At 67.8% G+C, this 56,844-nt stretch carries 49 protein-coding genes and 1 pseudogene (1 of these 50 only partly in view); 32 read left to right on the plus strand and 18 right to left on the minus strand.

Annotation, left to right across the window (positions count from 1 at the left end; all coding sequences use genetic code 11):
* Positions 1–151 precede the first annotated feature (151 nt).
* Positions 152–1,096, minus strand: coding sequence for a LysR substrate-binding domain-containing protein (locus tag LGM89_RS27055; RefSeq protein ID WP_089497188.1), 945 nt, complete (start codon positions 1,094–1,096; stop codon positions 152–154).
* A gap of 163 nt (positions 1,097–1,259) precedes the next feature.
* Between LGM89_RS27055 and gtdA the strand changes: the two genes are divergently transcribed.
* From gtdA to LGM89_RS27100, 9 genes and pseudogenes are all read left to right on the plus strand, one after another.
* Entirely contained in the window at positions 1,260–2,303 is a 1,044-nt protein-coding gene (gene gtdA / locus LGM89_RS27060) for a gentisate 1,2-dioxygenase (protein WP_226274534.1), read from the plus strand.
* A gap of 90 nt (positions 2,304–2,393) precedes the next feature.
* Positions 2,394–3,092: a fumarylacetoacetate hydrolase family protein gene (locus LGM89_RS27065; RefSeq protein ID WP_226274535.1), complete on the plus strand. Its 699-nt coding sequence runs from the start codon at positions 2,394–2,396 to the stop codon at positions 3,090–3,092.
* A 25-nt stretch (positions 3,093–3,117) separates the two neighbouring features.
* The gene (gene maiA / locus LGM89_RS27070; RefSeq protein WP_226274536.1) at positions 3,118–3,759 is read left to right on the plus strand and encodes a maleylacetoacetate isomerase; all 642 of its coding nucleotides are present in this window, start codon (positions 3,118–3,120) and stop codon (positions 3,757–3,759) included.
* A 19-nt stretch (positions 3,760–3,778) separates the two neighbouring features.
* Positions 3,779–4,987: a 3-hydroxybenzoate 6-monooxygenase gene (locus LGM89_RS27075; protein ID WP_226274537.1), complete on the plus strand. Its 1,209-nt coding sequence runs from the start codon at positions 3,779–3,781 to the stop codon at positions 4,985–4,987.
* Between the two features lie 79 nt (positions 4,988–5,066).
* Complete coding sequence (locus tag LGM89_RS27080; RefSeq protein WP_089474668.1) at positions 5,067–6,431, plus strand: MFS transporter; 1,365 nt, start codon at positions 5,067–5,069, stop codon at positions 6,429–6,431.
* A gap of 98 nt (positions 6,432–6,529) precedes the next feature.
* A complete protein-coding gene (locus tag LGM89_RS27085) occupies positions 6,530–6,880 on the plus strand; it encodes an ArsR/SmtB family transcription factor (protein ID WP_226274538.1) in 351 nt (116 codons plus the stop codon).
* A complete protein-coding gene (locus LGM89_RS27090) occupies positions 6,870–7,304 on the plus strand; it encodes a YeeE/YedE family protein (RefSeq protein WP_226274539.1) in 435 nt (144 codons plus the stop codon). The genes LGM89_RS27085 and LGM89_RS27090 overlap by 11 nt, the downstream gene beginning before the upstream one ends.
* A gap of 1 nt (position 7,305) precedes the next feature.
* The gene (locus tag LGM89_RS27095) at positions 7,306–7,728 is read left to right on the plus strand and encodes a DUF6691 family protein (RefSeq protein ID WP_226274540.1); all 423 of its coding nucleotides are present in this window, start codon (positions 7,306–7,308) and stop codon (positions 7,726–7,728) included.
* A gap of 33 nt (positions 7,729–7,761) precedes the next feature.
* Positions 7,762–8,097, plus strand: a pseudogene (locus tag LGM89_RS27100) (PLP-dependent aminotransferase family protein); the annotation flags it as partial.
* A gap of 81 nt (positions 8,098–8,178) precedes the next feature.
* Here LGM89_RS27100 and LGM89_RS27105 read toward each other — a convergent pair.
* The 3 genes from LGM89_RS27105 to LGM89_RS27115 all read right to left on the minus strand — a co-directional run bounded on the left by LGM89_RS27105 (position 8,179) and on the right by LGM89_RS27115 (position 11,409).
* Positions 8,179–8,454, minus strand: a complete 276-nt coding sequence (locus tag LGM89_RS27105) for a hypothetical protein (protein ID WP_011355479.1) — start codon at positions 8,452–8,454, stop codon at positions 8,179–8,181.
* A gap of 97 nt (positions 8,455–8,551) precedes the next feature.
* Positions 8,552–9,889 (minus strand): cytochrome-c peroxidase, encoded by a 1,338-nt coding sequence (locus tag LGM89_RS27110; RefSeq protein WP_226274720.1) that lies wholly within the window; start codon positions 9,887–9,889, stop codon positions 8,552–8,554.
* A 56-nt stretch (positions 9,890–9,945) separates the two neighbouring features.
* Complete coding sequence (locus LGM89_RS27115; protein ID WP_226274541.1) at positions 9,946–11,409, minus strand: metallophosphoesterase family protein; 1,464 nt, start codon at positions 11,407–11,409, stop codon at positions 9,946–9,948.
* A gap of 167 nt (positions 11,410–11,576) precedes the next feature.
* On the opposite strand from LGM89_RS27115, the gene LGM89_RS27120 reads away from it, so the two are divergent.
* On the plus strand, positions 11,577–12,425 hold the full coding sequence (locus LGM89_RS27120) for a class I SAM-dependent methyltransferase (RefSeq protein WP_226274542.1): 849 nt from the start codon (positions 11,577–11,579) through the stop codon (positions 12,423–12,425).
* Between the two features lie 99 nt (positions 12,426–12,524).
* Here LGM89_RS27120 and LGM89_RS27125 read toward each other — a convergent pair whose 3' ends face one another.
* The 5 genes from LGM89_RS27125 to LGM89_RS27145 form a co-directional block, all read right to left on the minus strand.
* Entirely contained in the window at positions 12,525–12,836 is a 312-nt protein-coding gene (locus LGM89_RS27125) for a hypothetical protein (RefSeq protein WP_089474674.1), read from the minus strand.
* A gap of 52 nt (positions 12,837–12,888) precedes the next feature.
* Positions 12,889–14,910: a BCCT family transporter gene (locus tag LGM89_RS27130; protein ID WP_089474675.1), complete on the minus strand. Its 2,022-nt coding sequence runs from the start codon at positions 14,908–14,910 to the stop codon at positions 12,889–12,891.
* Between the two features lie 322 nt (positions 14,911–15,232).
* Complete coding sequence (locus tag LGM89_RS27135; RefSeq protein ID WP_226274543.1) at positions 15,233–16,420, minus strand: porin; 1,188 nt, start codon at positions 16,418–16,420, stop codon at positions 15,233–15,235.
* Between the two features lie 111 nt (positions 16,421–16,531).
* Complete coding sequence (locus LGM89_RS27140) at positions 16,532–18,952, minus strand: glycoside hydrolase family 31 protein (RefSeq protein WP_226274544.1); 2,421 nt, start codon at positions 18,950–18,952, stop codon at positions 16,532–16,534.
* Between the two features lie 27 nt (positions 18,953–18,979).
* Complete coding sequence (locus tag LGM89_RS27145; RefSeq protein ID WP_089497173.1) at positions 18,980–20,251, minus strand: MFS transporter; 1,272 nt, start codon at positions 20,249–20,251, stop codon at positions 18,980–18,982.
* 468 nt (positions 20,252–20,719) lie between these two features.
* Between LGM89_RS27145 and LGM89_RS27150 the strand changes: the two genes are divergently transcribed.
* From LGM89_RS27150 to LGM89_RS27185, 8 genes are all read left to right on the plus strand, one after another.
* Positions 20,720–21,664 carry a MurR/RpiR family transcriptional regulator gene (locus LGM89_RS27150; protein ID WP_089432554.1) on the plus strand — a complete coding sequence of 315 codons (945 nt, stop codon included), beginning with the start codon at positions 20,720–20,722 and terminating at the stop codon, positions 21,662–21,664.
* A complete protein-coding gene (locus LGM89_RS27155) occupies positions 21,661–22,662 on the plus strand; it encodes an isoaspartyl peptidase/L-asparaginase family protein (RefSeq protein WP_089497171.1) in 1,002 nt (333 codons plus the stop codon). The genes LGM89_RS27150 and LGM89_RS27155 overlap by 4 nt, the downstream gene beginning before the upstream one ends.
* Before the next feature lie 29 nt (positions 22,663–22,691).
* Positions 22,692–24,599 carry a dipeptide ABC transporter ATP-binding protein gene (locus LGM89_RS27160; RefSeq protein ID WP_226274545.1) on the plus strand — a complete coding sequence of 636 codons (1,908 nt, stop codon included), beginning with the start codon at positions 22,692–22,694 and terminating at the stop codon, positions 24,597–24,599.
* A gap of 95 nt (positions 24,600–24,694) precedes the next feature.
* On the plus strand, positions 24,695–26,257 hold the full coding sequence (gene gsiB, locus LGM89_RS27165; protein ID WP_226203676.1) for a glutathione ABC transporter substrate-binding protein GsiB: 1,563 nt from the start codon (positions 24,695–24,697) through the stop codon (positions 26,255–26,257).
* A 79-nt stretch (positions 26,258–26,336) separates the two neighbouring features.
* A complete protein-coding gene (gene gsiC / locus LGM89_RS27170; protein WP_085037810.1) occupies positions 26,337–27,257 on the plus strand; it encodes a glutathione ABC transporter permease GsiC in 921 nt (306 codons plus the stop codon).
* Positions 27,258–27,264: 7 nt separating this feature from the next.
* Entirely contained in the window at positions 27,265–28,158 is an 894-nt protein-coding gene (gene gsiD / locus LGM89_RS27175) for a glutathione ABC transporter permease GsiD (RefSeq protein WP_226274546.1), read from the plus strand.
* On the plus strand, positions 28,158–29,240 hold the full coding sequence (locus tag LGM89_RS27180; protein ID WP_226274547.1) for a P1 family peptidase: 1,083 nt from the start codon (positions 28,158–28,160) through the stop codon (positions 29,238–29,240). The genes gsiD and LGM89_RS27180 overlap by 1 nt, the downstream gene beginning before the upstream one ends.
* A complete protein-coding gene (locus LGM89_RS27185) occupies positions 29,237–30,064 on the plus strand; it encodes a M55 family metallopeptidase (protein ID WP_226274548.1) in 828 nt (275 codons plus the stop codon). Before LGM89_RS27180 ends, LGM89_RS27185 begins: the two co-directional genes overlap by 4 nt.
* 38 nt (positions 30,065–30,102) lie before the next feature.
* On the opposite strand, the gene LGM89_RS27190 is transcribed toward LGM89_RS27185, so the two are convergent.
* The gene (locus LGM89_RS27190; protein ID WP_226274549.1) at positions 30,103–30,882 is read right to left on the minus strand and encodes an alpha/beta fold hydrolase; all 780 of its coding nucleotides are present in this window, start codon (positions 30,880–30,882) and stop codon (positions 30,103–30,105) included.
* A 142-nt stretch (positions 30,883–31,024) separates the two neighbouring features.
* On the opposite strand from LGM89_RS27190, the gene LGM89_RS27195 reads away from it, so the two are divergent.
* Positions 31,025–31,804 (plus strand): AraC family transcriptional regulator, encoded by a 780-nt coding sequence (locus tag LGM89_RS27195; RefSeq protein ID WP_226274550.1) that lies wholly within the window; start codon positions 31,025–31,027, stop codon positions 31,802–31,804.
* Positions 31,805–32,260: 456 nt separating this feature from the next.
* Here the strand turns inward: LGM89_RS27195 and pcaG are convergent, their stop codons facing one another.
* The 3 genes from pcaG to LGM89_RS27210 all read right to left on the minus strand — a co-directional run bounded on the left by pcaG (position 32,261) and on the right by LGM89_RS27210 (position 34,406).
* Positions 32,261–32,854, minus strand: coding sequence for a protocatechuate 3,4-dioxygenase subunit alpha (gene pcaG / locus LGM89_RS27200; RefSeq protein ID WP_089442670.1), 594 nt, complete (start codon positions 32,852–32,854; stop codon positions 32,261–32,263).
* 3 nt (positions 32,855–32,857) lie between these two features.
* Positions 32,858–33,565 (minus strand): protocatechuate 3,4-dioxygenase subunit beta, encoded by a 708-nt coding sequence (gene pcaH, locus LGM89_RS27205; RefSeq protein WP_059683235.1) that lies wholly within the window; start codon positions 33,563–33,565, stop codon positions 32,858–32,860.
* Between the two features lie 274 nt (positions 33,566–33,839).
* Entirely contained in the window at positions 33,840–34,406 is a 567-nt protein-coding gene (locus tag LGM89_RS27210; RefSeq protein ID WP_226274551.1) for a YiiX/YebB-like N1pC/P60 family cysteine hydrolase, read from the minus strand.
* Positions 34,407–34,526: 120 nt separating this feature from the next.
* Between LGM89_RS27210 and LGM89_RS27215 the strand changes: the two genes are divergently transcribed.
* From LGM89_RS27215 to LGM89_RS27230, 4 genes are all read left to right on the plus strand, one after another.
* Positions 34,527–35,264 (plus strand): helix-turn-helix domain-containing protein, encoded by a 738-nt coding sequence (locus tag LGM89_RS27215; RefSeq protein WP_089497163.1) that lies wholly within the window; start codon positions 34,527–34,529, stop codon positions 35,262–35,264.
* Between the two features lie 84 nt (positions 35,265–35,348).
* Positions 35,349–36,335, plus strand: coding sequence for a pca operon transcription factor PcaQ (gene pcaQ, locus LGM89_RS27220; protein WP_226274552.1), 987 nt, complete (start codon positions 35,349–35,351; stop codon positions 36,333–36,335).
* Positions 36,336–36,445: 110 nt separating this feature from the next.
* Positions 36,446–36,805 (plus strand): type II toxin-antitoxin system RelE/ParE family toxin, encoded by a 360-nt coding sequence (locus LGM89_RS27225; RefSeq protein ID WP_226203660.1) that lies wholly within the window; start codon positions 36,446–36,448, stop codon positions 36,803–36,805.
* A gap of 72 nt (positions 36,806–36,877) precedes the next feature.
* Positions 36,878–37,174 (plus strand): XRE family transcriptional regulator, encoded by a 297-nt coding sequence (locus tag LGM89_RS27230; RefSeq protein WP_011658604.1) that lies wholly within the window; start codon positions 36,878–36,880, stop codon positions 37,172–37,174.
* Positions 37,175–37,325: 151 nt separating this feature from the next.
* Here LGM89_RS27230 and LGM89_RS27235 read toward each other — a convergent pair whose 3' ends face one another.
* From LGM89_RS27235 to LGM89_RS27245, 3 genes are all read right to left on the minus strand, one after another.
* Complete coding sequence (locus tag LGM89_RS27235; protein WP_226274553.1) at positions 37,326–38,600, minus strand: APC family permease; 1,275 nt, start codon at positions 38,598–38,600, stop codon at positions 37,326–37,328.
* A gap of 135 nt (positions 38,601–38,735) precedes the next feature.
* Positions 38,736–43,316: a DEAD/DEAH box helicase gene (locus tag LGM89_RS27240; RefSeq protein WP_226274554.1), complete on the minus strand. Its 4,581-nt coding sequence runs from the start codon at positions 43,314–43,316 to the stop codon at positions 38,736–38,738.
* A gap of 201 nt (positions 43,317–43,517) precedes the next feature.
* Positions 43,518–44,042 (minus strand): metal-dependent hydrolase, encoded by a 525-nt coding sequence (locus tag LGM89_RS27245; protein ID WP_089442663.1) that lies wholly within the window; start codon positions 44,040–44,042, stop codon positions 43,518–43,520.
* Positions 44,043–44,442: 400 nt separating this feature from the next.
* On the opposite strand from LGM89_RS27245, the gene ggt reads away from it, so the two are divergent.
* On the plus strand, positions 44,443–46,164 hold the full coding sequence (gene ggt / locus LGM89_RS27250; RefSeq protein WP_124577639.1) for a gamma-glutamyltransferase: 1,722 nt from the start codon (positions 44,443–44,445) through the stop codon (positions 46,162–46,164).
* An 87-nt stretch (positions 46,165–46,251) separates the two neighbouring features.
* Here ggt and LGM89_RS27255 read toward each other — a convergent pair whose 3' ends face one another.
* The gene (locus LGM89_RS27255; protein ID WP_226274555.1) at positions 46,252–47,175 is read right to left on the minus strand and encodes an alpha/beta fold hydrolase; all 924 of its coding nucleotides are present in this window, start codon (positions 47,173–47,175) and stop codon (positions 46,252–46,254) included.
* A 354-nt stretch (positions 47,176–47,529) separates the two neighbouring features.
* Here LGM89_RS27255 and LGM89_RS27260 point away from each other — a divergent pair, with 354 nt between their 5' ends.
* The gene (locus tag LGM89_RS27260) at positions 47,530–47,979 is read left to right on the plus strand and encodes a winged helix-turn-helix transcriptional regulator (RefSeq protein WP_039356969.1); all 450 of its coding nucleotides are present in this window, start codon (positions 47,530–47,532) and stop codon (positions 47,977–47,979) included.
* Between the two features lie 27 nt (positions 47,980–48,006).
* Here the strand turns inward: LGM89_RS27260 and LGM89_RS27265 are convergent, their stop codons facing one another.
* Positions 48,007–49,422, minus strand: a complete 1,416-nt coding sequence (locus LGM89_RS27265) for a TolC family protein (protein WP_226274721.1) — start codon at positions 49,420–49,422, stop codon at positions 48,007–48,009.
* A 278-nt stretch (positions 49,423–49,700) separates the two neighbouring features.
* Between LGM89_RS27265 and LGM89_RS27270 the strand changes: the two genes are divergently transcribed.
* The 7 genes from LGM89_RS27270 to ppk2 form a co-directional block, all read left to right on the plus strand.
* On the plus strand, positions 49,701–49,877 hold the full coding sequence (locus LGM89_RS27270) for a hypothetical protein (RefSeq protein ID WP_006479216.1): 177 nt from the start codon (positions 49,701–49,703) through the stop codon (positions 49,875–49,877).
* A 225-nt stretch (positions 49,878–50,102) separates the two neighbouring features.
* Positions 50,103–50,288: a hypothetical protein gene (locus LGM89_RS27275; RefSeq protein ID WP_027791386.1), complete on the plus strand. Its 186-nt coding sequence runs from the start codon at positions 50,103–50,105 to the stop codon at positions 50,286–50,288.
* Positions 50,289–50,433: 145 nt separating this feature from the next.
* Entirely contained in the window at positions 50,434–52,554 is a 2,121-nt protein-coding gene (locus tag LGM89_RS27280) for a peptidase domain-containing ABC transporter (RefSeq protein ID WP_226274556.1), read from the plus strand.
* Entirely contained in the window at positions 52,551–53,555 is a 1,005-nt protein-coding gene (locus LGM89_RS27285; RefSeq protein WP_226274557.1) for a hypothetical protein, read from the plus strand. Before LGM89_RS27280 ends, LGM89_RS27285 begins: the two co-directional genes overlap by 4 nt.
* 12 nt (positions 53,556–53,567) lie before the next feature.
* A complete protein-coding gene (locus LGM89_RS27290; RefSeq protein ID WP_089427682.1) occupies positions 53,568–54,863 on the plus strand; it encodes an HlyD family secretion protein in 1,296 nt (431 codons plus the stop codon).
* 4 nt (positions 54,864–54,867) lie between these two features.
* Positions 54,868–56,259 carry an OmpW/AlkL family protein gene (locus LGM89_RS27295; RefSeq protein WP_226274558.1) on the plus strand — a complete coding sequence of 464 codons (1,392 nt, stop codon included), beginning with the start codon at positions 54,868–54,870 and terminating at the stop codon, positions 56,257–56,259.
* An 89-nt stretch (positions 56,260–56,348) separates the two neighbouring features.
* On the plus strand, positions 56,349–56,844 hold the 5' portion of the coding sequence (ppk2, locus tag LGM89_RS27300) for a polyphosphate kinase 2 (RefSeq protein WP_089427680.1). 455 nt of this gene lie beyond the right edge of the window; only the first 496 of its 951 coding nucleotides appear in the window; its start codon is at positions 56,349–56,351; the stop codon falls past the right edge of the window.

Below are 56,844 nucleotides of genomic sequence, written 5' to 3' on the forward strand. Positions count from 1 at the left end.
ACACGGCAACACGGCAACACGGCAACACGGCAACACGGCAACACGGCAACACGGCAACACGGCAACACGGCAACACGGCAACACGGCAACACGGCAACACGGCAACACGGCAACACGGCAACACGGCCCGGTTGACACCGGGCCGCGCCATTCATTCCGCCTTCACTTTCTCCCATCCGCCGACCTGCGGCGCCGCGCAGGCGCGCAGGCACTCGATCGTCGCGGCCACGGCCGCGCGATTCGCGCTGTCGGGATGCCAGTACATCGACACCGCACCCTGGCCCTCGAGCTGCATCGGCAGGATCCGGATCGCGTTCAGTTGCGCGAAGCGCTGCGCAGCGCGGTGCGATGCCACGCCGAGCAGGTCGGTGTTGTTCAGCAGCGTGAGGTTGAGGATCGACGAATTCGATTCGACGCAGTGTGGCGGCCGTGCGCGGCCGGCGGCCGACAGCGCGGCCTCCAGCGCGTTGTGCACGGGCGTGCCCGACGGCCATACGATCCACGAGTAGGCGAGCACGTCGTCCCAGTCGACCGACGTCGCACCGGCGAGCGCGTGGCCGGGCCGCGCGACGAACACGACCGGATCGACATACAGCGCTTCGGCATGCAGCAGCGGATCGACGGATGTCGACCCCGAGCGGCCCACGACGATATCCAGTTCGCTGCGTGCGAGCTGAGGCATCAGCTGGTTCATCGTGCTTTCGGTCATCCGGACCTGCGCGCGCGGCATCCGTTTCAGCAATTGCGACACCGCGAGCGGCACCGTGTCGGCCGCCGCCACGCCGGACGTACCGATCGTCACGAGGCCGCTGCCGCCTTCCCGCAGCGCGGCCATGTCGTCGCGTGCGATGTCGAGCTGCGCTTCGACGCGGCGCGCATGCTCGATCAATGCTTCGCCGTACGGCGTCGGCCGCAGGCCGCGCGCATGCCGCTCGAACAGCGGCAGCCCGACATCCTCTTCCAGTTCCTTCAGCCATTTCGACAGCGCGGGCTGCGTGGTGGCGAGCGCGACCGCCGACTGGCTCAGATTGCCGGTGCCGGCAAGGCTCAACAGTACCTGCAGATGCCGCAGTCGCAGCCGGTGGGTCCAGTCCATCGCATGCCTCGTCGCGAGTAGGTATATCCAGAAACATATGGATCAGATGATTTGATCATTTTACCGGGTATGTCTGGGTCGAATATAAATCCACTAACGGACTGCAGCACGGTCCCGCCCCGACATAGCGCCGACGCCGATCGGCCGACTCCAAGGAGACATCATGACGACCCACCCGGACGCGTCGCGCGCCGCCTACTACGCACGGATCGCCGAGCAACGCCTGGCGCCGCTGTGGGAATCGCTGCACAACCTCGTGCCGAAAACCCCGCAGCCGGCCGCGCAGGCCGCGATCTGGAAATACGCGCAGGTGCGCGACCTCGTGATGCAGGCCGGCAGCGTGATCAGCGCGGAAGAAGCCGTGCGTCGGGTGCTGGTGCTGGAGAACCCGGGGCTGCCCGGCAAGTCGAGCATGACACCGACCCTGTACGCGGGCCTGCAGTTGATCCTGCCGGGCGAGATCGCGCCGAGCCACCGGCACACGCAGTCGGCGTTGCGCTTCATCGTCGAAGGGCGTGGCGCGTGGACGGCCGTGAACGGCGAGCGCACGACGATGCATCCGGGCGACTTCATCATCACGCCGTCGTGGGCATGGCACGACCACGGCAACCCGCCGGAGGAAGCGGGCGGCGAACCGGTCGTATGGCTCGACGGGCTCGACATCCCGCTGCTCGCGAACCTCGACGCAGGCTTCGCGGAGAACTACCCGGAAGCCGTGCAGCCGGTGAATCGCCCGGAAGGCGACAGCTTCGCGCGCTTCGGTCACAACATGGTGCCGGTGCGGCATCGCGCGAGCGATCCGACGTCGCCGGTATTCAGCTACCCGTATGCCCGCACTCGCGAGGCGCTCGACGCGCTGTACCGGAACGGCGAGCTCGATGCGTGGGACGGCGTGAAGCTGCGCTACGTCAACCCCGCGACGGGCGGCTGGCCGATGCCGACGATCGCCACCTTCATGCAGTTCCTGCCGGCCGGTTTCGACGGCCGCACGTACCGCAGCACCGACGCGACGATCTACTGCGTCGTCGAAGGCCGCGGTACCGCGCATATCGGCGGCAATGCCTTCGAATTCGCGCCGCACGACATCTTCGTCGCGCCGTCGTGGGTGCCCGTGCGGCTGTCTGCATCGTCCGACAGCGTGCTGTTCAGCTATTCCGACCGGCCCGTGCTGTCCGCGCTAAACCTGCTGCGCGAAGCGCGCGACTGACGCCGGCCGGTTTCGACGATTCGTTTCCCGTTTTCCGTGCGTCGCTGCGGCGGCGCGCCCCCTTCATTCGTATTGATGCTGGAGCCATTCATGACTTTCGTTTTCCCGCCCGAAGCGCCCGTGGCGCTCCCCGTCGTCGGCAGTGACGCGCAGTTCGCGGTGCGCCGCGTGTATTGCGTCGGTCGCAACTACGCGGCCCATGCACGTGAAATGGGCTTCGATCCCGATCGCGAGCCGCCGTTCTTCTTCTGCAAGCCGGCCGATTCGATCGTGCCGGTCGCGTACGGCGACACGCTCGATCTCGCCTATCCGTCGCAGACGCAGAACTATCACTACGAAGCCGAGCTCGTCGCGGTGATCGGCAAGGGCGGTTCGGACATCCCGCTCGAGCGCGCGCTCGAACACGTGTGGGGCTACGCGGTCGGCCTCGACATGACGCGCCGCGACCTGCAGATGAAGATGCGCGAGATGGGCCGGCCGTGGGAAATCGGCAAGGCCTTCGACCGCTCTGCGCCGATTGGGCCCGTGCATCCGGCGAGCGACGTCGGTCACTTCGAACAGGGCGGCCTGTGGCTGACCGTCAACGATGCGACGAAGCAAAAGAGCGACGTGTCGCACCTGATCTGGTCGGTCGCGGAAACGGTGGCCGACCTGTCGAAGTTCTTCCGCCTCGAACCGGGCGACGTGATCTTCACGGGCACGCCCGAAGGCGTTGGCGCAGTGGTCGCGGGCGACGTGATGAAGGTCGGCGTCGAACGGCTCGGCGAGCTGACCGTGCGCGTGGTCTGACGCATCTTCCTCGAAAGGCGACATCGTGCAACTGCATAGCTTCTTCAACAGTTCGACGTCCTTCCGGGTGCGCATCGCGCTCGCGCTGAAAGGACTGCCGTACGACACGCTGCCGGTGAACATCCGTACCGGCGAGCATCGCGAGGCGGCCTACGTCGCGAACGTGAACCCGTCGGCCGCGGTGCCGGCGCTGGTCGATGGGGATTTTCGTCTCGGGCAGTCGCTCGCGATCCTCGATTACCTCGACCAGATCCAGCCGACGCCTCGACTGATTCCGCTCGAACTGCGCCATCGTGCCCGCGTGCTGGAGCTCGCGACGCTGATCGCATGCGACATCCATCCGGTCAACAACCTGCGCGTGCTGCGCTATCTCGACACCGAGTTGAAGGTCACACCGCAGCAGAAGACCGCGTGGTACCGGCACTGGGTCGCGGAAGGGATGGCTAGCGTCGAACGGCTGCTCGCGCGTGCGGACGAGGGCCCGTGGTGCTTCGGCGACACGCCGACGCTCGCCGACGTATGCCTCGTGCCGCAGGTCGCGAACGCGTTGCGGATGGATTGCGACCTGAGCGCGTATCCGCGCAGCCTCGCGGTGTTTGAACACGCGCGGCACGAGCCGGCATTCGAGGCCGCGCAACCGCAGCGACAACCGGATTACGTCGCGTAACACGAAGCAGGAGACAGACATGGGCGAGACAAAAGACAACGGCCGGCGCGTGCTGGTAATCGGCGGCGGCATCGGCGGGCTCGCGACGGCGCTCGCGCTCGCGCGCCAGGGCATCCGCGTGAAGCTGCTCGAACAGGCCGATGAGATCGGCGAGATCGGCGCGGGGATCCAGCTCGCGGCGAACGCATTCAACGCGCTTGACGCGCTGGGTGTCGGCGAGGCCGCGCGCGGCCGGGCGGTGTTCACCGACTGGCTGCAACTGATGGATGCGGTCGATGCGCGCGAGGTGGCGCGCGTCGATACGGGCGCCGCGTACCGCGAGCGCTTCGGCAATCCGTATGCGGTGATTCATCGCGCGGACATTCACCTGTCGATCTACGAGGCGGTCAAGGATCATCCGCTGATCGAATTCCGGACGAGCACGCAGGTGTGCGGCTTCGAGCAGGACGGCAACGGCGTGACCGTGACCGACCAGCACGGCGAACGTTATCGAGCCGATGCAGTGATCGGCTGCGACGGCGTGAAATCCGCGATCCGTCAAGCGCTGATCGGCGACGCGCATCGCGTGACGGGCCACGTCGTATATCGCGCGGTGGTCGACGTCGACAACATGCCGCAGGACCTGCAGATCAATGCGCCGGTCGTGTGGGCCGGCCCGCATTGCCATCTCGTCCACTACCCGCTGCGCGGCGGGCGGCAGTACAACCTCGTCGTCACGTTCCACAGCCGCGAGCAGGAAACCTGGGGCGTGCGCGAGGGCAGCAAGGAAGAAGTGCTGTCGTACTTCGACGGCGTCCATCCGCTGCCGAAGCAGATGCTCGACCGGCCGACGTCGTGGAAGCGCTGGGCGACCGCCGATCGCGATCCGGTCGAACGCTGGAGCGAAGGCCGCGCGACGGTGCTCGGCGACGCCGCGCATCCGATGACGCAATACATCGCACAGGGCGCGTGCCAGGCGCTCGAGGACGCGGTGACGCTCGGTGCGGCCGTGGCCCGGACCGATGGCGACTTCGAGGCCGCGTTCGCGCTGTATGAACGTGTGCGGATTCCGCGCACCGCGCGCGTGCTGTATTCGGCGCGCGAGATGGGGCGGATTTATCACGCGAAGGGCGTCGAGCGGCAGGTGCGCAACGGCCTTTGGGTCGGCCGCACGCAGGCGCAGTTCTACGACGCGCTCGACTGGCTGCACGGCTGGCGCGCCGAGGATTGCCTGAAGTCCGTCGCGTAACGCGGCGCGGTTGGCCGATTCCCGCGGCGCGCATTTCAACGACACGACGCGCGACCGCCTTCCTGGAGGAGACATCATCATGGCCGATACGCTGTCCATCGACGTCAGCGAATGGATCGACCGGCATCGCGTGGCGCCGTTTCAGGCCGCGATCGTCGTCCTGTGCTTTCTGATCGTCGCGATCGACGGTTTCGATACCGCATCGATCGGGTTCATCGCCCCCGTCATCCGCGCGGAATGGGGGCTGTCGCCCGCGCAGCTCGCACCGGTGTTCGGCGCGGGGCTCGCCGGGTTGATGGCGGGCGCGCTCGTGTTCGGGCCGTTCGGCGACCGGTTCGGCCGCAAGCGGCTGCTGCTCGCCTGCGTGGCGTGCTTCGGCATCGCGAGCGCCGCGTCGGCGAGCGCGGGCGGCCTGACCGAGCTGATCGCGTGGCGCTTCGTGACCGGGCTCGGGCTCGGCGGCGCGATGCCGAATGCGATCACGCTGACCTCCGAATACTGCCCGGCGCGGCGCCGTTCGCTGCTGGTGACGACGATGTTCTGCGGCTTCACGATCGGCTCCGCGCTTGGCGGGCTCGCGGCTGCGTCGTTGATCGAACACCACGGCTGGCGTTCGGTGCTCGTCGTCGGCGGGGCCGCACCGTTGTTGCTGCTGCCGGTGCTCGCGTGGCGGCTGCCGGAATCGGTGCGCTATCTCGTCAACGCAGGCTCGGCGCGCGAACGGATCGCGGCGATGCTGGCGCGCATCGCGCCCGATCCGCATCTTGCGAACGCGTCGTTCATCGCGCCCGCCGGCAAGCCGGCCGGGTCGCCGCTCGGCCGCCTGTTCGGTGCCGACCTGCTGCGTGGCACGCTGCTGCTGTGGCTCACGTTCTTCATGAGCCTGCTCGTGATCTACCTGCTGTCGAGCTGGCTGCCGACGCTGCTGCGCACGACCGGCGCGACGCTGCAGACGGCCGCACGCGTCACCGCGATGTTCCAGATCGGCGGCACGCTCGGCGCGATCGTCCTCGGCGGCTTGATGGACCGTTTCGATCCGCATCGCGTACTGGCCTGCAGCTATGCGGCGGCCGGTGTATTCGTCGCCGCGATCGGCGTGTTTGCCGCATCGCCGTGGGGCGCCGCGCTCGCGGTGTTCGCGGCCGGCTTCTGCGTGTCGGGTTCTCAGGTCGGCGCGAACGCGCTGTCGGCTGCGTTTTATCCGACCGAGTGCCGCACCACCGGCGTGAGCTGGGCGAACGGGATCGGCCGTGGCGGCTCGGTCGTCGGATCGATGGCGGGCGGCGCGATGCTCGCGATGGGCGTGCCGTTGTCGACTGCGTTTGCCGTCGTCGCGGCGCCGTGCGTGATCGCGGGGATGGCGGTGCTGGCGCTCGGTGTGGTGCGTGCCGATGCGGCGCGCATGCCGGCCGCGAAGGCGATTGCGGGCGAGCAGACCACTTGAGCGAAGGAGGCGGTGCAAGGCCGCCTGCCGGAAAACAGCGGGGAGCAATATTATATAAATTAATATAATATTGATTCTTTAATTGTCTCCCTGCGCCCATGAACGACAATCTTTCCGCCGGGTTGCCGGAACCCGACTCGATGCGCGCGGCTGCCGATTCGGCCTGCGCGCTGCTCAAGGTGATGTCGAATCCCGACCGGCTGCTGCTGCTCTGCGAACTGTCTCAGGGCGAGCGTTGCGTCAGCGATCTCGAGACAGCGCTGGACATCCGCCAGCCGACGCTGTCGCAGCAGCTCGGCGTGTTGCGGGACAACGCGCTGGTTCGCACGCGCCGCGAGGGCAAGAACATCCACTATTCGCTCGACAGCCCGGCCGCGATCGCGGTGATGGGCGTGTTGTACGAACAGTTCTGCGGCCCGGCCGCGAAGGGGCGGCGCGATGCAGCTTGATGCGCTTCATTTCACGCCGTGGCTGTCGCTGGCCGGCGGCGTGTTGATCGGGCTCGCGGCCGCGTGGCTCATCGCATTCAACGGCCGGATTGCCGGCATCAGCGGCATCGTCGGCGGGTTGCTCACGGCACGCGCCGGTGAGCGCGACTGGCGCGCCGCGTTCATCGCCGGGCTGATCGCCGCACCGCTTGTGATGTACGTCGCAGGGAATCGTATGACGCCGCAGGTCGATGCAGGCTGGGTCGACCTAGTGGCGGCCGGGCTGCTGGTCGGCGTCGGCACGCGCTATGCGGGCGGTTGCACGAGCGGCCACGGCGTGTGCGGGATGTCGCGCGGTGCGTTGCGCTCGGTGGTCGCGACCGTGGTCTTCATGGTCGCGGGCTTCGTGACCGTCTTCGTGCGACGGCACGTGCTGGGAGGCTGACATGCAGGCGGGATTCGCGTTTCTGGCGGGGCTGCTGTTCGGCGTCGGCCTCATCGTGTCGGGCATGGCAAATCCGCAGAAGGTGCTCGGTTTTCTCGACCTGGCGGGCCGCTGGGATCCGTCGCTCGCGTTCGTGATGGCCGGTGCGACGGGCGTGGCCGTGTTCGCGTTCGCCTGGGCGAAGCGCCGGACGCGGACGTGGCTCGGCTTGCCGATGCAGTTGCCGGCCGTGCGGGCGATCACCGTGCGGCTGGTTGCCGGAAGTGCGGTGTTCGGTATCGGCTGGGGGATCGCCGGGTTCTGCCCGGGGCCCGCGATCGTGTCGATCGGCTTCGGGTCGGCGAAGGGGATCGTGTTCGTCGTCGCGATGCTGGCCGGGATGGCGGTGTTCGAGTGGGTCGAGCGGCGCAGGAGTGTACGGTGATGTCGGGGGCCCCGCGTGCCAGGCAGGGTGCGGCGATTGCGCGTGCAGCGCGACGTGACGATCGATGCGATTGCGCGGCATTTCCCGGCCGGAACCCGGATGAGCCAGCCGCCGGGCGGGATGCCGCAGTGGATCGCGCTGCCGGACGGCGTGCGCTCCGAGGCGCTGTTCGACGCCGCGCTGGCACACGGAGTCAGGATCGCGCCCGGCTCGATCTTCTCGAATTCCGACCGCTTCGACCGCTTCGACCGCTTCGACCGCTTCGACGGCTATATCCGGCGCGCTTGCACGCGCGTGTCCGATGCGGCGCACGAAGCGGCATTTGAAACGCTCGGCCGCCTCGTACGGGAAGCCACCGCGGCCACGTAAGCACGGTGTCGGCCGGCCGGGCCAGCGAATTCGCAGGCCCTCCGGCTTTCCGGGCCACCGACGCGGCCAACCGCCGCCATTTCATCGGCTGGCCGAGTGCGTGGCGAGGTGCTGGCGGATCAACGACAGGTAACGATCGCCGACCGAGAAATCGCGTGCGGCGCGCGGCCGTTCGGCCTGGCGCAGCGTGGCCGGTGCGCTCATGCCCAGATACCGGCATACCGCCGATGGGAACGGCTTGCGCGTATGCCCGAGCTGGCGAGCCGCGCGCTCGACGCGGGCATCACCGACCTGAGCGCGGAGCCACGCCAGCACTTGGCGATCGGCTTCGTTGACGATACGGACCAGATGTTCCATCGCGCACCTCACTGTTCATAAATACAGTACTGTAAATATAACCAGTGTTTGCGGTGACCGCAAGCGGGTATGCGTGCGGCTGGCCGTTCGGCCAGGGTCAGCGGGCCGGCACGGCGGTTCGCGTGATCCGGCCAGCAGGAGCGGCGGGCGCCACAGGAGCCGCAACCTTCGTATAGCGCGCGTCGGTCAGCGTGCCGAGGAACGCGACGATGTCGTCGATTTCCGCGTCGCTCAGTGCGGGTGGCGTGCCGGGCCGGCGGTTCATCGGCGTCGAGTTGACGTTGATGTTGCCGCGGTAGGCGGCCGGCACGTCGTCGAACGTTCTGGCCCCGTGATACCAGAAGCCCGGGTCGGTCGAGCGCGTGTTGTAGAACGCGACCGCGTCGCGCAGCGTCGTGAACACGCCGTTGTGCATGAACGTCTGCTTGACCGCGACGTTGCGCAGCCCCGGCGTGCGCAGGTAGCCGCACCATTGCGTCGGCTCGGGCCAGCGCACCCGCCGTGCGGTGTCGCACAGCCCGTTGTCGAAATGGCGCGGATCGCGGTTCGCCGGCAGCGCGCGGTTGCGCGGCACCGCGATCGCGTCGTAGCCGAAATCGGTGAAGAGCGAACGCTCCGGGCGGCTCGATGTTTCCGACAGCGTATGGCAGCTCATGCAGTTGCCCTTGTCGGGATTCCGGAACAGCGCGAGGCCGCGCATTTCGGCCGGCGCGAGTGGCTTGCGCGTGCGCAGGAAAACATCGAAACGCGACGTGAACGGCGCCATCTCGTCGCTCTGCAAATAGGCTTCGACGGCCACGCCCAGCGCGCGTACCAGTTGCTCGGGATCGCGCCGCACCGGCGCGCCGAAGCGCGCGGCGAGATCGGGCGCGAGTTCGGTGGCGTCGACCTTGCGCAGCAGCGCGGCCGGCGACCGGTTGTTCATCTCGTTCGGATCGAACAGCGGCCCGCGGATCTGCTCGGCGAGCGTATCCGCGCGGCCATCGCTGAACAGGCCGCCGAACGGCGACGGCGCGGGTGCGTCGTCATCCTGATAAAAGTGGCGGCGCGGCACGTAACGCACATAGAGCAGCGACGGCGCGTTGCGCTGGCTGAAACGCCCGGGCCGGCTGCCTTCCGGCACACCGGGCCCCGCGAGCGAGGCGGCCGACAGCGTCGGCGCGAACGCGCGGCCCGGATCGTGGCAGCCCGCGCACGACATGCCGCGCGGCTCGGACAGCCGCGGATCGAAGAAGATCCGGCGGCCGAGCGCGACGAGCGTCGGGTCGGGCGCGAAGCGCGCGGTCGCCGCATCGATCTTGCCCGTCACCTGCGGCGTGCCGTTGCCGATCGTGTCGACGACTCGCGAAGGCGGCGCGCCGGGGAGCAGGACCGTTTCGGCCGGCGCGGCGTGGGCCGCGAGCGCCAGGCCCGCGAATACGGCCGCCGTGGCCAGCGTGCGCAGCGTTTGCAGGCCGCCCGCATGGCGGCCGTCACATCGAACCCCTTCACTCACGGCGCAATGAACCCCGTCTTGTCGCAGGCGAGCGTCGTGCCCGACTGGTCGCACGACGCGAGCAGCTTGCCGGCCGCCGAATACGCGTGGAACACCCAGCCGGTCGCCGGGGCGGCGCGGCGATCCATGATCAGGAAGCCGAAGCTGTTGTTGTGCGACAGCCGTTCGATCACGGCGCCCGGTGCGGGCGTCAGGCCGGCCGGGAACGGGTCGGGCAGCGCGACGTCGAGATTGTCGCCGCCGTTGCCGGACACGATCGTCGCCGGATGTCCGGACGAGAAGTTGATTGCCTGGAAGTCGTGCACGTGCCCGTGCAGCGCGACGTGCACGCCGGGCGGGTAGTACGCCTGCGCGTTGAGGCTCGACATCACCGACTGCAGCGCGAGGTTGCCCGGCGCGGGCGTGCTGCCGGCGATCGGCGCGAACGCGAGGATCGGATGGTGGTTCGTGAAGATCGTCGTCGTCATGCCGGCCTTCGACGCGAGCGCGGCGACCGTCTGGAACTGCTTCTGGTAGATGCCGAATTGCGCGTCGGTCGTCTTGAGCGGCGTGCGGCCGACCTTCGCGGTGTCGAACACGATCACCTGCGAGCCGCCGCCGAGCGACACCGCATAGGGTTCCGAATAGTTCGCGTTGTTGTCGTTGGCCGGATCGTCGCACGAGCGCGCGGCCGAATACGGGCGCGGATCGAGGAAGCGGAACCAGCCCTGGCCTGCCCGCGCGCACTCCTCGTGGTTGCCGCGCACGACGACCCATGGCGCCTTCGCGAGCAGCGGGGCGGCCGGGCGGAACAGGTCCGCCTGCCACGTATCCCAGCCATAGCCCCACGGGCTGTCCTTGCAGCCGGCGATGTCCGGCGGGCACGCGTTCTCGCGATAGTGATAGTCGCCGATGTGCATCACGAGGTCGGGCGACAGCTTCGCGACGCTGGCGGCGATCGTGTCGAGCGGCCACACCGTCGCGTCGTTGCACGCCTGCCACGCGTTGTCGGCTTTCTTCATGCGGCAGCCGGTATCGGCGATGATCGCGATGCGTTGCGGCTGCGCCTTCGGCAGCGGCAGCCTGCGGCCCGCGACGCTTGCCGCCTGCGCGCCCGCCGGTAGCGTCATCTCGCAGACGGACACCGGGAAGCTCGACGGCTTCGAATCGGACGGATCGCTGGCGGTCGGCCGCTGGGCGAGGGTCGCGGCGCCCGCGCGCACGGCCATGCGCGACAGCTTGCCGTCGACGGTCAGTTGCGGGCACAGCGGATCGCCGGCCGACGCGGGTGTGTAGTTCGTGATGACGCGCGCGATCGCCTGGTTCGACTCGCCGATCTCCACCCATGCGGCCTGGACGTTGGCCGATGCGCTCGCCGGATCGGCCGGCGAATCGATGTGGTTCGAGCACGCCGACAGCGCGGCGAGGGCAGCAAGGGGAGCGCAGCGCACGAGCAGTGCGCGCGTGAGGAGTCGTCGCATGGGAGGCACCGTAGGAAAGTCGTCAACGATACGCAGCGCGAATGTAAGAAATGTGAAAAAAACCGGGCGAGACAGGGCGCTTGAGCACGGCCCGGGGGCTTGACCTCAAGCCGGCTTGAAGCAGCATAGTGCGAGGCACGATCAATGAGCCAGAAGGGGAATCGACGATGGAAACCAGCCAGCCCAATGACGAACAATCCGCGCTGTGGAACGGCCCGTCGGGGCGCGCGTGGGTCGACACGCAGGCGCCGATCGACCGGATGTTCGAACCGCTGGCGCAGTTGCTCGTGGATGCGGGGGCCACGTCGTCCGCGCGCCGCGTGCTCGACGTCGGCTGCGGCACGGGCGCGGTCACGCTCGCGATCGCGCGGCGGCTCGGGGCGGACGTGCAATGCACGGGCATCGATATCTCGTCCCGGATGATCGACGCCGCGCAGGCGCGCGCCGCGCGCAGCGGCGTTCGCGCCCGTTTCGTGCGCGCGGATGTGCAGACCCACGCGTTCGAGCCCGCGAGCGTCGATCTGATCGTGTCGCGCCTCGGTGTGATGTTCTTCGACGATCCGGTGCGGGCCTTCGCGAATCTGCGGCATGCGGCACGGCCGAATGCGCAGATGCGGTTCATCGCATGGCGCAGCGCGGCCGACAATCCGTTCATGACGATTGCCGAGCGGGCCGCCGCGCCGTTGCTGCCGAACTTGCCCGCCCGGCGGCCCGGCGCGCCGGGGCAATTCGCGTTCGGCGACCGGCAGCGCGTTGCGTCGGTGCTGTCGGACAGCGGCTGGGCGGACATCGTGATCGAGCCGGTCGATCTGGCGTGCGCGCTGCCTGCTTCCGCGCTGGACGACTACATCTCGCGGCTGGGCCCGGTCGGGCTGGCATTGCTGGAGGTGGACGAGGCGACCCGGCGGCGCGTGGTCGACACGATGCGTGCCGCGTTCGCGCGTTACGTGGAGGGTGCCGATGTGCGCTTCGACGCGGCATGCTGGCTCGTGACGGCGCGGGCACCGTCCGCGTAATGCGTTGCGGTAACGAGGCAGGTCAACGAAGGGCCGGCCGGTTCGCCCCGCGCGTGGCCGTTCGCGCGGGACGAAGCCGGGCCGCGTGACGCACGCGCGTCAGTGTCGCCGCGCGCGCAACATCAACCACGCGCATCCGCCGGCGACCAGGGCGAGACCGAGCAGGACGGCTTCGACGCCGAGTGCAAACCCGGGCGGCATGTTCCCGGTGTCCGGCACCGGCGACAGGTTGATGCCCATCGCGATGGCGCCGCCGGCGAGCAGCGTCGCGCAGACGATCCAGTAGACCTTGCCGCGCGGCGCCGCGGCCCGGATTCGCCACAGCGCGATGCCGGCGCCGCCGAGATAGAGCACGGCGAGCGTGCCGAGCGCGATGACGTCGGAGGCGCGGCTTTGCAGGAGTCCGGTCATCGTGCCGCTCCATCGTGGATGGCGAACCGCCACGGCGTGGCAAGGGCGGAGTTCATTCGGCCTCCGTCGCATGCCCCGGCGCGCGGCTCAGCAGATGCGTGCGCTTGTCGGCCGCGAGCGACACGTAGCGTTCGTACTGGCGCAGCACATCGGCAATCACTTCGTCGCCGCGCAGGTATTCGACGTCGTAGCCGAGCCGCCCGTCCTCGAAGAACGTGACGATCCCGTACACGTGGGCCCGTTCCGCTTCCGGCTCGGCTGCCTCGCGCACCAGGAACGCGGCGGCGGATTTCACCGTCACGCGCACGCCGTACACGAAATCGCGGTGGTCGGCGGTCGGCACGGTGAGCCGCACGGCGTCGTCGCTGTCGCGCTGCACGTTCGCATCGACGCCGCTCGCGCGCAGCTCGTCGGCGACCTTGCGCAACGCGGGCTCGACCGTCTCGGCGACGAACTGGCGCGCTTCGGCTTCGGTCGTCTGCCGCAGGATGTGCGTCAGGCGGTGGCGCCAGTGCTGGCCGGTCCAGAAGCTCGTCGCGGGCGCGATGTCCTGAGAATAGTGCACGCGGTCGGCCGCGAGCCCGCGCCACAGGCCGTAGCAGAGCGCGAGCATGATGATCGCCACCGGAAGCGCGGCGATCAGCGTCATCGCCTGCAACGCGCCCAGGCCGCCAGCGACGAGCAGCACCGCGGCCGTCACGCCGAGCAGCGCGGCCCAGAACAGCCGTTGCCACACGGGCGAGTGCGCGTTGCCGCGCGTCGCGATCTGGTCGAGCACGAACGCGCCCGAATCGGCGGACGTGACGAAGAACACCGCGATCAGCACGATCGCGACGATCGACAGCCCTTGCGACAGCGGCAGGAAGTCGAAGAAGCGGAACAGCAGCGCGTCGACGTTGGTGGCCGTCTGCGCGAGCGCGCCGGCCGCGCCGTGCGTATCGAGCCAGATCGCGCTGTTGCCGAACACGGTCATCCACACGAGGTTGAACGCGGTCGGCACGAGCAGCACGCCGATCACGAACTGACGGATCGTGCGGCCGCGCGAGATGCGCGCGATGAACATGCCGACGAACGGCGACCACGACACCCACCAGGCCCAGTAGAGGATCGTCCAGCCGCCGAACCAGCCTTCCTCGCGCGGCGACGCGTACGCATAGGTGCGGAACGACAGGTCGACGAGATGCGACAGGTACTGGCCGATGTTGTCGCCGAGCGCGCGCAGCAGGAACGACGTGGGTCCCGCGACGACCACGAACGCGAGCAACAGGAACGCGAGCAGCAGGTTCAGCTCGGACAGCCGCCGCACGCCCTTGTCGAGGCCACTCGCGGCGGAAGCACCCGCGAGCAGCACGACCAGCACGACGAGCCCGATGCGGAACGCGTTGCCGCTGGTGTCCCAGCCCACGACCGTGTGCAGGCCGGCGCTGATCTGCATCACGCCGTAGCCGAGCGTCGTCGCGATGCCGGCGACCGTGCCGACCAGCGCGAATGCGTCGACCGTGTGGCCGATCCAGCCGTTGATGCGCTCGCGCAGCACCGGATACAGCCCCGAGCGCAGCGTCAGCGGCAGGTTGTAGCGGAAGCCGAAGTACGCGAGCACGAGCCCCATCAGCCCGTAGATCGCCCACGCATGGAAGCCCCAGTGGAAGAAGGTCATCAGCATCGCCTCGCGCGCGGCGGCGGGCGTGCCCGGGTCGACGGTCGGCGGTTTCAGGAAGTGCTGCATCGGCTCGCCGACGCCGAAATACATCAGGCCGATACCCATGCCGGCCGCGAACAGCATGGCTGTCCACGACACGAAGCTGAATTCGGGTTCGGCATCGTCGGGGCCGAGCCGGATGTTGCCGAAGTCGCTGGCGGCGATCAGCACGAGAAACACGAGGAAGCCGGTGACGGCGAGCACGTAGAACCAGTCGAAGCGTGCGATGACCCATTGCTGGCCGGCGGAGAACAGCGCGCCGGCTTCGCTCGGGTGCAGCGCGCACACGACGAGCAGTGCGCCGATGACCGCGAGCGCGGGCAGGACGACCTGCGGCTTGAACGTCGTGCGGGGCGAGGGACGGGAATCTGGCATGGCTGGCATCCAGTTGTGGGCGCAACGAGGCGCGACGCCGCCCGGCGCGCGTGTTCGCGCGTCGGACCCTGATACGGCGTGCGTCGAGTGTACCGCGGTGTCAGGACTGCAAGAAGGGGGCATGCAGAAGAGATGAACCTGACGAATTGTAAGGTATCGGGAGGATCGAGAAAACCCGGGAGGTTCGCCCGGCGGGCGGACGGGGCGCGGCAAACGCCGTGGCGGACGTTTATCGGGCGCCCGGACGGCGCGCGTGGGAATGCGGGAAATGCACGTGTCGTCCGGGGCAGGGGCAGCGCGCCGAAAGCGCTGCCGCGAGGGTTCAGAACGTGACGGCGATGCCGGCCATGCCGACGAACTGGCCGCGCGTCGTCGACGGCGTGAGCTGCTGCGAATCGCCGACGATCGGTGCCGCGTCGATCACGTGGCCGGCGCCTTGCGCACCGAGCGTCTGCCCGCTCGAATGCGTGTACGCCTGCAGCGCATAGAGCGTCGTGCGCTTCGACAGGCTGTACGACTCCTTCAGCGAATACTGCTGGTAGCGGGCCGCACTGTTGATGCCGTTCGCCTTCGACGCGAGCGTGTACGCGAACGCGCCGGCCACCGAGAACGCTGGCGTGAAGCGGTATGCGGCGAGCGCGCCGTAGGTGTTGAACACGGCCGTGTCCGTGAACGCCGAGCCGTTGCCGGGCAGGTACTTCACGTTGGAGTAGTTGAGGCCCATCGTCAAGTCGCCGAGCGTGTAGTTGCCGGCCGCCGCGACCTGCTCGACGGCCTTCGCGGTCAGGTAGCCCTGGTTCAGCACCGACACCGCGAAGCTGCCCGACGCGGCGGTCGCCGGATTCAGGAAGCCCGCCGACGAGCCCGAGCTGTTGATGCGCAGGTAGCCGGCCGCGACGCCGATCGGCCCGTTCGCATAACGCAGCGCGGCGCTGAACGTGTTGCCCTTGCCGGTCGCGCCGGCAATGCCGCCGAATGCATACATCGCGCTGGCGGTCAGCCCGGCGAAGGTCGGCGACGTATAGGTGGCCGAGTTGTTCACGCGTGTCGTCGTGTCGAGGCCGTCGATGTCACCCGGATGCGCGCCCGTCGCGCCGGTCAGCCAGCTGCTCGACGCGTACGGGCCGACGAACAGGAAGTAGGGCGTGTACTGGCGGCCGGCCGTCATCGTGCCGTAGTGATCGTTGCGCAGGCCGACGAACGCCTGGCGATTGAAGATCAGGCCGGCGGCGGATTGCGCGCCGTTGTTCAGGTTGAAGCCGGACTGCAGGTCGAAGATCGCATGCGTGCCGCCGCCGAGATCCTCGTCGCCGCGCAGCCCGAACTTCGACGCATACAGGTTGCCGTCGCGCATGTAGACGTTCGAGTGGCCCTGCTGGTTGTTCACGTACGCGAGCGAATCGTCGACGACACCGTACAGCGTCACGCTGCTCTGCGCGTGGGCGGCGGTCGTGCCGAGCGAGGCAGCCGATAAAATCAGGATTGCATAGCGGTTGACGGGTGCTTTCATTGACGATCTCCAGATCTCTTCATCTTTTCAAGGGGGGCGGGAGGCTCGGTCGCCTCCTCTGTGGCGGGCGGCGGGCCGCGTGAACGGCCCGTCTTGCGTGGGTGACGCGGTTCAGCTGTCGAATGTGACGACGAGCCGGCGCCATACGCCGTCCTGCGCATCCTGCTCGATGCGCGCGCCGCGCACGGCGACCGTGCCGTGCAGCGACGCGGGCAACAGGATCTCGACGCGGTCGGCCGGGCGTGCCGGGCGGCCGTCCCAGCGCACCGATACGCCGAGCGCGCCCGACGCTTCGCGGCCGGTCTCGATGCGCCACAGCCCGTATTCGCCGTCGCGCCATGCTTCCGTCTCGCCGTCGTCCTCGACGCATTCGCCGTACGCGACACCGTCCTCGATGCGCGGCGCAACGAGGAAGCCGCGCGTGTCGGCACGCGCGCCGAAATGCTGTGCCGCGACGTTCAGCGGCAGCACGCGGCCCTCGCGCAGCAGCATCACCGGCGAGTCGAGCGGCGCGGGCAGCGTCACGCTCGCGCCGCCGTCGAACGCTTGCGCGCTCGCGCAGCACATCCAGCGCGCGCCCGACGGCAGGTAGACGGTCCGCGCCGTCAGGCCCGGATCGACGACCGGCGCGACGAGCAGCGCGTCGCCGAGCATCATGTCGTCACATTCGTCGTAGCAGCGTGCGTCGCCGGGGAAATCGGCGAAGGTCGGCCGCAGCACGGGCTCGTAGCGCGTCGTCGACAGCCACAGCAGGTGATAGAGGTAGGGCAGCAGCCGGTAGCGCTGCTTGATCAGCGACGCGATCTGCGCGGTGATCTCCGGATACATCCACGGTTCGTTGACGGTGCCGTCGTCGTTCCACGAGTGGATGCTGAAGCGCGGCATGAAGAGGCCGAACTGCACCCAGCGTAGCAGCAGTTCCGGCGACGGCGCGGGCCCGGAGAAGCCGCCGATGTCGTGACCGATGTTCGACACGCCCGACAGCGCGAGCCCGAGGCCCATCTTCAGGTTGTAGCGCAGGGTTTCCCACGACGTATAGTTGTCGCCGGACCAGGTCTGCACGTAGCGCTGCATGCCGGCGCCGCCGGAGCGCGATACGAGGAACGGCCGCTGCGTCGGCGCATGCGCGCGCTGCGCGTCGCGCGACGCGCGCATCATCAGCATCGTCTGCAGCACCTTCGCTTCGCGCGCGGGATACGGCTGGCCGAAGCCGTGCGCGATCGCGTCGGGCGACCAGATCTCGTACTCGTTGTTGTCGTTCCAGGTCGACTCGATCCCGTATTCGAGCAGCGCCGACGTGACCTGCTCGCGCCACCAGCGATACGCGTCGGGCTGCGTGAAGTCGAGATACGCGCCGACTTCGTCCCAGAACTGCACCCATGCGGGCTCGCCGGACGCCGAGCGGATCAGCAGCCCGCGCCTGGCCGCCTCTTCGAATGCGGGATGGTCGCGCAGCAGGCACGGCTTGATGTTCGCGCACAGACGGATGCCGTGGTCGCGGTAATGCTTCACGAAGCCCTTCGCGTCGGGAAACTTGTCGCGGTTCCAGTTGAACACGTAGCGCTTCGCGCTGATCGATGTATAGCCCGACGACAGGTGGAACGAATCGCACAGGATGTCGTGCGTGTCGCATTGCTCGACGAACTGGTTCATCTGCTGCTGCGCGTCCGGCGCATCGGTGTAGCGCATCGTCGAGCCCGAATAGCCGAGCCCCCATTTCGGCGTGCGCGCGGGGCGCCCGGTGAGCCACGTGAAGCGCCGCGCGGCCGCGAGCGGCGTGTCGGGCGACGCGATGAAGTAGTAGTCGAGATCGCCGTGCTCGGCGACGAAATAGCGGTACGGGCCATGATAGTTGTCGAGCTCGCGGCCCATGTCGAACGCGCAGTCCGACAGCGTGTCGTAGAACAGCCCGAACCCCTGGCACGCAGCGGGCGACCAGGTGATGTAGAACGGAATGTGCTTGTACAGCGGGTCGGTGTGCTTCGCGCTGTAGCCCATCGCGTCGATGTTGCGCATCTCGAAGCGCGCGCCGGTGCGATCGAGGTCGCCCGCGCGTTCGCCGAGGCCGAACACCTTGTCGCCGCGCTCGCGGGCGACGTAGTGATACGCGCGATCGTCCCACCAGCCGAAGTTGTACGCCTGCGTCGCACGGTCGGCGAGTGCGACGCGCCACGTGCCGTCCGCGCCGCGCATCGACCACGTGCAATGGCCGCTTTGCCGGCGGACCGCGAGCCGGATCTGTACGGTCTCGATGCACACGCTGTCATCGTCTTCGACGAGGGTAAAGGAGGGCAGCGCGAAGCCGCTCAAGTCGAGGCGGTCGCGCCCGTCGAGCGGCACGTCCTCGAGGCCAGGCGCGATCGACCACGTGCGCGGGTTGCGCGCCGTCGCATCGGGCAGCACGCGCACCCGCACGATGTCATCCTCGAGCACGAAGATTTCAAGGGTTGCGCCCGCCTCGGACGCGAGCAGCACACGGTTCGCGTGCTGGCCGGCGACGCGGAACACGGGCGGATGAAGAAGCGAAGTCATGAATGCGATTCCTGGTAAGGGCGAAGGTCAGGCGTGCCGGGCGAGCAGGCGTTCCTGCTTCGACTGCCCGCGAATCAGCACCGCGAGCAGCGTGACGCCGATGATGTCGAACAGGCCGAGGCACGCGAACAGCGGCGCATAGCCGATCTTGTCGGCGAGCGCGCCGACCAGCAGCGAGAAGCCGAGCCCGCCGATCCACGCGGCCATCCCGGCGAAGCCGCTCGCGGTGCCGACTTCCTCGGGATCGAACACGTCGGCCGACAGCGTGTTGACGAGTGCGGAGATCATCTGGTGCGCGAAGCCGCCGACGCAGAACAGCGCGATCGCCATGTACGGCGACGCCACGAGCCCGATCATCGCGGGGCCGAGCATCAGCACCGCGCCGAGCGCGACGCCGGCAACGCGCGACCACACGAGCGGCAGCTCGAACCGCTTCGCGAGATACGGCGACAGGTAGCCGCCCGCGATGCCGCCGAGGTCGGCCGCGAGAAACGGCATCCACGCGAAGATCGCGATCTGCTTGAGTTCCATGTGGCGCTCGGTCGCGAGATACAGCGGAATCCAGAAGCTGAAGGTCTGCCACGCGGGCTCGGCGAAGAAGCGCGGCAGCGCGATGGCCCAGAAGCGCCGCGCGGTGACGACGTCGCGAATGCGGCGCTTCGACACGGGCGGCATCGTCGCCTGGCCGTCGCGGATCAGCGCGCGCTCCTGTGGCGTGATGCGCGGATGATCGGCCGGCGACCGGTACTGCGCGTACCAGAGCGCGGCCCACACGAAGCCGAGCGCGCCGGTGGCCATGAACGCGGCCTGCCAGCCGAACCGCATCGACAGGAACACGACGAGCGGCGGCGCGATCGCGGCGCCGAGCGACGTGCCCGCATTGAAATAGCCGACCGCGACGGATTTCTCGCGATCGGGAAACCATTCGGCGACCGCCTTCATCCCGGACGGAATCGCGGCGGCTTCGAACAGCCCGAGAAAGCCGCGCAGGATGCCGAGCGACAGCCAGCCCGACGCGAAGCCGTGCGCGACGCCGACGATCGACCACAGCATCGCGAACAGCGCGAACCCGAGCCGTAGCCCGATCAGGTCGACGACGAAGCCGCACACGGGCTGCATGATCGTGTAGCCGATCTGGAACGCGCCGACGATGTACGAATACTGCTGCGTCGAGATCGAAAAGACCTGCTTCAGCTCGGGGGCGAGCACCGCGAGGGAGTTCCGTGCGAGGTAGTTGAGGATCGTGCCGAGACATACGAGCACGATGATCCACCAGCGCAACGCCTTGACTGTCTTCACTGCTGTCTCCTGTCAGAGGGGCGGGCGCACAGCGCCCGCCGATCCGTAAGGGCCATCCGCCCGGGATGGCTTATTCGTTTTATTCGTACGATGTCCGATCTTGATGGGAGCGGATCACACCCGCTTATATCGAAAATACGGTATTCGAACGAACATTTTGTCGTCATCGAGCTGCGATGTTATCTGACGACTGATCATTTTCGAGCATCCTATGTTCGAATTCGAATCCGGTCAACGTGAAAATGCATTCGAACGAACTTGCTCGGGGTTTTCCCGAGGAGCGCGGCCACGCGGCGTGCGTGGCAACGCACGGTGATCGCGCGCGAAGGCCCGTGCGGCGGGGCAGTGCGCGCATCGGGTGATCGAAAAGGCGTGGGGCGGGACGTGACAACCCTGATGAAAATTTATTTCTTTTCGAGACGGGAGTTGTGTAAATTCATTTTCATCATCCTTGCAACAACCCTTCGCATGACGCCTCTCGTTCCGCCCGACGCCAGTCACGACGAACCCGCCATCGCCGAGCGGATCGCGTCGGCAATGCCGTTGATGACGCCGATCCACCGCCGCATGGGCGAGTTCGTGCTCGCGAATCCGTTCCGCGCGGCGACGATGCGCATCGACGAACTCGCGCAGGCCGTGAATGCGTCGATCGCGACCGCGAACCGCTTCGCGAAGGCGCTCGGTTTCGATGGCTATCCGGCGATGCGCGCGGCGCTCGTGCGTGGCTTCGAGGCGACGCTCGGGCCGGTCGAGCGGCTGCGTTCCGCGCAGGAGCAGGAGCCCGGCGTACGCGGCGCCGCGTGGATCGACGCGGTATTCGACCAGGCCGTCGCGAACATCGAGAACACGCGTGCGCAACTGGACGCAGCCGATGTCGAGGCCGCGGTCGAGGCGATCGTCGGCGCGCGGCGCGTGCTGATTCTCGGCGCGGGGTCGAGCGCGTTTCTCACCGGGCTGATGGAGCACGGGCTGTCCGTCTGTCACGACAACGTGCAGTCGCTCGCGCTGCTCGGCGGCCCGTCGCACGCGGCGCGGCGGCTGTATACGGCCGACTCGCGCGATCTCGTGATCGCGCTCGCGTTTCCGCGCTACGTGAAGGACACGATCGAACTCGCCCGTCGCGCGGCGGCGCGCGGGGCACGCGTGCTGGGTATCTCCGACGGCCCGCAATCGCCGCTTGCGCCGATCGCGTCGCTGAACCTGTACGTCAAGGCCGAGCGGCGATTCGCGGCGACGTCGGAAGCGGCCGTGCTCGCGATGATCGAGGCGCTGATCGACGCGGTCGCGCTGCGCACGCACCGGTCCGCGAAATCCGCGGCCGAGATGACCGAATTCCTGCTGCCGTGGCTCATCCAGCCGCAAGCGACGCCACCGGCCGCCAACCCTTCTACTCACCGTCCGAAAAAAACATGACTTCACCCGCGATCGTGGCGATTCACGGCGGCGCAGGCACGATCCTGCGCGAGGCGATGGATTCCGACACCGAACGTCAGTACCGTGCCGAACTGACCGCCATCCTGACGGCCGCGCAGCAAGTGCTGGCCGATGGCGGCAGCGCGCTCGACGCCGTCACCGTCGCGGTGCGGATGCTCGAGGATTGTCCGCTGTTCAACGCCGGGCGCGGCGCCGTCTATACGGCCGAGGGCAAGCATGAACTCGACGCGGCGGTGATGGATGGCGCGACGCTCGGCGCCGGCGCGATCTGCTGCGCGACGCGTGTGCGCAATCCGGTGCTGGCCGCGCGGCGCGTGATGGAAGCCAGCGAGCACGTGCTGTTCGCCGGTGACGGCGCCGATGCGTTCGCGGCCGCGCAGGGGCTCGAACTCGCGGAACCGGGTTACTTCCACACCGAGGCGCGTCACGCGCAGTGGGTCAAGGCGCGCGCAGCGGCGGGCGCCATGCTCGACCACGACGCGGCGACGTTCACGTTCGGCGCATCACAGCAGCTGCAGCAACCGGCCGAACCGCTCGACCCGGACCGCAAGCACGGCACGGTCGGCGCGGTCGCATGCGACCAGCACGGCCACATCGCGGCCGCGACGTCGACGGGCGGCATCACGAACAAGCAGCCGGGGCGTGTCGGCGATTCGCCGATCATCGGCGCGGGCTGCTATGCGGACGACGCGACCTGCGCCGTATCCGCGACGGGCACCGGCGAGATGTTCATCCGGCTCGCGACCGCGCATGACGTGGCCGCGCAGATCGCGTATCGCGGCGCATCGCTCGCCGAGGCCGCGCACGACGTCGTGATGAACAAGCTGCCGCGCCTCGCGGGCCGCGGCGGGATCATCGCGGTCGATGCGCAGGGCAACGTCGCGATGCCGTTCAACACCGAAGGGATGTACCGCGGCTATGCGCGCGTCGGCGAAGCGCCGGTGGTCGGCATCTATCGCGACGACGACACGGCCTGATCCCGGCCCGCACGAGGAGGAGACCCACGATGACTTCGAGCCGTAACCCGTCCGGCCTGGTGCTGCCCGAGCAGCGCGTGGTGGCCGTCGACGACCTGTCGGTCACGTTCCGCCGCGAAGGCGCGACGTTCGACGCGGTGCGCAACGTGTCGTTTCACGTCGATCGCGGCGAGACGCTCGCGATTGTCGGCGAATCGGGCTCGGGCAAGTCGGTCACGTCGCTCGCGCTGATGCGGCTCGTCGAGCACGGCGGCGGCGCGATCACGAACGGCCGGATCGCGTTCCGCCGGCGCGGCGGCGCGATCGTCGATCTCGCGCAGGCCAGCGGCGCGACGATGCGCGGCATTCGCGGCGCGGACATCGCGATGATCTTCCAGGAGCCGATGACGTCGCTGAACCCGGTGTTCACGGTCGGCGACCAGATCAGCGAGGCGATCGCGCTGCACCAGTCGAAAAGCCTGTCGGAAGCGCGCGCGGAAACGCTGCGGCTGCTCGAACTCGTGCGCATTCCGGAGGCGCGCCGCGTGTTCGCGCGCTATCCGCACCAGTTGTCGGGCGGGATGCGGCAGCGCGTGATGATCGCGATGGCGCTGTCGTGCCGGCCGTCGCTGCTGATCGCCGACGAGCCGACGACCGCGCTCGACGTGACGATCCAGGCGCAGATCCTGCAACTGGTGCGCGGGCTGCAGGACGAGATGAACATGGGCGTGATCTTCATCACGCACGACATGGGCGTGGTGGCCGAAGTGGCCGACCGCGTGCTCGTGATGTATCGCGGCGAGAAGGTCGAGGAGGGCGAGTCGGATCGCATCTTCGCGACGCCTGAGCATCGCTACACGCGTGCGCTGCTCGCGGCCGTGCCGAAACTCGGCTCGATGCAGGGCACCGATGCACCCGAGAAATTCCCGCTGCTGAAGGTGGAGGGCGCGAGTGCGGCAACCCCGGCTGCGTCGCCCGCCCCCGCGGCGAACGACGATGTGCAGCCGCCCGTCGACCCGTCCGCGTCGCCGATCCTGCGCGTGCGTGATCTCGTGACGCGCTTCCCGGTGAAGAGCGGCGTGTTCGGCCGCGTGTCGCAATACGTGCACGCGGTGGAACGGGTGAGCTTCGAACTGCGCGCGGGCGAGACGCTCGCGCTGGTCGGCGAATCGGGCTGCGGCAAGTCGACCACCGGCCGCTCGCTGCTGCGCCTCGTCGAATCGCAGAGCGGCTCGATCGAATTCGACGGCCGCGACATCAGTGCGCTGAAGGGCCCGGACCTGCAGGCGCTGCGCCGGAACATCCAGTTCATCTTCCAGGATCCGTTCGCGTCGCTGAACCCGCGCCTGACCGTCGGCTTCTCGATCATGGAGCCGCTGCTCGTGCACGGCGTCGCGAGCGGCCGCGAAGCGCAGGCGCGCGTCGACTGGCTGCTCGACAAGGTCGGCCTGCCGCCCGAGGCCGCGCGCCGCTATCCGCATGAATTCTCGGGCGGCCAGCGCCAGCGGATCGCGATCGCGCGCGCGCTCGCGCTGAACCCGAAGGTCGTGATCGCCGACGAATCGGTGTCGGCGCTCGACGTGTCGGTGCAGGCGCAGATCGTCAACCTGATGCTCGACCTGCAGCGCGAGCTCGGCGTCGCGTACCTGTTCATCTCGCACGACATGGCGGTGGTCGAGCGCATCAGCCATCGCGTCGCGGTGATGTATCTCGGCCAGATCGTCGAGATCGGCCCGCGCCGCGCGGTGTTCGAGGCGCCGCAGCACCCGTACACGAAAAAGCTGATGAGCGCGGTGCCGGTGGCCGATCCGGCGCGCCGGCATGCGCCGCGCCAGCTGGCGGCCGACGAAATCCCGAGCCCGATCCGCGCGGTCGGCGACGACCCGGTCGTCGCACCGCTCGTCGCGGTCGGCCCCGATCATTACGTCGCGACGCATCGCGTCGGCGGCGCGTACTGAAGCAATGCGTCGCCATGGCGATGCGCGAGCGTGCAGGAAGTCGAAACCGAAACGCCCGTGAGGCGTCACCGATTCACCGATAGGAGCCCAGCAACATGACCAAGCAGCATCCGTTCCCGATGTTTCGTCCGCGCGCGTGTTTCGTCGCGCTTGCCGGCGCGTTCGCGCTGTCGGCCGCAGTGCCCGCGTTCGCACAGCAGACCGCGGTGATGGCGGTGGATTCGACGTTCACGACGATGGACCCGTACGACGCGAACGACACGGTGTCGCAGGCCGTCGTCAAGTCGTTCTACCAGGGCCTGTTCGGCTTCGACAAGGACATGAAGCTCGTCAACGTGCTGGCGACGAGTTACGACGCGAGCCCCGATGCAAAGGTCTACACGATCAAGCTGCGCCAGGGCGTGAAGTTCCACGACGGCACCGATTTCAACGCGGCGGCCGTGAAGGCGAACTTCGACCGCGTGACCGATCCCGCGAACCACCTGAAGCGCTACAACATGTTCCGCGTGATCGAGAAGACCGAAGTGGTCGATCCGTACACGGTGAAGATCACGCTGCGCGAGCCGTTCTCGGCGCTGATCAACACGTTCGCGCACCCGTCGGCCGTGATGATCTCGCCGGCCGCGCTGAAGAAGTGGGGCCGCGACATCGCGCTGCATCCGGTCGGCACCGGCCCGTTCGAGTTCGTCGAATGGAAGCAGACCGACGACCTGAAGGTGAAGAAGTTCGCCGGCTACTGGAAGAAGGGCTATCCGAAGATCGACGCGATCGACTGGAAGCCGGTGGTCGACAACAACACGCGTGCCGCGCTGATCAAGACGGGCGAAGCCGATTTCGCGTTCCGCATCCCGTTCGAGCAGGCGGTCGACCTGAAGGGCAACCCGAAGGTCGACATCGTGGAGCGGCCGTCGATCGTGCAGCGCTACGTGTCGCTGAACATGCTGCAGAAGCCGTTCGACAACCCGAAGGTGCGCCAGGCGCTGAACTACGCGGTGAACAAGGAAGCGCTCGCGAAGGTCGCGTTCTCCGGCTTCGCGACGCCGTCCACCGGCGTGGTGCCGCAGGGTGTCGACTACGCGACGAAGCTGGGCCCGTGGCCGTACGACCCGGCGAAGGCGCGCGCGCTGCTGAAGGAGGCCGGCTATCCGAACGGCTTCGAGACGACGCTGTGGTCCGCGTATAACAACTCGACATCGCAGAAGGCGATCCAGTTCGTGCAGCAGCAGCTCGCACAGGTCGGCGTGAAGGTGCAGGTGCAGGCGCTGGAGGCCGGCGAGCGCGTCGCGAAGGTCGAGAGCGCGCCGGATCCGGCGAAGGCGCCGGTGCGGATGTACTACATCGGCTGGTCGTCGTCGACGGGTGAAGCGAACTGGGCGATCACGCCGCTGCTCGCCGGCGCGTCGGCGCCGCCGAAGCTCGTCAACACCGCGTACTACAAGAACGACACGGTCGACGGCGATCTGACGAAGGCGCTCGAGACGGTCGATCGCGCGAAGAAGACCGACCTCTACGCCGATGCGCAGAAGCAGATCTGGACCGATGCGCCGTGGATCTTCCTCGTCCAGGAGAAGATCGTGTATGCGCGCAGCAAGCGGCTGCAGGGCGCGTACGTGATGCCGGACGGCTCGTTCAACTTCGACGAAATCTCGCTGAAATGACAGTGGTGATGACGGCGGTTCGTCCGCCATGCGGTGCCGGCGGCGCGAGCCGCCGGCACGCTGATTCGATCGGTGCCCCATGCTGAATTTTCTCGTCAAACGCCTGTTCGGCCTGCTGCCCACGCTCGCGATCGTCGCGGTGCTGGTGTTCCTGTTCGTCCACCTGCTGCCGGGCGACCCGGCGCGGCTCGCGGCCGGCCCCGAAGCCGACGACGCGACGGTCGCGCTCGTGCGTGCCGATCTCGGGCTCGACCGGCCGCTGCCCGCGCAGTTCGTGAACTTCTTCACGAAGATCGCGCACGGCGACTTCGGCATGTCGACGCGCAGCAAGCGGCCGGTCTCGACCGAGATCGGCGAGCGCTTCATGCCGACGCTGATGCTGACGCTCGTCAGCATGGTGTGGGCGACGGCCTTCGGGATGGCGATCGGCATCGCGTCGGCGGTATGGCGCAACCGCTGGCCGGACCGCCTCGGCATGACGCTCGCGGTGTCGGGCATCTCGTTTCCCGCGTTCGCGCTCGGCATGCTGCTGATGGAAGTCTTCTCGGTGAAGCTCGGCTGGCTGCCGGTCGTGCCGGACGGTTCGTGGAAAAGCTACGTGCTGCCGTCGCTGACGCTCGGTGCCGCGGTCGCGGCCGTGATGGCGCGCTTCACGCGGGCATCGTTCGTCGAGGTGCTGAACGAGGATTTCGTGCGCACCGCGCGTGCGAAAGGCGTGCACGAGCCGATGGTGGTGCTCAAGCACTGCCTGCGCAACGCGATGATCCCGGTCGTCACGATGATGGGGCTGCAGTTCGGCTTCCTGCTCGGCGGCTCGATCGTCGTCGAGGTCGTGTTCAACTGGCCGGGGCTCGGCCGCCTGCTCGTCGACGCGGTGACGATGCGCGACTACCCGGTGATCCAGGCGATCGTGTTGCTATTTTCGCTCGAGTTCATCCTGATCAACCTGACCGTCGACGTGCTGTACGCGGTCATCAACCCGACCATCCGGTTCAAGTGAGGCGCACATGAACGCGACAGTCCAGCCCGCGGCGCCGGCCGCACCCGCCGCGATCCGCACGCCGTGGCGCGAATTCTGGCGCAAGTTCCGCAAGCAGACCGTCGCGCTCGTCGCGGGCGGCTTCGTGCTGGCGCTCGTCGTGCTGGCGTTCGTCGGCCCGCACGTCGTGCCGTTCGATCCGGAGAACTATTTCGACTACGACGCGCTGAACGCGGGGCCGTCGGCCATGCACTGGTTCGGCGTCGATTCGCTCGGCCGCGACATCTTCAGCCGGATCATCGCGGGCACGCGTATCTCGCTCGCGGCCGGCTTCTTCTCGGTCGCGCTCGGCGCGGTGATCGGCACGTTCTTCGGGCTGCTCGCCGGCTACTACGAAGGCTGGTGGGACCGCATCACGATGCGCGTGGCCGACGTGCTGTTCGCGTTCCCGGGCATTCTGCTCGCGATCGGCGTGGTGGCGATCCTCGGCAACGGGATGGTCAACGTGATCTGCGCGGTCGCGATCTTCAGCATCCCGGCGTTCGCGCGGCTCGTGCGCGGCAACACGCTGATGCTCAAGCACATGACCTATGTCGAGGCCGCGCGCAGCATCGGCGCGTCGGACTGGACGATCATCATGCGGCACATCCTGCCGGGCACCGTATCGTCGGTCGTCGTCTACTTCACGATGCGGATCGGCACGTCGATCATCACGGCCGCGAGCCTGTCGTTCCTCGGGCTCGGCGCGCAACCGCCCACACCGGAGTGGGGCGCGATGCTCAACGAGGCGCGCGCGGACATGGTGACGGCGCCGCACATCGCGATCTTCCCGAGCCTGGCGATCTTCCTGACCGTGCTCGCGTTCAACCTGCTCGGCGACGGGCTGCGCGACGCGCTCGATCCGAAGCTGGAGCGCCGCTGATGCGCCATGCACCGATGTGGACGGCGACGCTGCCGTCCGGGCCGCGCGGCACGATCGCCGACGTGCCGGGCGTGACGGTCGGCCATTGCACGCTCGACGCAGGCAACGTGCAGACGGGCGTGACCGTCGTGAAGCCGCATCCGGGCGACGTGTACCGCAGCAAGGTGCCGGCGGGGGCGGCGGTGATCAACGGCTTCGGCAAGAGTGTCGGGCTCGTGCAGGTCGACGAGCTCGGCACGCTCGAGACGCCGATCGCGCTCACCAATACGTTCGGCGTCGGCGCGCTCGCGCAGGCGCAGATTCGTGCGGCGATCGCGGCGAATCCGCAGGTCGGCCGCGACTGGTCGACCGTCAACCCGCTCGTGTTCGAGTGCAACGACGGCTATCTGAACGATATCCAGGCGTTCGCGGTCACGCCCGCGCATTACGACGACGCGTGCCGCGCGGCATCGCGTGACGTCGCACGCGGCGCGGTGGGCGCGGGGCGCGGGATGTCGAGCTTCGACCTGAAGGGCGGGATCGGTTCGGCATCGCGCGTCGCCGTCGCGGCGGGGCGGCCCTATACGGTCGGCGCGCTCGTGCTCGCGAATTTCGGCCGGCTGCCGATGCTGACGCTCGGCGGCGTGCCGGTCGGACGCATCGTCGCGCAACGGCGTGCGGCCGAGGCCGCGCATGCGGCGCCGCCGGAGCAAGGATCGATCATCCTGCTGCTGGCGACCGACGCGCCGCTCGATGCGCGGCAACTGTCGCGGCTCGCGCGCCGCGCCGGGGCGGGGCTGGCCCGCACCGGCTCGGTCTACGGGCACGGCAGCGGCGACATCGCGCTCGCCTTCTCCACCGCCTACACGATCGCGCACGACGCATCGACCGTCGCGCTGCCGGCCCTCGTCGCCGATGCGGCGCTCGATCCGTTGTTCATGGCCGCGGCCGAAAGCGTCGAGCATGCGATCGCCGACGCGCTGCTGCAGGCCGTGACGGTGGCCGGGCGCGACGGCCACGTGCGGCAATCGCTGCGCGATGCGGTGCCCGATCTCGATCGCCTGTTCAACGAAGGCCACGAAGGGCGTCTTACCCAGTCATGAAGATCCTGATTTCGACCGACATCGAAGGCGTCGCCGGCGTATTCGCCATCGAGCAGACGCGCGCCGGCAATCCGGAATACGAGCGCGCGCGCCGCTGGATGACCGCCGAGGCGAACGCGGCGATCGAAGGCGCGTTCATGGGCGGCGCGCAGGCGGTGTGGGTCAACGATTCGCACGGCGGTTTCCGCAACCTGCTGCCCGACGGGCTCGATGCGCGTGCGCGTGTCGTCCTCGGCAAGCCGCGCACGCTCGGGATGATGACGGGCGTCGAGCAGCAGCCCGATCTCGTGTTCATGATCGGCTATCACGCGAAATCGCAGACGCGCGGCGTGCTCGCGCACACGATCAACAGCTTTGCGTTCACGCAGGTCTGGCTGAACGGCGTCGAACTCGGTGAAGCCGGGCTGTACGGTGCGCTGGCGCGCGAATACGGCGCGCACGTCGCGCTGGCCACGGGCGACGACGTGTTCGCGGCGGAAACGCAGCCGCTGTTCCCGGATGCGCATTTCGAGACGGTCAAGACGGCCGGCGGCGCGTCGAGCGGCGATACGCTCACGCCTGCTGCGTCATGTGCGCGGATCGCCACGGCTGCGCGCGAAGCGGTTGCGCGCGCATTGTCGGCAGGCGTGCGCGCCGGCGCCCATCGGCCCGCGCCGGCCGCGTGCACGCTGCGCGTGCAGACGGCGGCGCTGGCCGACCTGTTCTGCGTGCTGCCGTCGCTGGAGCGCGTCGATGCGGTGACGCTGCGCTTCGACGGACCTTCGGTCGAGCATGTGGTGCGCACGCTGAACAGCTTGTCGGCGATGTCGTTCATGCTGCGGTGATGCGCATGACCGCCACGCCCGTTGCGCGCCGCGCGTCGTCAGGAGTTGCCGACGGGGTTCGCCGTCACGGCGAGCAGGAACGCTTCCATCGCGGCGACCAGCGCGAGCGGCGTCTCGTTCATCGGGTAGTGGCCCGCATTGCGCAGCACGTCGACGGTGGCGAGCGGATAACGCCGCAGGTAGGTGCGGGCCATCAGTGCCGCGTCGAACGCCGGATCGTGCTCGCCGATCAGCACTTTCACCGGATGGATGCCGGCGATCTCGTCGCCGAAATCCGTATCGGCCCACGCGCGGAAGTACGCGCCGAACGCCGACGACGAAGAACGGGCTGCCGAATACGCCGCTTTCCACTCGACCCAGGCGGCGGGCAGGCGGCCGCCGGTGCTGCGATCGATGATGGTCCGGCGATCGGCGACGTGGTCGGCGGCACGTTCGAATAGCGCACGTTTTTCGGCATCGAACGGCAGGCCGCCGCACGGCACGGGCGTGACTGGCACCAGCGCGCGCACGCGTTCGGGCGCCATGACGGCGATTTTCTCGGCCGCCATCGCGCCCATCGAATGGCCGACGATGCTGAAGGTCGCGAAATCGAGCGTATCGGCCAGCGCGAGCGCGTCGGCGGCGATCTCGTCGATCGTGAAGTGGCCCACCGCGTCGCGCATGCGGCCGTAGCCTCGGTAGTCCATGAATACATAGCTGAAGTGCTGGCGTGACAGCCACGCTTCGACGGGTTCGAACGCGTGGGCGTCGCCGAACCAGCCGGGCAGTACAAGAACAGGGTGGGGGCCGTCCCCCACGCGATGAAACGTATTCGGCATGTCCGCTCCGATGCAGTGGTAATCCGGCCGATCAGGCCGACGGGTCTTGCGGCCGTCAGGTCGCGCAAGGGTGGAGCGGATCGTAGATCGCGCGAAGGAGACCCGCCTTCGATATCGGGTCATTGATGATGGAATTCGGGCCGTGAGAAATACGCTGCTAGATCCCTACGAAAACATTCCCCGGAGCGTGGTGGTGACCGCGAACGACTATGCGGCGGGCACGACGTTTCCGGAACACGCGCACGGGCGCGGGCAATTCGCGTTCGCGTCGCGCGGCACGATCAGCGTATCGACGCCGCACGGGCGCTGGCTGGTGCCGCCGCAGCGCGCATGCTGGGTGCCGGCCGGCGTGCGGCACGAAATGACGATGACCGGACCGGTCACGATGCTCAACACGTTCGTGTCCGGCGCCGCCGCGCAGGAGGCGGGCCTGCCCGAACAGTGCGGTGTGTATGGCGTTTCGGCGCTGCTGCGGCAACTGATCGACGATGCGATCGACTTGCCGGCCCTGTACGACGTCGACGGGCGCGCGGGCAAGCTGATGGCGCTGCTGGTCGCGGAAATCGCGACGATGCCGCGCCTGTCGCTGCATGCGCCGCTGCCGGCCGACGCGCGGCTGGCGAAGGTGTGCCGGCACCTGCTTGCTTCGCCGTCGATCGCGGCCGATCTCGACCAGGTCGCCGCGGACGCGGGCTTGAGCCGCCGCACGTTCACGCGGCAGTTCCGGGCGCAGACGGGCGTGAGTTTTGCCGTATGGCGCCAGCAGGTGTGCATGCTCGCGGCGATCGCGCGCCTGAGCGACGGGCAGTCGGTGACGCGGGTCGCGCTCGATCTCGGGTATGCGAGCGCCAGCGCGTTCACGTCGGCGTTTCGCCGCATTCTGGGCGATACGCCGAGCCGCTATCTGGAGATTCGGCGCTGACCGGAACGAAGTGGCGCATGCCACGTCGGCGTGCCAGTTGCCGCAAAAAAACGCGCCTGCCAACTTCGGTCAGACGCGTTTCAAGGCACTCGGTCAGAAAAAATGCGCGCACGGCCTGCCGGGCGGTGTCGCGCATGACATGCGTAATTGTTTCCTGTTCCGATTCAATCTCATTGAAGCGTTGCGGATAGCGAAGAATACGCTACGTAACGCGCAAACGATATCGTGTCGGACGAACGACTTGTGTGCTCTCGCAGCATGCGCTTCAACCGTGCGTTCGATGCGGGGGCGGAAGTCCCGTGGCAAGGCCGTCGGCACCCGTGACGCGGCGCGATGCACTGCAGCATCGAATGATGACGACGGACCAGGAAAAACGCCGCGTGGCGCGATGCCTGTCGGTATCGCGCCACGCGGCGGTGCGGTAGCGGGCGATGCCGGCGTGCACCGGCCCGCGCGTCACACGTCGAAGAACACGGTTTCGTCCGGCCCCTGCATGCGGATGTCGAAGCGGTAGACGACCGGGCGGCCCGGCTGCGCATCGCGTTTCGCGACGAGCGTCGCGCGGCGTTCGGCCGGCACGGCGTTCAGCACAGGGTCGGCTGCGTTCGCGGCGGCTTCGTCGTCGAAATACACGCGCGTGAATGCGTGGGTGAGGATCCCGCGCATCATCACGGTCACGTTGATGTGCGGCGCTTCGCCGGCGGCGACGCGGCCCGGCTTCACCGTCTCGACGACGAAGCGCTGCTGCGCATCGGTGCCGGTGCCGACCCGCGCGAAGCCCGTGAAGCCGGATTTCGCGATGTCGTCGCGCGACGCGGGGTAGCGGCCCGCGCTGTCCACCTGCGTGAATTCGAGCACCGCGTCGCCGACGACGTTGCCGTCACCGTCGAACACCTGGCCGACCAGCAGCACGTGCTCGCCTTCGGCGTGTGCCGCGGCGATCGTCGGCGTGAACAGGCTCTTCAGGTCGTAGTCGTATTGCTGCGGGCACAGGCCGTACGCGAAGTACGGGCCGACCGTCTGCGAAGGGGTTTGCTTCAGCGTCGTCATGGTTCAGCGCTCCATCGGGGTAGCGTCGCGGCCGCGCAGCACGATGTCGAATTCGTAGCCGAGCGCATAGCCTTCTTCGGTGATGTCCATCGAGAAGCGCGAGATCAGGCGATCGCGCGCGGCCTCGGGCGTGCCCTGGAAGATCGGGTCGTACGCGAGCAGCGGGTCGCCGGGGAAGTACATCTGCGTGACGAGACGCGAGCCGAAATAATCGCCGAACAGCGAGAAGTGGATGTGATTCGGGCGCCACGCGTTCGGATGGTTGCCCCACGGGTATGCGCCGGGCTTGATCGTCAGGAAGCGGTAGCGGCCTTCGTCGTCGGTCAGGCAGCGACCGGCGCCGAGGAAGTTCGGGTCGAGCGGCGCGTCGTGCTGGTCGACCTTGTGCACGTAGCGGCCGGCGGCGTTTGCCTGCCACACCTCGACGAGCGTGTTGCGCACGGGCTTGCCGCCTTCGTCGAGCACGCGGCCCGTCACGACCATGCGCTCGCCGAGCGGCTCGCCGTTCTTCACGGCGTTCTTCGTCAGGTCATGGTCGAGTGCGCCGAGATCTTCGGCGCCGTAGACGGGCGCGTACTGGTCGCGGAGCTTCTCCTTCAGCGGGATCAGCGGGCGCGTCGGGCCGCGCTTCACGGACGAACGGTACTCGGGGTGGATATAGGCCGGATGCGACGGCCAGTCGCGCGGCGTGAGGATCGTGGGGGAATCCATCGGGGCGTCTCCTGATAGGTCTTTCGCGAAGTGGATGGCACGACTGTAGCCAATCCGGAAAGTTATGCAAAATGACCTTTTTTAGCGAATCGCATAACCGTTCGTTATGTCCGATGCGCCAATGAAAATTCCGCCGGACAGGATGCCTGTCCGGCGGAAAAAGCGATCGGGCTTCGCGTCGTCGGTGACGACCCCGTGCACGGCCCTCCAGCCAGCCCGTCGCCGCTTTTTTGTGTTGTCGTTCTTGTTGTTATCCGGTCTCCCTGAGCGCCTGTTATGACGGGCGGCCGGGATCGAACACGATCCCGTCGAATTCGAGTGACAGCACGCCGCTGCGCAGCAGTGCGGCCGGCGTCGCATCCCGGTCGGCACCGAGCACGTCGCTCACGTAGCGCGCGCAGAACCCGCGCCGCGTCCGCAGGTTGAAGCGGTTGCCGAGCAGGGCGTCGATCCGTTGTTCGGCCGTTGCGTGCACCTGGCGCTGCGCATCGGTGCTCGGCGCCGCGACGCGACGGGCCAGCGCGATGCGTCCGCCGTCGGTGCGGGCGACGAAGCGCGACAGCGGCGTGAGCTTCGTCCACGCCCACGCGGATTCGGCGATCACGGGCTCGTCGCCCGACGTGTCGACGACGATGCCGAAGCGATTGGCCCACGCACCCGTCGCGCCTGCCGCGTCGCGCGGCGCGTTCGCCGGCACGCGGATGAACACGAGATCCCCGACGTGCGCGCTGGCGGCCAGCGTGCGGACCGTGGCGAGCGGCATCGTGCGATCCGTGTCGCGGGCATCGCGCGGGGCGGGGTGATGCGATTCGTAGGCAGCGGTGTCGGTTCGGGTGGTCATGTCGGCTCCGTCGTTCAGTGACAGCACGGAGCGGATTATGCAGACAAGTATCCGAATGTGTTCATTGTCGCGCGCAGGTAGCCTAATATCTGACCTCGAGCATCACTTTTCGATACCAAAATGACCGAAACCGCCCAACTCATCGACATGCTGAAGCGCCAGCTGAAGGCGCAGGGCATGACCTACCGCGACGTCGCGCGTGCGCTCGACGTTTCCGAGACCAGCGTGAAGCGGCTGTTCGCCAGCGGCCGCTTCACGCTGGAGCGCGTCGTGGAGATCTCCCAGCTGCTCGGCTATACGCTGGCCGAGCTCGTGCAGGAGGCGTCCGTGTCGGCGCCGAGGCTGCACGTGCTGACCGAGCAGCAGGAGGCGCTGCTCGTGTCGGACGACAAGCTGCTGCTGGTCGCCGTCTGCGCGATCAACTACTGGACCGTGCAGGACATCGTGTCGGCCTATCAGGTGACGAAGGCCGAGTGCGTGAAATACCTGTTGATGCTCGACCGGATGAACGTCGTCGCGCTGTTGCCGGGCGACCGGATTCGCGTGCGCGTCGCGCGCGATTTCGACTGGCTGCCGGGCGGGCCGATCCGCCGTTACTTCCATGCGCACGCGCTCGGCGATTTCCTCGACAGCCGCTTCGACGGCGAAGGCGAGACGATGACGTTCTCGCAGGGGATGCTGACGGAGGCCGCTTCCGCCGAGCTCGAACTGGAATTGCGCCGGCTGCGCAGCAAGGCGGCCGCGCTGCATGCGGAATCGTCGTCGGCCCCGCTCGCGCAGAAGCGCGGCACCAGCTTGCTGATCGCGAAGCGGATGTGGGAGCCGGCCGGCTTCCAGGCACTGCGGCGCAACGCGTGACGCGTGACGTATCGTCGAGCGCTTGGGACTATCCGGAAAGTTATGCAAAATGGCATTTCATCGTCAATCGCATAACCACCCGTTATGAATAACCGTATCGCCGACGGCCGCGTCAAGTTTCGGCACCTGCAGTGCTTTCTCGCGGTCGCCCAGCTGGGCGGCGTGCAGAAGGCAGCCGAAAGCCTGTCGATCACGCAGCCGGCCGTATCGAAAACGATCGCCGAGCTGGAGGCGATCCTCGGCGTGAAGCTGTTCGAGCGCGGCCGGCAGGGCGCGCAGCCGACCCGTGAGGCGCAACTGTTCATGCCGCATGCGAACGCGTGCGTGCTGGCGTTGCGGCAAGGTGTCGGGCTGCTCGCGCGCGAAGGCGGGGCCGCCGCGGCGACGCTGGAAATCGGCATGCTGCCGACCGTCGCGGCATCGCTCGCGCCCGCGTTGATGAAGGCGCTCGCGGCGCGCTGGCCGCGCGTCGTCGTGCGGATCGCGACGGCCGCGAACGCCGATCTGCTCGAGCGCCTGAAGTCCGGCGCGATCGAGTGCGCGATCGGGCGGCTGTCGGAGCCGGAGCGGATGATCGGGCTCGCGTTCGAGCAGTTGTACAACGAGCCGCTCGTCGCCGTCGTGCGCGCCGGGCATCCGCTGCTCTCGAATGCGGCGCCGGCGGCCGAGCTTGCGCGCTATCCGGTCGTGCTGCCGCCGTTCGGCACGCTGATCCGCCAGTCGGCCGAGCAGCTGCTTGGTGCTTGCGGCGTGCCGCCGCTGGATGCGTTCATCGAGGTGTTGTCGGTATCGGTCGCGCGTGCGCTGACGCTCGAGAACGACGCGGTCTGGTTCGTGCCGCTCTATGCGGCCGAATACGACCTGTCGGCCGGGGCGCTGGCACGCTTGCCGCTGCCTTCGGCAGGTACCGACGAGCCGGTCGGGCTGGTGCTGCGCACCGATGCGCAGCCGTCGCCGGTCGCGCGGACGCTGATCGATGCCGTGCGCGACATCGCGCGGTCGCGGTTCGGCGAGACGCGTGAACGCGGGGCGTCACGCGCGGCGCGCAAGCCGGCTCGTCGCGACGATTGAGCCGGCGGACCGCCCGCCGTTCCCGGCTGCCGGATTGGCCATCCGGTCAGTAGCCGGCTGCGGGGTGCTTGGCATATCGTACCGATTTTGGTACGATTGGTGTCAAGACGATGACGAGACAGCAGATCCAGGTCACGCTCGGCGTGCGGTTCTTCCAGACGGCCCGTGGCAACGAGCCGGTGCGCGAATGGCTGAAGGCGCTCGGGCAAGCGGAGCGAAGGGCGATCGGCGAAGAGATCAAGACCGTTCAACTCGGCTGGCCGCTCGGCATGCCGCTGGTTCGGAAGATGGCGCAGGATCTGTGGGAGATCCGCGTGATGTTGCCGGGGCGAAACGCCCGCGTGCTGTTTACGGTCGTCGGCGACACGATGGTCCTGCTGCACGGCTTCTTCAAGCAGTCGCGGGCCACGCCGTCGGACGATCTCGATGTCACCGTCGCGCGCCTGAAAGCGCTGAGGCGCGCCATCTGAATTCCCCGGTTGCGCCGGAACGCGCCGTCTTCGACGGTCAGGCCGCCGGCAACGCCATGTACTGGAGTACCCATGACGACCACGAACAATCCGCATATCGGCAGCGATTTCGATACCTTCCTCGAGGAGGACGGCAATCTCGAAGCGGCCACCGCCACCGCGATCAAGCGCGTGATCGCGTGGCAGATCGGGCAGGAAATGAAGGCGCAGCACATCACGAAAACCGCAATGGCCGCGCGGATGAAAACCAGCCGCGCCGCGCTCAACCGTCTGCTCGACGAAACCGACACGAGTCTCACGCTGGCGACGCTCGCGAGCGCGGCCACCGCGCTCGGCAAACGGCTCAGCTTCGAGCTGGTGCCCGCCTGACGGGCGCGAAGCAGCGGCGGACGGCCGAGGCTGTGCCCCTACGCATGATGCGCGCGGCGGCGTGGCCGGCAATCCGGCCAGCGGTTCGGCGATGATCAGCCCGCGCGTCGCCGCCAGCAGGCGCGTGCCGGCCCGCGCGCAGGTGGCCGGGTCACGGGCGCGGCCCGGCCACCTGCAGATAGAGCAGCGCACCGCCCGCGAGCAGCAGCGGGCACAGGATGTACCAGCCGGTCGTCAGGAACAGCGCGGCCACCGCGACCAGCGAAATCCATGCGCAACGGTGTGCGATGCCGCCGCGCGGCAGCAGTTTCAGCGCGGCGGCCGCACCGAGCCCGTACACCATCACGAAGCACCCGGAGGTGACGAGCACGAGCGGCTTCGGCCCGACGTCCGACAGCGTCGTCGCAGCGAGTGCGACCACGGCGAGCAGGGCGATCACGCCGAGGCTGCGGCGCGGGACGCCGCCGACCTGGCTGCCTTGCGCGAGCCACGCGGGCAATGCGCCGTCGCGCCCGAGCGCCGCGCCGAGCTTCGCCGCGCCCGCGAAATACGCGTTCATCGTACCGAGCGTGAGCAGTACTGCGGCTGCGGCGGCGAGCACCTGCGCATGGCCGCCGATGCCGCCCGCGATCAGTTCGGCGAGCGGCGCACCTGTTCCGCCCGCGGACGGCCCGAGCACCGTCACGCTCGCGGCAGCAACCGACAGATACAGAAACCCGACCACTACGACCGCGATTCCCGCCGAGCGCGGCATGTCGTGCGCGGGTCGGCGGAATTCGGCCGCGAGATGCGTGATCGCTTCCCAGCCGGCGAAACTCCACACGAGCAGCGCGGCAGCCTGGCCGACCGCGAGCCAGCCGTGCGGCGCGAACGGATGCAGGTTCGCGGTGCGCGCGTGCGGCGCGGAGGCGAGCACCGCGGCGAGCAGCAGCGTGACGAGCAGTGCCGACAGCACGAGCTGCATGCGGCCCGAAACCGTGACGCCGAATGCATTCGCGGCCGACACGGTCGCGATCAGCGCGGCAGCGGTGACGATGACCGTGGTGTGCCCGCCGCCCGTGACGGCCGCGACGTAGGCGCCGCCGAACATGGCGGCGGCCGGTGCGCCGGCCGGTACCGCGAAGTAGAAGCACCATCCGACGATCGCCGCGGCTTTCGGCCCGAATGCGCGCCGCGCATAGGTCGATACGCCGCCTGCGTCGGGATAGCGCGCGCCGAGTGCGGCGAAGGTGGCCGCGAGCGGCCCGGACAGCACGACCAACGCCGCCCAGGCGAGTAGCGAGGCGGGCCCCGCCACTTCGGCGGCCAGTGCGGGCAGCGCGATCACGCCGGTGCCGAGCACCGCGCCGATATAGAGCGCGGCGCCCTGGAAAATCGTCAGCGAGCCCGCGTGATGAGCGGCGGGCGATTCGACATGCGAGGGCATGGACGGCAGTCTCCGGAAGTCTTGTTGTGTTCGAGCGCGGGCGCTCGCGCGGAAAATCGTTCGATGCTACCCGAACGACGGCGGCAGCGCGGCCCGGCGATCAGTAGTCCGTGCGGTATCGCGTGTCAGCCGATGTCAGCAGTGGCGTGCGAGCCGCAGGCGGGCATCCTCACGCGCGGCGGGCGACAGCTCGGGGGCGTAGTGGAACGCGCCCGAAACCAGCGAGGCGACGGGCACGCCGTCGCGGAACAGCACGCGATTGCCGGCCAGTGCCGGCACCTTGTCGCCGGGCAGCAGCGTGCCGGCGAGATTCAGCGGATCGGCGCCCGTCACGCATACGTACTGTCCGTCGCCGGGTTGCCGCCGCAGTTCGCGCAGGATCGGAATCGCTTCGGGCAGCGCGAATTGCTCGCCCGCGAGCCCGGCGACGAAGCGTCCGCCGCGAATCTCGCCGCGCGCTTCGAGACGCTGCAGCACGCGCACGAGTTCGCGCCAGCTCGGCAGCCAGTCGGCTTCGCGTTCGAGCAGCCGCCAGAACACGACGCCGTAGCGGCGCAGCAGCGTCCAGGCGATGTGTTCGAGCGCGCCGGGGTCGGTCGCGGCCTGGCCGCGTTTCGGCACGGGCGCATCGTCCGGCGGCGCGTGACGTTGCACGAGTGCCCAGCGACCTGCGTCATCCATCCCGCCGATCAGCGCACCGCCGCGCCGGGTGCGTGGCGAATAGGTCGCGCTGCGCTTGACGGCGGGCTTCAACAGCGCACGCAGGCCCGCGTAGCTGTCCGCATTCACGAGGCCGGCCGACACCAGTTCGCCGAGTGCCTGTTCGAGTTCGACGGGCAGCATGTGCAGGTCGTCGAGCAGCGCATCGAAGAACATCGCGCCATGCGCGGCGAGGGCATCGCGTACCTGCGTGGCGCGCGCGGACAGCGCCGGTTGCGCGTCGGGATCGCGCAGCGCCTGCCACGCGGAGAGGTGGCGGCGCGGCAGCAGCACGATCGGTGTCGTCTTCACGGGTGTGCCGGCCGCGCGCGCCGGTGCGCCGATGCGGGTCCACACGAGCTTGCCCGAGCGGCACAGCTCGTCGAGCCCGCCCGCCATGTAGTCGGTGAGCCGCGCGGGCAGCAGCGCGTCTTCCCAGGCGCTTGCCGCGGCCTCGTAGCCTTCGAGCTGTTCGACCACGGCCGCAAGTGCGTCGCGGCCCGTGCCGCGCGTGTCCGGCGCCAGGTGTTGCCAGTGGAACAGGAAGCGCATGAAATCGGCGCGCTCGACCGGCTCGATTTCGCGGCGCAGCCGCTTCACCGTATAGCGATGAATGCGCGCAAGCAGATGGCGTTCGCACCATTCGTCCACCGTCGTGCCCGGCGTGAACCGGCCGCGCATCACATAGCCTTCGCGCTCCAGCGCCGCGAGTGCCGTCGCGACCGACGCGGGCGGCAGGCCGAGCGGCGCCGCGATCGCGTCGAGCGCAAGCGGCCCGAAGCCCGTGAGCCGCGCGCGGATCACGTCGACGAGTGCGGCATCGGCTTCCCACGGCTGCGCGCACGCGACCGGCACCTTGAGCGCCGGCACGATGCGTGCGTCGGGATGAAGTGCACGCAGGCACACGAGTCGTTCGACCGGTACCCATAGTGCGGCGTCGCCGGGTGTCACGAGTTTCGTCGCACGGCGGTGTTCGGCGAGTTCCGCGAGCCGGTCGAGCCAGCCTTCGTGTTGGCGTGCTTCGCTGTCGGCGATGCATGCGAGCGTGAGCAGCGCGTCGTGCATTTCGTCGGCGTCGCGCACGAGCGGCCAGGCTTCGTCGCGCACGGCATCGATCGCGTCGGCGTCGAGCGCGCCGAGATCGTCGGCCGATTCGGGATCGCTCCAGCGGCGTGACTGCACGGCCTGCGTGCGGCGTTCCTCGAGCGGGGCATCGTCGAGGAACGCGTAGGGTTTCGCGTTCAGGATCTCGGCCGCGAGCGGTGACGGCGCGGGCAGGTCGCGCGCGACGAGCTCGATCGCGCCGCTCTCGATCCGGCGCAGCAGCGCAAGCCAGCCCTCGGTGTCCATCGCGTCGTGCAGGCAGTCGTCGAGCGTCTGGTCGACGAGCGGGTGATGCGGGATCTCGCGCTCGCCGACGATGTTCTCGAGGCACGCGACCTGATCGGGGAACACGGTCGCGAGCAGGTCGTCGCTCTTCATCCGCTGCAGTTGCGGCGCCGTGCGCTTGCCGCCGGTGAAGCGCGGTAATGCAAGCGCGGTGGTCGCGTTCCAGCGCCAGCGCACGCCGAACATCGGCGCGTCGAGCAGGGCCTGGACCAGCACGTGCTCGGCGCTCGCCGAGCGCAGGTAGCGCCACACTTCGTCGAGCGCGAAGCTGTGCGCGAGCGACAGCGACAGGATGATCGCGTCGTCGGTCGCGGCCGCTTGCAGCTCGAAGTTGAAATTGCGGCAGAAGCGCTTGCGCAGCGCGAGCCCCCACGCGCGGTTGATGCGGCTGCCGAACGGCGAATGGATCACGAGCTGCGTGCCACCCGATTCGTCGAAGAAGCGCTCCATCACGAGCGTGTCCTGCGTCGGCAGCGCGCCGAGCGCGGCGCGCGTGCGTGCGAGATAGTCGGCGATCTGGTGCGCGGCGTCGGGCGACAGGTGCAGATCGTCGACGAGCCAGCGCAACGCCGGCGCGAGGCGGCTGTCGGCCGGGCTGGCAGGGGCGACCCGGGCGACGTCGTTTCGTACACTGATCGCGGCTTCGGCTTCGGCTTCGGCTTCGGCTTCGGCTTCGGCTTCGGCTTCGGCTTCAACACGTCGCGTCGATTTTGCTCGGCCTTTGGTCTTGGCTTTGGTCGTCGCCGTTGTTTCAGCCGTCGTCTTCCCGCGGATATCGTCGACAGCGCCGTCACCGCCTCGGGCATGCGCTTGCCGTTCGCCATCGGCGAACAGCCCGTCGAGCCTCGCGCGCAGCCGGCCGACCGCCGCCGACAGCTCGTCGCTGCGCCCCGGCGCCTCGCCGAGCCAGAACGGAATGTTCGGCGACTGGCCCTGCGCGTCCTCGACACGCACGCGGCCCGTTTCCACGCGAATGATCCGGTACGACTGGTTGCCCAGCTGGAACACGTCGCCGGCCAGGCTTTCGATCGCGAAATCCTCGTTGACCGTGCCGACCTGAATGCCCTGCGGTTCGAGGAGCACCGCGTAATCGGCCATGTCGGGGATCGTGCCGCCCGACGTCGTGGCGGTCATCATCGCGTTGCGGCGCCCGCGCACGGTGCCGCCGACCACGTCGCGATGCAGGTACGCGCCGCGCACGCCGCGCCGGCTCGTGAAGCCTTCGGCGAGCATCTTCATCACTTCGTCGAAGCGCTCGCGCGTCAGCCGCGCATACGGCGCCGCGCGCGTGAAACTCGCATACAGCGCGTCTTCCTGCCATTCCGTGCACGCCACTTCGGCGACGATCTGCTGCGCGAGCACGTCGAGCGGCGCTTCGGGAATGCGCAGCGTGTCGAGCTCGCCGCGCTGCACGCAATCGAGCAGCGCCGCGCATTCGACGAGCTCGTCGCGCGACAGCGGGAACAGCCGGCCCTTCGGCACGCCGCCGACATGGTGCCCGGAGCGGCCGACGCGCTGCAGGAACGGTGCGATCCCGCGCGGCGAGCCGACCTGGCAGACGAGATCGACGTCGCCGATATCGATGCCGAGTTCAAGTGATGCAGTGGCGACGAGCAGTTTCAGTTCGCCGCGCTTCAGGCGCTGCTCGGCGTCGAAGCGATGCTCCTTCGCGAGACTGCCGTGATGCGCGGCGATCGCCTCCTTGCCGAGCCGATCGGCGAGATGGCGCGCCATGCGCTCGGCGGTGCGTCGTGTGTTGACGAACACGAGCGTCGTGCGATGCGCGGCCGCCAGCCCGGCGATGCGGTCGTATACCTGTTCCCAGACGTCGGTTGCCATCACGGGTTCGAGCGGCACGTTCGGCAGTTCGAGCGCGAGGTCGCGCTCACGCGTGTGGCCCGTGTCGACGATCGTGCAGTCGCGCGGCGCGTCGGCCGGGCCGCCAACCAGGAAGCGTGCGACCGCGTCGATCGGTTTTTGCGTGGCCGACAGCCCGATGCGCGGCAGCGCGCGGCCGGCGAGCGCGTCGAGACGTTCGAGCGACAACGCGAGATGGCTGCCGCGCTTCGATGACGCGAGCGCATGGATTTCGTCGACGATGACCGAGCGCACGTTCGACAGCATCTGCCGCCCCGACGTGGACGACAACAGCACGTACAACGACTCGGGCGTCGTGACGAGAATGTGCGGCGCGCGCTTGCGCAACGCGGCGCGCTCGGCCTGCGTCGTGTCGCCGGTGCGCACGGCGGTGCGGATCGCCGGCACCGGCAGGCCGAGTTGCACGAGCGATTCGGCGATGCCGGCCAGCGGCGCATCGAGGTTCACGTGGATGTCGTTCGACAGCGCCTTCAGCGGCGACACATACACGACGAGCGTCGCATCGGGCAGCGTGCCGTCGTGTGCCAGCGCATCGCGCACCAGATCGTCGATTGCACACAGGAACGCGGTGAGCGTCTTGCCGGAGCCGGTCGGTGCGGCAACGAGCGTCGAGCGGCCGGCCTTGATGTGCGGCCACGCGAGCGCCTGCGCGCCGGTCGGTGCGGCGAACGTGCGCCGGAACCACGCGGCGACGGCCGGGTGGAACACGTCGAGCGCACTGACAGCAGGGCGGGTCGTGGTGACGTCCATCGGAGCGTTGAAATGGGGTGCAAGCGCGCGGTGGGCGCGGGTGCGAATCGAATCGTCAGTGTGCCAGACGTCGCGTGTGCGCGCGCGGCACGTGTGTCGACGATTCCGCTTCAGATGGGGGCCGTCACCGCACTTTCAATGAACGGAAAGTTGCATGCACGTCGGCACGCGGATCGCGTGCCGAATTGCGCCCAATTGCAACTAAACGCGATGCAGCCAGCCGATCCAGTGTTCGAGCAGCGGCGCACGCGAGCACAGCGACTGCGCGAGCCACAGCGTGCCGCCCCAGGCGGCGGCCACGACGATCAGGTCGCAACGCCCGCTCTTCCACAGGTTGAGCGAATGACGCCGCCAGATCCACGGCACGCCGAGCGGGTTCGGCCAGTCGGCGAGCAGGTGCATCAAGCCGCCGCATGCGAAGCCGAACAGCGGCGCGGCCCACAGCGGATGCGGATCATGGATGAGCCCGTGCCACCCGAGCGCCAGCAGCGCGATCCAGCCGATGCCCCAGTGCGTGACGGTGCGATGCGTGATCCACAAACGGCGCTTGCGGCTCCACCATGCGACTTCGAGCCAGTCGGGCGCGGTGCCGCCCGCGACGCCGGCCGCGAACGCGGCGAACAGGCCCGAATGCCACGGGCCGGTTGCGCCGGTTTGTGCGACGAGGACGGCGGCGGCGACACCGGCCGCGAAGCCGGACGCATGGTGCGCATTGTGTGATGCCATAGGAAGCGAGACGAAGAAACGTGAAGCGACGCGTGCACGAAAAATGATGCACCGCGAAAGCGGGGCGCTATCTTCGCAGATCGGCCCACGCAGTGGGAGGGGCCGTTTGCAGATTTTTTTGCACGGGTCGCGCAGCCTTCCGCGCAGTTCGCAACTTTCGGTTTTTTGTGCATTGCGTGATGAAGGGTACCGCGTGCTATTTCGACCGATCCGCATCGCTGTTCGGACGCCTCGACATGATCTTGCGCACATGACGAATGCGCTTTCGTTGCACGCCCCGTGTTCGACCCTTTTTGTCCCCCCTATACTACGAGACCGGATGTGGCCGTCGGCGCGCCAGCGGCCATGAGCGGAACAGGTGCTTTTCCTGCCTGAAGGAGATCCACATGGGGGACATGCAATGACTACGCTGAATCGCTTCAAATCATCCGCTGTCGTGCTCGCGACGGTGGCCGGCATCGGCTTCCTGCCGAACGCGCCCGTCTATGCGAAGGGGCCGCAGCCGGCCATCCTGACGAGCTCGGCGGTCGCGGTGGCCGACAAGTACAGCGCGGATGCCGCGGAGCGAATCTTCAAGGAAGGCGGCAACGCGATCGACGCGGCCGTCGCGATCGCATTCACGCTGGCCGTCACGTATCCGGAAGCCGGCAACATCGGCGGTGGCGGCTTCATGACGATCTACAAGGACGGCAAGCCGTACTTCATCGACTATCGCGAGCGCGCGCCGCTCGCCGCGACGAAGGACATGTATCTCGATAAGGACGGCAACGTCGTCAAGGGCATGAGCCTGTACGGCCCGCGCGCGGTCGGCGTGCCGGGCACGGTCGCGGGCATGTGGGAAGCGCAGAAGCGCTTCGGCAAGCTGAAGTGGAAGCAGGTGCTCGCGCCGGCGATCCACTATGCGCGCGACGGCTTCGTCGTCGACGAGCAGCTCGCGCAGCGCGGCGTCGACGCCTCGAAGGAGTTCGGCGGCAAGACCAACTTCGACAAATATTTCTCCGGGCTGAAGGCCGGTGTGAACTTCAAGCAGCCCGATCTCGCCGACGTGTTGACGCGCATCGCGGACGGCGGCGCGGAGGGCTTCTACAAGGGCAAGACGGCCGAACTGATCGCCGCGTCGATGAAGACCGGCGACGGCAACGGGCTGATCACCACCGAGGATCTCGCGCAGTACCGTGCGGTATGGCGCCAGCCGGTGCAGGCGAAGTGGAACGGCTATGACGTGATCACCGCGCCGCCTCCGAGTTCGGGCGGCATCGGCCTCGTGCAGTTGCTGAAGATGAAGGCTGACCTCAAGCAGGACTTCGAGGGCGTGAAGCTCAACTCGCCGCAGTACATCCACCTCGTCGCGGAAATCGAGAAGCGCGTGTTCGCCGATCGTGCGCAGTATCTCGGCGATCCGGATTTCTACAAGGTGCCGATCGCGCAGCTGACCGACGACGCGTACATCGCGAAGCGGGCGGGCGAAGTCAACCCGAAGGAGCCGTCGGATACGAAGAGCGTGCAGCCGGGCCTCGGCACGACGATGCCGGAGAAGGCTGAAACGACGCACTTCTCGGTGGTCGACAAGTGGGGCAATGCAGTGTCGAACACGTACACGATCAACGGCTATTTCGGGTCGGGCGTGATCGCCGACGGCACGGGCATCGTGCTGAACGACGAGATGGACGACTTCTCCGCGAAGCCGGGCGTCGCGAACATGTTCGGCGTGGTCGGCAGCGACGCGAACGCGATCGAACCGAAGAAGCGTCCGCTGTCGTCGATGTCGCCGACGATCATGACCAAGGACGGCAAGGTGTCGCTCGTGATTGGCACGCCGGGCGGCTCGCGCATCTTCACGTCGATCTTCCAGGTGATCAACAACATCTACGACTTCAAGATGCCGTTGAAGGAGGCCGTCGGCGCGATGCGCTTCCATCACCAGTTGCTGCCGCCGAACACGATCTTCTGGGAGCCGTACCACCCGATCGAAGGCGAACTCGCGAAGCAGATCGAGGCGCGCGGCTATACGCTGAAGGGGCAGGATTTCAGCGGCGACATCCAGGTGATCAAGATCGACGGCAAGACGCCGGAGGCGATGGCCGACCCGCGTGGGCGTGGCGTGACGCGGATCATCCACTGACGTGAAGTTGCGCGTGCGCGGTGGCGAAGGCGACCGCGCACGCGGTGTTCCGCAGCCGGGCATCGTGCCGCCGGCTGCGGAATACACTCAGCCGGTGGTCCGGACGAATTCGGCGATGCGTGACGCAATGACGTCGGGCGCATCCTCGAAGCAGTAGTGCCCGACGCCCGTCAGCCGTTCGACGGGCGCGGACGGAAACAGTGCCGTGAAGAGCGGCAGGAAGTGTTCGGCGCCGAGCGTTCGGTCGGCGTCTCCCCAGATCGCGAGCGCGGGCTTTTCGCGTATCGCGCGCAGCGCCGCCGCATCGGGCGCCTCGAACCGATGCGTGCCAGCGGCAAACCCGCGGGCCCATCCGATCGCGCCGACGCAGTCTTCCGGTTGCGCGAACGGCGCACCGTATGCGGCGATCCACGTGTCGTTGATCACCGCGTGATTTTCGAACCCGTTCAGCTTCAGCGTGCTCAGGATGTTGAAGCCGAGCTGACTGAGCACTGTCTCCAGCGTATCGTTCGCCGCCGCACGCATGATCCACTGGAACCACGGCGCAGCGCGACCGTTCGCGTTCAGTCGTTCGACCAGGTCGGGCTGGCCGAACGGCGTCGGCCCGTTCGCGGACACGATCCGCCGGATGCGATCCGGATGCCGCGCAGCCAGCCCCATGCCGACCGGGCCGCCGAAATCGTGCATCACGAGCGTGATGCGATCGAGGCCGCGCGCGAGCACGAAGCGCTCCAGGTTGTCGACATGGTCCTGCAGCCAGTAGCTGCGGTCCTGCGGCGTCGCGCTTTTGCCGAAGCCCATGTGATCGGGGACGACGACGCGGTGCGTCGGACTCAGCGCGGCAATCAGATGGCGGAACAGATAACCCCAAGTGGGTTCGCCATGCAGGCACAGGAGGGTTTCGCCGTCGTGCGGACCTTCGTCCACGTAGTGCATCCGGAAGCCGGATGCGTCGTCGAAATGCGGGGCGAATGGAAAGGTGCCGTCGAACGTGGCATCGGACCGGATCATCGAACGCTCCTTCGGATAGTCGGATAGTTTGGTTTCAAATTGAAACCGAGTCAAAGCGTAGGATATTGGGTTTCAAGTTGCAACCAAAATCGTGACTGGACGGCTGGCCGCGTGACTGGAATACGGGCGCGCGATGATGTGCCGGAAGGGAACGCAGCATTAAAGCATTGACGCGGATGTATGCGCTGGAATGCCAATCGCGTTCGAATCGACCGCTCGATTCGTCGATCGCGAACAGTCGGGCCCCGGGAGATTGATCTTTCGTGCAACGAGTTTTATATTGCAACCATTCATTTCAACGGAAACGACCGCCGTTCCGCCCGCATGCCGGGAACGGCATCGCCCCATGCATCGATGAACAGACGAACCACGCACGAAGATTCCCTTTGCGGCGTAGCCCGCCCGCTGGACGCGATCGGCGACTGGTGGTCGCTGCTGATCGTCCGCGACGCGTTCGACGGGCTGCGCCGCTTCGGCGAATTCCAGAAGAATCTCGGGCTGGCCAAGAACATCCTGGCCGCGCGCCTGCGCAACCTGGTCGCGCACGGGATCATGGACATCGTGCCGGCTGCGGACGGCGGTGCGCATCACGAATACGTGCTGACCGAGAAAGGGCGTGGTCTGTTTCCGCTGCTCGTCGCGCTGCGGCAGTGGGGCGAGGATTTCTTCTTCGAACCGGACGAGGCACACGTGCTGCTCGTCGACCGGAAGAGCGGGTTGCCGGTCAGGAAGCTCGAACTGCGTTCGCAGGACGGGCGCGTGCTCGGGCCGGAGGACACGGTCGTGTTGCCGCCGCCCGACTGACGAGCGGCGACCGGGCGCGTGCCGCATTCAACTCCGGTCGCTCGCCGCGTTGCTTTCGAGGAAGCTGTCCACCGCGATCAGCGACTGTTCGTCGAGCGTACCCAGCACGCTTTTCAGCTTCAGTTGCAGCTTCAGCGCGTCGAGATAGCTGTCGAACAGCTTCTGCCGGATGCCCGAGATATCACGGCGCAGGTTCAGCGTTTCGTACGTCGTGCTGTAGCCGACCTGATGCGCCTTCATCGACGAATCGTACGCGAGCCGCGCGGCCTGCAGCGACTGCTGCAGCGCGCGGATGCGCTTGCCGACCGATTCGAGCGCGGACAGCGCCTCGCGATGATCGGTGCCCAGTTGCTCCTCGACCTCGCGCAGCCGGTTGCGGTATTGCTCGGTCACGTGTTCGGCTTCCACCTGCCGGTAGTACACGCTGCCGCCGGAGAAGATCGGAATCGTCACCTGCACGCCGACCGCGCTCTGATGGAAGTCGGAGCGATCGGTGAGCCCGCGCAGGTTCGGGTTGAGCCCGCGCGAATACGACGCGAACAGGTCGACGGTCGGCAAGTGCTCGGCGCTGACGCGCTTCGCGGCGAGCCGCGCGACCTCGACGTCGCGATATGCCTGCCGGTATGCGGGGTTGTCCTGCGGTGCGTAGTCGCCCGACGGAATCCGCGGCGACGACCCGCGCATCGCGAGCCGCGGCCAGCGCGAGAAATCGATCGTCGAACCGAGCAGCGTCTCGTAGCGCGCACGGCGTGCGTCGACGTCGGTTTGCGCGAGGGCTTCGTCGGATTGCGCGAGGCTGCGGCGCGCCTCGATTTCGGCCGTATCGCCGATCGTCTTCATCCCGAGCTGCGCCATGCGCCGCGTATCGCTTTCGAGCCGGCTGAGCGCGTTCACTTCGTCGTCGGCCGACTGCAGTTTCTCGCGCGCGCTCAGCAGGTCGAAGCACGCGTTCGCGACGCGCAGGATCAGGTCCTGCCGCGCCACCTCGAGCTTCTGCTTCGCCGATTCCTCGTACTCGGTCGCGCGCCGGATGTCGTACAGGTAGGGCACGTTGAACAGCGCCTGCGTGACCTGCGCGGAACCGTATGCGGCATTGCTCGATCCGCTGACGTCGATGCCGAACAGGTTCGCGTGCGTCCCGTAGCGTCCCCATTCGAGTTGCGCGGCGGCCTGCGGCAGCATCTGCGCGCGCGCTTCCGGGAATTTCTGGCGGGCCGCGTCGTATTCGCTGCGCGCCTGCAGGTAGCGCGGATCGTGCACGACCGCGTACTGGAACGCGGTGTCGAGGCAGAACGCATGCGCGTTCGCGGACAGGCTGCTTATCGTTACAGCGAACAATGTCATGGTTGCAAGTCGGGGATTCCACCTAGTCGAAAATCTTGATAGGGAATTACCCGCATTCAGCGTTGCCGCTCCGCGATTCGCGCGCCTCGTTTCAAACATGGCCGTCTCCGTCTCCTGCCCATGCCGCAACGCATTGCGGCGGGATTTAAACGTATTGAAATTGAAATTCAAACAGCGTGAATGCCTGCCAATCGTGGTGCATCGGAAAACACCACTGTAAGAGTGTGTCCTCCATTGAATTTCGATGCGCTCGCATGATAGCCTGATTTCGGCTCGTAATCGCGGTGATTATTAGATTAACAAGTCGCTAGGGATTAAAGGCCGTTTGTCTTTCAATGAAGGTTCTTTACGTCATCTTTATTTTTTACGAGGAGAGAATGATGAAGGTCATGACGACGGAACAGGTCAGGAATGTGCATGGCGGCGGTGCGATCAGCTCGCTGGGTAGCCTCGCTGTTGACGCCGCGCCGGTGGTGACCGCGCTCGGCCAGTTCCTGCCGAGCCTCGGCAATTACCTGCAGAACCCGAAGACGTTCAATAACACCGGCAAGTAACCGCCGTGCGCGGGGGGGCGCCCCCCGCGTGAAATGCTGCGAAACAGAAGGAAAAGAATCGATCGCCGCAGTGGAAATAAAGCGAATCCGAGAGGCATTATTTTCGGTTCGGGCGATTATCAGGAGGCAGGAGTGCCGGATTATCTCCGTAATAAAGTGAACGGCCATTGAAATTGCAATTGGCTGACGGTGGCGGGCATTCCGACAATATAAAGGCCACAACAAATGCGAGACATCACCGAAGAACAGGCCCGCCAGATTCGCGGCGGCGCGTCGCTTTACTCCAATTCGGCCGCCTATACGGTCGATCTCGTCAACCAGTCGATCGGGACCACGCTCCAGGGCCTGATGACCCAGTACCAGACCCGCGCCGTCGAACAGTTCCGGATGTCGCTCGGCTCGTCGCGCTGAGCGGCCCGCCCAGCAGCCGGTAACACCGATCTTCCGTCGCAGCCGGCAGCGTGCCGGCTGCGCCCATGCGTATCGCGCACGACCCGCCACGGGCCCGCTAGCGGCAGGCCCGGGCGGCGCGTCGTCGCGCCCCGGGTGCCCGACCATGCTCTTCAATACGCGTAAAGTCCGTCCGGTCCTGCAGGACGAGGTGACGGAGTGCGGCCTGGCCTGCCTCGCGATGATCGCGTCGTGGCACGGGCGCGAAACCACGTTGCGCACGCTGCGCAACCGCTATCCGGTGCGGATCGATTCCGGGCTGTCGTTCTTCGACCTGATGGAGATCGCGAACGATCTCGGCCTGCGCGCACGCGGGCTGCAGTTCGACGCGGGCGAACTCGACGCGCTCAAGACGCCGTGCATCCTGCACTGGGGGATGAACCACTATGTCGTGCTGACGAAGGTCGGCTACGGCAGCGTGCACATCGTCGATCCCGCGCTCGGCGAGACGAAGCTGCCGCTCGCGCAGGCGCTTACGCACATCACCGGCTACGCGCTCGAACTGAATCCGGACATCGGCTTCACGCGGGCGGGGCAGGCCGACCGGATCCGGCTGCGCGACTACCTCGAAGGGCTGACCGGCATCCGCAAGAGCCTCGCGATCGGCATCGCGGGCGGCGTCGCCGCGCAGCTCCTGCTGCTGCTCGGCCCGTCGTACGTACAGCTGACGATCGACGAAGCGCTGAAGAAGACCGACGTCGACATCCTGTACCTGCTGACGATCCTGTTCGCGATCGTGTTCCTGTTCGACACGCTGTACGCGAACCTCGTCGGCAACATCAAGAGCTACCTGCGCAACATCGTGTCGCAGCAGTTGTCGGCGAACATGGTCGGGCATCTCGCGCGGCTGCCGATCGGCTATTTCCTGTTCCACAACACCGGCGATTCGATCTCGCGCGTGTCGTCGGTGTCGGAGGTCGGGCGCTTTCTCGTCGATGGCCTCGTCGGCGGGCTGCTCAATATCGTCACCTGCACGTTGACGCTCGTGCTGATGCTGTACTACAGCCCGGTGCTGGCCGGCATCAGTCTCGCGGGGATGGTGCTGTTCGCGCTGAGCCGGCTCGCGATCCAGCCGCAACTGCAGGACGCGATGTCGCAGATCCTCACGCGCGGCGCCGAAGCCGATGCGCTGCTGATCGAGAACATCCGCTCCGCGCACTCGATCAAGCTGCTGTCGGCCGAGACCGCGCGCAGCAGCCTGTGGGTGAACGCGTTCACGCAGAAGCTGCAGGCGATGCGCCAGCAGGAGCGGCTGCAGCTGCTGTTCGACGCGATCTCGAAAGGGATCGTGCACGTCGAGCAGCTCGTGATCGTCACGTACGGCGCGTGGCTCGTGATGCATGGGCAGAGCACGATCGGCGTGATCTACGCATTCATCCAGTACAAGAACCTGTTCGCCGACAAGTTCATCGACTCGATCCAGCTCTACGTGCGCCGCAAGGTGCTGCAGGTGCACATGGACCGCGTCGCGGACGTGCTGCAGACCGAGACGGAGGAGCCCGCGCCCGACGCGGTCGTGCGGCCGATCGACGGTTTCGACGGCACGCTGGCGATCCGTGCGCTGTCGTACACGCCGAAGGGCGGCAACCGCCCGATCCTGCGCGACATCTCACTCGACGTGCCGGCGGGCGGCAAGATCGCGATCGTCGGCCGTACCGGCAGCGGCAAGACGACGCTGTTGAACCTGATCTGCGGGCTCGTGCGGCCCGAGCCCGGCACGCTGTTCGTCGGCGGCGTCGATCTCGCGGAAGTGAACCTGCGGCAGTACCGCAAGCATCTCGCGGCCGTCACGCAGTCCGACCAGCTGTTTCGCGGGACGATCCGCGACAACATCACGAATTTCGCGCCCGCGCCGCGGATCGGCGCGATGTTCGATGCGGCGAAGCTCGCGTGCATTCACGACGAGATCGAGCGGCTCGACCATCGCTACGACACGCCGCTCGGAGACACGCAGAAATTCCTGTCGGCCGGCCAGATGCAGCGGCTCCTGATCGCACGCGCGCTGTATTGCGAGCCGCGCCTGCTGATCCTCGACGAGTTTTCATCGAACCTCGACCAGGCGACGACCCACGAGATCTGCCGCAACGTGCTGACGCTGCCGTGCACGATCGTGCTCGTCACGCACGACGCGTCGATCCTGTCGCGGGTCGACCGGATCTACGAGATGCAGGACGGCGTACTGACCGATGTGACCGACGCGTGGCGTTCGGCCGAGGAGATGCGGTGATGATCGGACGACTCTTTCTGCTCAATCCGTTCTCGTATGCGTTCCTGGTGCGGCGCGTGGTGCGCGCCGTCGCGCTGCGCACGTCGCCCGCGCGCGGGCTGCGGCTGATGCGCTGGTGCTCGGGCGCATGCCTGCGCTGCTTTCCATGCATTCGCGAGTCGATCGAGCGTGCGGTCGCGTTCATGCTGAGCGCGCACCTGAACGACGATCCGCGGCGCGTGCGGGAAGTGTCGGCGGCGATCGTGCGCGAGCTGTTCGAAGCGGAGTTCGCGGGGCTCAAGCTGCGGTCGCACAGCCTCGAGTCGATGAAGTCGATGATCGACGGGATGGCGTGCGAAGGCGACGCGCAACTGCAGGCGGCGCTCGCGCGCGGCGGCCCGCTGATGCTCGCGGGGCTGCACTTCGGCAACCTGATGCTGTTCGTCACGAAGCTGCGCTTCATGATTCCCGACGACCGCAAGCTGATGGTGATCCTGCACCGCGATGCGCCCGGCGCGTTCTTCGACGATGCGCTGCGGCTCGTCGCCGAATACGGTGCCGGCGAAGTCGAGTTCATCGACATCGAGGAGCGCGTGCATCTGCGCCGGCTGATCACGAGCCTGCGGCGCGAGGCGCCCGTGTTCCTGCTGTTCTCCGACCTGCACGGCAAGTTCGGCAAGACCAACCGCTGCCGGCTCGGCGGCCGCTGGGTGCGGATGGCCGGCGGCGGCGTGAAGCTCGCGGTCGAGCAGGGGATTCCGCTGCTCGTCGCGTATGCGACCGGCGTGCCGTTCCGCGATCGCTGCGCAGTGCATTTCACCGAGCTCGCGGCCAGCCCGCTCGCGCCGATGCTCGGCGCGGATGACGACGCGTCGCCCGTGCGTGCGACGCACCAGCGCATCGTCGACCGGCTCGAGCAGGCGCTCGTGCGCCAGCCCGAGCAGTGGCATTTCTGGGAACACTTCACGCCTTACCTGATGCCGGCGCCGCTGCTCGATGCGGCCGCGCGGCGTCGCTCCTGACGAGCCCACCCCATGCCGACCTGGAATTCCGCCCTTCGAGAACAGAAGCCGTCGCGCAAGCTCGCGCGCGGCACGACCTTCGGCACCGTGATCCACGGTGTCGTCGACGTGCCGGTGTCGATGCGGTTCTTCTGCTACCTGTCGCTTGCGATGTTCGCGATGTTCGTGACCGCGCTCGTCGAGCTGAGCTATGCGAACACCGAGAGCGTGTCGGGGATGCTGACGCCGCGCTCGGGGCTGATCGGCGTCAGCGCGCCGCCGGGCTGGGCCGTGCGCGACGTCTACGTCGGCAAGGACCAGCACGTGAAGGCCGGCCAGCGCCTGCTTGCGGTGACACGCGACACGAGCTTCGTGAGCCAGGCGAACAACGTGCAGGGGCTGCGCGCGGCGCTCGACCGGCAGCGCGTCGAGGTCACGCAGCAGATCGACGCGGCGCGGCTCGAATACAAGTCGTCGGTGCAGCAGATCAACCAGCAGATTGCCGCGCAGGGTGAAAGCCGCGGGCTGATCGACCGGCAGATCCAGGACCAGAAGCGCATCGTCGACGAGTACGGCGAACGGCGCGCGCGCGTGAAGCAGCTGCTCGACGAACAGGTCGTGACGCTCGAGCAGTACAACCAGGTCAACACGCAGTACCTGCAGGCCGGGCAGGCGTACCAGGACCTGCTGCTGCGCCGCGCCGAACTCGCGAAGAACGCGATGAAGCTGCGCGGCGACCTCGACACGATGCAGAGCAAGTACGACGGTGCGAACGCGGAACTGAAGATCAAGCAGGAGGAGCTGAACGCGAAGGAATACAACATCGACGAGAACGTGAACCAGGTGCTGTACGCGCCGGCCGACGGTCAGATCGTGCGGCTCGACGTCGTGCAGGGCGGCGTGATCGACCCGCCGGGCACGCGCGTCGTCGAGATCCTGCCCGCGAAGGCCGACGGGCTGATCGCCGAGGTCTACATTCCGTCGTCGAAGGCCGGCTTCGTGAAGAAGGGGCAGGAAGTGAAGGTGGCGTACGCCAGCTATCCGGTCGAGAAGTTCGGCACGTATCGCGGCAAGGTGCTGTCGATCTCGCCGGTCGCGTTTTCGGCGAAGGAGCTGAACCTGCCGGGCGATGCCGCCGCGCCGCAGACCTACTTCAAGACCTGGGTCGAGCTGGCCGACCGCACGCCGGCATTCGAAGGGCGGCCGCTGTCGCTGCGCGCCGGGATGATGCTGAAGGCCGACATCGTGCTGGAGCGGCGCAGCCTGCTCGAATGGCTGTTCGAGCCGCTGTACCGCATCCGTCAGCGCCTGTTCGGCGTGCCGGCCTGAGCCGATGGCGAGCCGGGACAAGGACCGCCGCCGCGCGCGGCCGGGCACGGTGCGTCCGCTGTCGCGCTGGCTCGGCGCGACGCTGTTCGCGTGCGCGGCCGCCGCGCACGGCGCGCCGCAGCCGGACGGCGACGCCGCGCCACGCTGGCAGGCCGGTGCCGACGGGATCGGCTTCTGGCCGGGCGGCGACGCGGACGGGTTCGATGCGGGTGCATGGGCGACCGATGCGGGGCCGGCCCGCGGCGGTCGCGGCGAGTCGGGCGATGCGCCGCAACCCGACGCCGTACCGTTCACGGCGCGCAAGATCACGCTCGGCCAGCGGACCCGCGGGGCGGGGCGCGCATGCGCGGCCACACGCGAGGACGGCGCGGACGGCATCGGCTTCGACGACAACGGCGCAGCCGGCGGCTGCGAGCCGGCCGCGACACGCGATGCAACGGCGGATGACGCACCGGCGGGCGGTGTCGTCCACGCCGACCGGATGCCGTACGAACTGCATCCGATCGACCCGTCGCGGCTGCCCGATCTGCCGGCCGCCCAGGCGCCGCCGCTGCTGACGCAGCTGATGGGCGGCGACCGCAACATGGTCGGCCTCGGCTGGCACTTCGTCGGCACGACCGGCCGATCGACGCCGGTGACGACGCACACGGACGCACTCGGGCTGAACAGCTTCCAGAACCCCGGTTCGAGCCTGTCGCTCAGCAATACGAACACGCTGGCTTTCACGTTCACCCACTTTTTCTCGGAGAACTGGGCGGCCGAACTCGGCGCGGGCATTCCGCCGGTGCTGACGCTGCGCGGGCACGGCAGCATCGCGCTGCCGCTCGACCGGATTTTTTCCGGCGTCCAGGGGCGCTTTCCGCTGATCGATCTCGCGAACACGCAAAGCAACCCGCTCGCGACCACGCGCGCGTGGCTTGGCTCCGTCGTGTTCAAGTACTACCTCGGCGAGCGCGAGGATCGATTCCGCCCGTTCGCGGGCATCGGCATCAGCTATACGCGCTTCACGAACACGAACCTGAATCCCGTGTTCCAGCGCAAGCTCGCGTCGCTCGGCGGGCTGCTCGCGGCGGGCGCGGACATCGGCAGCCTGCAGTCGCTGCTGCTCGACCCGTCGCTGTTCCAGCGGATCTGGGATGCCGGCGGCGATCTGCTGCTGGCGGGCAAGACCAACGTGTCCGCCAAGGTGAAGAGCGTATGGGAGCCGGTATTCACCGTTGGCGCGAGCTACCAGATCACGCGCCAGTTCTGGATCACAGGCATGGTGACCTATATCCCGTTGCGAACGAAGATTACGCTGGACATCGACCAGCCGAATCGGCAACTCGCATCGAACACGTTCGATATTTCCGCGAACCCCGTGCTGGCCAGCGTGCTGCTCGCGTTCCGCTTCTGACCGGCGCGCCGGCCCCTTTTTTCATGAATTTGACGCGCGACACTGGGATAATGTCTGCGTTTGCTGCGTCAATGATGGAAGGAGGCCCCATGGGCGACAACGATACCCGTACCGAGACCGACGACCGCACCGATATGGAATCGATGGAGGCGCGCCAGCGCCGTTTCGAGGAAGATCTGGTCGACGCCTACGACGAAGAGCTCGAGATGGAGCTCGACGATCGCCGCTTCGACGACAGCGACGACCTGCTGTTTTCGCAGGAGCGCCGCGAGGCGCGCAAGGAGTATTTCCGCGAGCTGTTCCGGCTGCAGGGCGAGCTCGTGAAGCTGCAGGACTGGGTCGTGAGCACCGGGCACCGGCTCGTCGTCATTTTCGAGGGGCGCGACGCGGCCGGCAAGGGCGGTGCGATCAAGCGCATCACGCAGCGGCTGAACCCGCGCGTCTGCCGCGTGGCGGCGCTCCCGGCGCCGAACAATCGCGAGCGCACGCAATGGTATTTCCAGCGCTATGTCGCGCATCTGCCGGCCGGCGGCGAGATCGTGCTGTTCGACCGTAGCTGGTACAACCGCGCGGGCGTCGAGCGCG

This window comes from Burkholderia sp. AU31624 (assembly GCF_020420065.1).
Classification (GTDB): Bacteria; Pseudomonadota; Gammaproteobacteria; order Burkholderiales; family Burkholderiaceae; genus Burkholderia.

Excerpts from the sequence above, each read along its gene's own strand:
- LGM89_RS27120 (WP_226274542.1), top strand. The coding sequence starts at position 11,577 with ATGGAAACCAGCCAGCCCAATGACGAACAATCCGCGCTGTGGAACGGC.
- LGM89_RS27270 (WP_006479216.1), top strand. The coding sequence starts at position 49,701 with ATGATGAAGGTCATGACGACGGAACAGGTCAGGAATGTGCATGGCGGC.
- LGM89_RS27160 (WP_226274545.1), top strand. The coding sequence starts at position 22,692 with ATGACTTCGAGCCGTAACCCGTCCGGCCTGGTGCTGCCCGAGCAGCGC.
- LGM89_RS27230 (WP_011658604.1), top strand. The coding sequence starts at position 36,878 with ATGACGACCACGAACAATCCGCATATCGGCAGCGATTTCGATACCTTC.
- LGM89_RS27055 (WP_089497188.1), bottom strand. The coding sequence starts at position 1,096 with ATGGACTGGACCCACCGGCTGCGACTGCGGCATCTGCAGGTACTGTTG.
- LGM89_RS27095 (WP_226274540.1), top strand. The coding sequence starts at position 7,306 with ATGCAGGCGGGATTCGCGTTTCTGGCGGGGCTGCTGTTCGGCGTCGGC.
- LGM89_RS27215 (WP_089497163.1), top strand. The coding sequence starts at position 34,527 with ATGACCGAAACCGCCCAACTCATCGACATGCTGAAGCGCCAGCTGAAG.
- LGM89_RS27185 (WP_226274548.1), top strand. The coding sequence starts at position 29,237 with ATGAAGATCCTGATTTCGACCGACATCGAAGGCGTCGCCGGCGTATTC.
- LGM89_RS27235 (WP_226274553.1), bottom strand. The coding sequence starts at position 38,600 with ATGCCCTCGCATGTCGAATCGCCCGCCGCTCATCACGCGGGCTCGCTG.
- LGM89_RS27225 (WP_226203660.1), top strand. The coding sequence starts at position 36,446 with ATGACGAGACAGCAGATCCAGGTCACGCTCGGCGTGCGGTTCTTCCAG.
- pcaQ (WP_226274552.1), top strand. The coding sequence starts at position 35,349 with ATGAATAACCGTATCGCCGACGGCCGCGTCAAGTTTCGGCACCTGCAG.
- LGM89_RS27210 (WP_226274551.1), bottom strand. The coding sequence starts at position 34,406 with ATGACCACCCGAACCGACACCGCTGCCTACGAATCGCATCACCCCGCC.
- ggt (WP_124577639.1), top strand. The coding sequence starts at position 44,443 with ATGACTACGCTGAATCGCTTCAAATCATCCGCTGTCGTGCTCGCGACG.
- pcaG (WP_089442670.1), bottom strand. The coding sequence starts at position 32,854 with ATGACGACGCTGAAGCAAACCCCTTCGCAGACGGTCGGCCCGTACTTC.
- LGM89_RS27190 (WP_226274549.1), bottom strand. The coding sequence starts at position 30,882 with ATGCCGAATACGTTTCATCGCGTGGGGGACGGCCCCCACCCTGTTCTT.
- LGM89_RS27295 (WP_226274558.1), top strand. The coding sequence starts at position 54,868 with ATGGCGAGCCGGGACAAGGACCGCCGCCGCGCGCGGCCGGGCACGGTG.
- LGM89_RS27275 (WP_027791386.1), top strand. The coding sequence starts at position 50,103 with ATGCGAGACATCACCGAAGAACAGGCCCGCCAGATTCGCGGCGGCGCG.
- gsiD (WP_226274546.1), top strand. The coding sequence starts at position 27,265 with ATGAACGCGACAGTCCAGCCCGCGGCGCCGGCCGCACCCGCCGCGATC.
- LGM89_RS27090 (WP_226274539.1), top strand. The coding sequence starts at position 6,870 with ATGCAGCTTGATGCGCTTCATTTCACGCCGTGGCTGTCGCTGGCCGGC.
- LGM89_RS27105 (WP_011355479.1), bottom strand. The coding sequence starts at position 8,454 with ATGGAACATCTGGTCCGTATCGTCAACGAAGCCGATCGCCAAGTGCTG.
- LGM89_RS27130 (WP_089474675.1), bottom strand. The coding sequence starts at position 14,910 with ATGCCAGATTCCCGTCCCTCGCCCCGCACGACGTTCAAGCCGCAGGTC.
- LGM89_RS27240 (WP_226274554.1), bottom strand. The coding sequence starts at position 43,316 with ATGGACGTCACCACGACCCGCCCTGCTGTCAGTGCGCTCGACGTGTTC.
- gsiB (WP_226203676.1), top strand. The coding sequence starts at position 24,695 with ATGACCAAGCAGCATCCGTTCCCGATGTTTCGTCCGCGCGCGTGTTTC.
- LGM89_RS27155 (WP_089497171.1), top strand. The coding sequence starts at position 21,661 with ATGACTTCACCCGCGATCGTGGCGATTCACGGCGGCGCAGGCACGATC.
- LGM89_RS27115 (WP_226274541.1), bottom strand. The coding sequence starts at position 11,409 with ATGCGACGACTCCTCACGCGCGCACTGCTCGTGCGCTGCGCTCCCCTT.
- gtdA (WP_226274534.1), top strand. The coding sequence starts at position 1,260 with ATGACGACCCACCCGGACGCGTCGCGCGCCGCCTACTACGCACGGATC.
- LGM89_RS27140 (WP_226274544.1), bottom strand. The coding sequence starts at position 18,952 with ATGACTTCGCTTCTTCATCCGCCCGTGTTCCGCGTCGCCGGCCAGCAC.
- LGM89_RS27290 (WP_089427682.1), top strand. The coding sequence starts at position 53,568 with ATGCCGACCTGGAATTCCGCCCTTCGAGAACAGAAGCCGTCGCGCAAG.
- LGM89_RS27125 (WP_089474674.1), bottom strand. The coding sequence starts at position 12,836 with ATGACCGGACTCCTGCAAAGCCGCGCCTCCGACGTCATCGCGCTCGGC.
- LGM89_RS27255 (WP_226274555.1), bottom strand. The coding sequence starts at position 47,175 with ATGATCCGGTCCGATGCCACGTTCGACGGCACCTTTCCATTCGCCCCG.
- LGM89_RS27150 (WP_089432554.1), top strand. The coding sequence starts at position 20,720 with ATGACGCCTCTCGTTCCGCCCGACGCCAGTCACGACGAACCCGCCATC.
- LGM89_RS27085 (WP_226274538.1), top strand. The coding sequence starts at position 6,530 with ATGAACGACAATCTTTCCGCCGGGTTGCCGGAACCCGACTCGATGCGC.
- LGM89_RS27135 (WP_226274543.1), bottom strand. The coding sequence starts at position 16,420 with ATGAAAGCACCCGTCAACCGCTATGCAATCCTGATTTTATCGGCTGCC.
- LGM89_RS27080 (WP_089474668.1), top strand. The coding sequence starts at position 5,067 with ATGGCCGATACGCTGTCCATCGACGTCAGCGAATGGATCGACCGGCAT.
- LGM89_RS27265 (WP_226274721.1), bottom strand. The coding sequence starts at position 49,422 with ATGTTTGAAACGAGGCGCGCGAATCGCGGAGCGGCAACGCTGAATGCG.
- LGM89_RS27180 (WP_226274547.1), top strand. The coding sequence starts at position 28,158 with ATGCGCCATGCACCGATGTGGACGGCGACGCTGCCGTCCGGGCCGCGC.
- LGM89_RS27075 (WP_226274537.1), top strand. The coding sequence starts at position 3,779 with ATGGGCGAGACAAAAGACAACGGCCGGCGCGTGCTGGTAATCGGCGGC.
- LGM89_RS27245 (WP_089442663.1), bottom strand. The coding sequence starts at position 44,042 with ATGGCATCACACAATGCGCACCATGCGTCCGGCTTCGCGGCCGGTGTC.
- LGM89_RS27280 (WP_226274556.1), top strand. The coding sequence starts at position 50,434 with ATGCTCTTCAATACGCGTAAAGTCCGTCCGGTCCTGCAGGACGAGGTG.
- LGM89_RS27260 (WP_039356969.1), top strand. The coding sequence starts at position 47,530 with ATGAACAGACGAACCACGCACGAAGATTCCCTTTGCGGCGTAGCCCGC.
- gsiC (WP_085037810.1), top strand. The coding sequence starts at position 26,337 with ATGCTGAATTTTCTCGTCAAACGCCTGTTCGGCCTGCTGCCCACGCTC.
- LGM89_RS27065 (WP_226274535.1), top strand. The coding sequence starts at position 2,394 with ATGACTTTCGTTTTCCCGCCCGAAGCGCCCGTGGCGCTCCCCGTCGTC.
- pcaH (WP_059683235.1), bottom strand. The coding sequence starts at position 33,565 with ATGGATTCCCCCACGATCCTCACGCCGCGCGACTGGCCGTCGCATCCG.